The organism is Bacillus sp. JJ634 (assembly GCF_036962285.1).
Taxonomy (GTDB): Bacteria; Bacillota; Bacilli; order Bacillales; family DSM-1321; genus Peribacillus; species Peribacillus asahii_A.
This window is the reverse complement of sequence record NZ_JBALMU010000024.1, coordinates 114,979-172,649: the sequence shown is the minus strand read 5'-3', so window position 1 is coordinate 172,649 and position 57,671 is coordinate 114,979. Positions and strand designations below refer to the sequence as shown.

The window sequence follows — 57,671 nt, the reverse complement described above, 5'->3', positions numbered from 1 at the left end:
GAGCTGATGATAAGAAAATAATCTTCTTAATCGGCAAGTTTCTTTTTTCTAATGTTGAAATCATTTGCTGACCTACAGCTCCAGTTGCTCCTACAACCGCAATATGCAATCCTTGTGTCTCAGTCATTTATTAATACCCCTTTTCAAATCCATTAAAAATGATTGTTAGTTTTTTAATTACTTCTATTTTAGAATATCATCTATTTTAACATATGAACATTCCAAAGAAACAAACTTTTACAAAATATTCTGTCAAGAGGGGTGATTTTTTTACGTTAAGTCTTTAAATTTTTCGACAATCACAGGCTGCAGTTGCTCCCCCTTTAGGGCAGCAATAATTGTATCTCGAATCATACTCATTCGAGCGACCATCGAATTAGGCTTCTTGTATGGATCATCTTGACCATATGGAACAAAATACAAATCTTTAGCCGCCATCAACCTCATTAAATTAACCCCATTTAAACCTAACGCATCGTTCGTTGAAATTCCAACGACAACTGGACGATGATTGCGCATTGTTGCTTTCGCTGCCATTAATACCGGTGAATCGGTTAAAGCATTAGCAAGCTTACTCATCGAATTCCCGGTAAGCGGAGCAATCACCATACAATCGAGTGGCAATTTTGGCCCTAGCGGCTCCGCTTTGACGATTGTATCAACAACATGATGTCCCGTCAATTTTTCTATTCTTTCCACCCAATCTTCTCCACGGCCGAAGCGAGTTTCCGTCTGTTTCACAGTCGATGTAACAATCGGAATCACTTCCACTCCCTCATTGACTAATTTTTCTATTTCCGGAAAAACACTATCATAGGTACAATGCGAACCAGTTAAACCGAAACCGATTCTCTTTCCTTGGAGACTCATCTATTTCTTCCCCTTTCGTTCTTTCAAATCTTCTTGAATTAATTGACCAAGTGCATTTGCCAATATTTGTCCTGCCGTTTTCGGTGCAACAATACCTGGTAAGCTAGGGGCGAGCAATGCTTTTATACCTCGTTTTTCCGCAAAACGAAAATCAGTTCCTCCTGGCTTAGAGGCAAGATCAATAATTAACGTATGCACAGGCATATTCGCAAGAACGTTAGCTGTAAGAATAGGGAATGGGATCGTATTAATGACGATATCCGCTGTTTTTATTTCCTCAGCAAGATTGCTTAATTGAAACGGCTTTAATGCCATTTCTGTAATTCTCGCAAGATCCTCACTTTTTCTCGCACCAACCATCACTTTAGCCCCAAGTGCCTGAAAGGCTCTCGCTACGCTCATACCAACACGCCCAAGACCAAGTACTGCAACGGAAGACCCATGAATCGTAAAATCCGTATGCTGAATCGCCATCATAATTGTACCTTCAACTGTGGGAATGGAATTATAGATTGCTACATCATCTCTTTCAAATAAAGATACTTGTTTACGATTGGCTGCCTGCAAAATTCTATCTAAATAAGCGTTACTAATCCCTGTATAAATTGTGCAATGCGGGGGGGTCCTTTTTATGATTGCTTCCGTTAAAACCACGTCTTCGTTAGAAAAAATCGTCTCTACTTTTCCGTCTCCATCTGTTCCACGTACTGGTAGAATGACTGAATCTATTTCTCCAAAATTTACATCTTCCATTTTTTCTTTTACTGCACCTGTGAATGCGTGATCTAGCTGTTCAAATCCTACCAATAATAACTTTGCATCAAGCTCTGTCAGTTTTCGTACAACTTCAAGCTGACGCGCATCCCCACCAATCACAGCAATCTGCATACCTGTGAGCATTCAACCGTCACCTTCTTTTGTTCAAAACTTGCCAACTAGCGAGCTACCCGGCTGAGTTATTTATCAATAATACGTTTAATACTCTCCCATCTTATGTACCTCTGCCTAAAACGGTGAATGATTTTCGAAAAGTAAAATAGGCTCCTTCCTAAACAGCAAAAAAACCGCGATTTTACGCGGTTTTTCATCATAACTAATGCTCAGGCATATTTTCTTGAAAATCAATAATAACCATATCCGCTCCAACCTTTTTAATATCAGACCATGGAACGCGAATCTCCTGTCCGCTTTTCATCAGCCCAAACCATTTAACGGAAGGGATAATCAAAGCCGTTATTTGTCCACTTTCATCAAATTCTAAATCCGTTTGTCCAAGAACGCCTAATCGTTCAGCCCGATTCACATCAACAATTTCTTTTCCGCCTAACTCACTTAACCTCATGCTACTCCCCCTTTTTGACGCGTATATTCATATATATCCTGCTTATCCAATCATTAGAAGCGCTTTTCTTCCCTACAGGTCCTGTTAAATAACATAGTCTTCCTAAAAAAACTGCCTTTCTATGGAAGAAAGGCAGAGTAGGATTAATTTTTCCAATTTTCTAATGGACTTACTAAAGATAGCGAATGCTCTGTAAAAATACTGTTAGCTAGTTCAAAGACACGTTCTTTTGTTACTTCATCAATTTTAACAATAATATCATCTAACGAACGATGTTTTCCTAACATCAATTCATTTTTACCATTGCGGCTCATTCGACTGTTCGTGCTCTCTAAACTTAACATTAAGCTTCCCTTTAACTGTTCTTTACTATTGTTTAATTCTTTATCTGTAATTCCATCGCGTTTTAATGTAGCGAGCGTTTGTTGAATCGTTTCATACAAACTATCTAACTGATTCGCTCCTGTACCGCCATAAATCGTCACAATTCCGCTATCTTGATAGCTAGAGTGGTAAGAGTAAACAGAATAAGCTAAACCGCGCTCTTCACGTACGTCTTGGAATAAACGGCTGCTCATGCTGCCGCCCAGAATATTATTTAAAATAGTCAGGTTATACATATCTTCATCACCAATTTTCAACCCGTTAAACCCGAGACATAAATGCGCTTGTTCTGTTTCTTTTTTACGAATCAATTGATTTTGATGAAAATGCGGCTTCACGATTGCTGAATGCTCTTGTCCTCGTTCAAAAGAACCAAAATAGCTCTCTACTTCCTTAATAAACGTTTCATCTACATTCCCCGCAATAGAAATTACAACTTTATTGGGTGTATACATATCATGCACATATTGTTTAAGCGTTTCACTTGTAAAAGTAGAAAGCGTTTCTTCCGTACCTAGAATTGGAAAGCCTAATGAATGCTTTTCATATACCGCTTGACTTAATAGATCATGTACAATATCATCTGGTGCATCTTCATACATTTTAATTTCTTCGTACACAACATTTTTCTCTTTCTCTAACTCTTCAGAATCAAATGTAGAGTTAAAGAACATGTCAGAAAGTACTTCAAGAGCATGGCTTGCATGATTATCAAGTACCTTAGCATAGTAGCATGTATATTCTTTAGACGTAAATGCATTCACTTGCCCGCCGATGCTGTCAAATGATTCGGCAATTTCACGTGCACTTCTCGTCGTTGTTCCTTTAAAAAACATATGCTCAAGAAAATGCGAAATTCCATTCAGTTCCTTTGTTTCATTACGGGAGCCTGTTTTCACCCAAACACCAATGGCCGCTGAACGAACTGTTGGTATTTGCTCTACAATAATTCTTACACCATTTTGACAAGTATATTTCTTTATCAACAAACATTCCTCCTAATCTATGCTGCCCATACGAATCACTTATTTATAAGGAAGGATTCGTTTTTCATCGACCGCTTCTGAAACAGTCACAACATGTAAATCTTTCTTTTGAATATTCACAATTAATGTTTCCAATGATTTCGCTGTTGACTCTGTTGGATGCATTAAAATAAAGGCACCAGGATGAACCTTAGATAACACCCTTTGCTGCAGGACTTCCGGGCTAGGCTTCTGCCAATCAATCGTATCGACGCTCCACATAACTGTTCCCATGCCTAAATCTGCCGCGAGGCTAACCGTTTCATCGCGAAAGCTTCCACTTGGTGGCGCAAACCATGTACTTCGCACTCCTGTCACAGCTTCAATCACTTCACTCGTTTTTCGAAGCTCTTCACGCGTTGCTTGGGTAGATAGAGTTTGCATATTGGGATGTGTATACGAATGATTTCCTATTTCATGTCCACCCTCTTTGATCATCTTCGCGAGTTCAGGATTGTTTTTTGTCCATCTTCCTTCTAAAAAGAAAGTAGCCTTGACATGATGCTCTTTTAAAACAGAAAGCATATCCTGTAAATATTCATTTCCCCAAGCTACATTAATTAAAAATGAAACAACCGGTTTATCTGGATGAGCTCTATAAAGCGGTGATGGCTTAAGTTCATGTAAATGCTTCTTTGGGGCTACTTGTCTATAAACAAGTTTACGTTCATCAAAGCTTCCCTTTTTCTTCATGGCTTCATAGGATGCTCGTACATCAATTTTCACCCCATTATATCCTGGTACAGCTTTCCACACCGAATCGATTCGTGCATCTTGTGGCTCAATCTCATACTTTTTAACCGACGATTTAATCGCAAACAAAAGCTCATCTTCCTGCATACTCGTTGCAATCGACTTATCTGTTAATCGAGTAAAATAATCATTTGTATATGGATTTTGCACTAATAACCATGATATACCTGCAATGGCACTTATCGCAACTATCTGCTTCCACTTATTATTCATTTTTTTGCCCCCTTCATACAAAAATGTATGAAAAAAGAAGACAAGGTATACCGAAAAGCGTTAGATGCCTTGGTCAGCTCGTGAAGAAAATAGGGAGTGACACGGAAGGCGCTCTTTGCCTATGCGAGGGCAATCATCTTTTTCACAGCGAGCTAGGCATCAAAGCTAGACAATACCGAAAAGCGTAGATGCCTTAATCCGTCTGCTAAGAAAGCAGGGAAATTACTCTTGAAGTAAACATCCTTTATACACAGAGTGTTGTTAAATGTCATTGTTGATTAATATAGCCATAGACGGAAAAAAGGCATGTGCGTTCCAATCGAAACCACATGCCTTCGTTCTCGCTTAAGATTGAGCTGGATTCGCCGCTTCTTTTTGCTCTTTTAAAACCGCTTTTCGAGAAAGATTTACGCGGCCTTGCTTATCAATTTCAGTAACTTTCACTAAAATTTCATCGCCAATTTTCACGACATCTTCTACTTTGCCTACTCGTTCTTCAGCAAGCTCTGAAATGTGAACTAAACCATCTTTTCCATTAAAGATTTCAACAAACGCACCAAATTTCTCAATACGCTTTACTTTTCCTAGGTATTGTTCACCGACAGCAACTTCACGAACAATATCTTCAATAATTTTCTTCGCTTTTGAATTCATTTCTTGCTCTGTAGAGGAAATGAATACTGTACCATCTTGCTCAATATCAATCTTCACGCCTGTTTCTTCGATAATTTTATTGATTTGTTTTCCGCTTGGTCCAATGACATCGCGAATTTTATCTGGATTAATAGACATTGTTAAGATTTTTGGTGCATAGCGTGAAAGCTCAACGCGCGGTTCACTCAGTGTTGCTAGCATTGAATCAAGAATATGCATGCGGCCTCGTTTTGCTTGCTGCAAGGCTTCTTCTAAAATCTCACGAGATAAACCATCAATTTTAATATCCATTTGAAGTGCGGTAACACCCTTCGCTGTTCCTGCTACTTTAAAGTCCATGTCTCCTAGATGATCTTCCATCCCTTGAATGTCTGTTAAAATCGTATAGTACTCACCAGATTTAACAAGACCCATAGCGATACCAGCTACCGGTGCTTTAATTGGCACACCTGCATCCATCATCGCTAACGTACTTGCACAAATACTTGCTTGTGACGTTGAACCATTGGATTCAAGTACTTCTGATACAAGACGAACTGTGTATGGGAAATCTTTTTCACTTGGGATAATTGGCTCAAGTGCTCGTTCACCAAGTGCACCGTGACCGATTTCACGACGACCAGGAGCACGAATTGGTCCTGTTTCCCCTACGCTGAAATGAGGGAAGTTATAATGATGCATAAAACGTTTTGATTCTTCTGTCCCAAGACCATCTAAAATTTGCACATCTCCAAGCGCACCTAATGTACAAATAGAAAGCGCTTGAGTTTGTCCGCGCGTAAAGAGACCGGATCCATGTGTTCGCGCTAATAAGCCAACTTCTGAAGAAAGTGGTCGAATCTCATCTGGGTTACGGCCGTCAGGACGCACTTTTTCTTCTGTAATTAAACGACGTACTTCTGCTTTTACTAATTTATTTAAAATTTCTTTTACTTTCTTCACTTTCTCTTCATCTGCTTCTTGCTCTTCATACTGCGCAAGAACATGATTTTTCACTTCAGTAATTGCATCTTCACGAGCATGCTTTTCTTGTACTTGAACAGCTTTATTTAAATCCGCTAAGCACATTGTTTTTATTTCTGCTTCAAGCTCCTCATTCACTTGATACAGCGTTACTTCCATTTTTTCTTTACCAATTTCAGCAGCAATTTTTTCTTGGAAGGCAATTAATTTCTTAATTTCCTCATGACCAAACATAATCGCTTCTAACATTGTTTCTTCTGGTACTTCTTTAGCACCAGCTTCCACCATGTTAATCGCATCTTTATTACCTGCTACCGTTAAATCGATATCGCTTTGTTCCATTTGAGCAACGGTTGGATTCACAACGAATTGTCCATCAATGCGGCCAACAACAACACCAGCAATAGGACCGTTAAACGGAATGTCTGATACTGAAAGTGCAAGTGATGAACCGAACATCGCAGCCATTTCTGAAGAACAATCTTGCTCCACACTCATAACCATACTGATACATTGAACATCATTACGGAATCCATCTGGAAACATCGGACGGATTGGACGGTCAATAAGGCGGCTAGCTAAAATCGCTCTCTCACTTGGACGTCCTTCACGTTTAATAAAGCCACCGGGAATTTTCCCAACAGCATACAATTTCTCTTCATAGTTTACAGTCAACGGAAAAAAGTCGACATTTTTTGGCTCTTTAGAAGCAGTTACTGTACTTAATACTGCTGTATCGCCATAACGGACTAAAACAGCTCCGTTTGCTTGTTTAGCTAACTGACCGATTTCAACCGTTAAATTGCGACCGGCCCAGTCAAATGAATACGTATGTTTTTCCTGTCCCATCTTAAATTAAACCCCTCTCTAACTCTTCACTTAGAGGTCTAGTACACCTACCAAACCTGTATAAAATACATCATATATGTTAAAATTTCATAAATCATATTAGAACCAAACTATTCCTATTATGCACGAAAAAAACAAGCATTAACAGCAAAATCAACGAAATATTAAAAACATTGCAAGTAATATATGTATAAATTGAAAAAAATCAAAATAGACGTCTGAAATCATACCGATTATTCCGATTGATTTACACCAAAAAAGCGGGAAATTTCCCGCTTTCTTACAAACAATTATCGACGTAAACCTAATTTGTTAATTAGAGTACGGTAACGAGTAACGTCTTTATTACGAAGGTAAGTTAAAAGGTTACGACGTCTACCTACCATTTTTAAAAGACCGCGACGTGAGTGGTGATCTTTCTTGTGAGTACGTAAGTGGTCATTCAAGTTGTTGATTTCCTCTGTAAGTACTGCGATTTGAACCTCTGGAGATCCAGTGTCAGTGTCGTGAGTTCTGAACTCAGCGATTAGTTCGTTTTTACGTTCTTGTGTAATAGCCATGTTTTTTTCCTCCTAAATTCTGTAGAATCACCAATTACCTAGTCTAGCGTCGGAGTTTCGCCTAGCCAAGCAATGGTTATTTTTCATACATTTAATAGAATACCGCTTTTTCAACTGAAATGCAAGTCAGGAAATTTAATTATTCACACTTTGAAAATATTTTTCAGCCTGTTGTTTATCAATTTCAATTTGGCTTACCAATTCTTCAAGCCCTGAAAACTTTTGCTCACTGCGCAATCTCTTATGCCATTCTACAACCACTGCAGACCCATAAATGTTTCGGTCAAAGCCCAGCACATGCACCTCAACAGATGGAAACTTTGGCTGTTGGTCATGAAAAGTTGGTTTATAGCCTACATTACAAACACCTTTATACCACTTGCCTTCAATTTGAATTCGCACTGCATATACGCCTGTAGCTGGGAATATATACACATCGCTTACTTCAATATTAGCTGTTGGAAACCCAAGCTTACGACCGCGCTTTTCACCATGAATAACATAACCTTTTGTTACATAATGACGACGAACAAGATGATAGAATTCTGTAAAATTTCCTTCAGCTAACGTTTTGCGAATTCTTGATGAACTTACTTTCTCATCTTCAAGCGTTTGTTTTTCAACAACTGTTTGAGTAAAACGGCCTTTCGCATAAAGAGGCAATGTTTCCATATTGCCTTTACCAAAATGACCATAAGAATAATCAAATCCTGCCACTACATGCTCAACATGTAAACCAACTAAATATTGATCAACAAACTGTTCAGGCGACACAGCGGCAAATTCTTTACTAAAATGAACAATAAATAAATAATCAATCCCTAACGATTCAATAATCGCTATTTTATCCTCTAAAGGCGTAATATAACGAATTGTATCGGTTGTGGTTCCTAACACCGCGGACGGATGAGGATCGAATGTCATCACCGCCGATTTACGGTGTGTGCTGTCCGCTATTTCTTTTGCATTCTTAATCACAATTTGATGACCTTTATGTACCCCATCAAAAAATCCGAGTGCCATCACAAGCTCAGGAAAATGATCCTGGGTAAACTGATGAGGGTGCGTTATCGCAATCACTTTCACCTTTCAATCTCCTCTTTCCAACGGCAGAACGGTCTATAATTCTAGTGCCAAAACTTTAATAGGTTTAATGAGGTTTTCTTTTGTTGGATGAACCTGATAAATAGCTAGTGCCCTTCCATTTTGATCCATCATGACAAAAGGTTCACCCTTTTCTATAGCTAATTCTTCTGGCTGAGCTAACACAGCTCCATTTAATACTTTCTTTGATACTTTATCATTAATCTGAAATTTCGGCAAATGAAACAAACCTTGTTCAAGTGGTCGTAAAAACGCAGCTGATTGCCCCAATTCCATCAATTCTTGAATTTGCTCTAACGTCTTGCACTCTTCAAGTGTAAAGCCTGCTGACTCAATTCTGATTAAATCCGACATATGGGCCGGATACCCTAATCTCTCGCCAATCATGACAGCAAGTGTACGAATATACGTCCCTTTAGAGCACCTTACTCGGAAACGAAAAGAAATTGTCTCACCGATAAATTCTTTTCGATCGTCTAAGAGCTCCAACTCATAAATCGTTACATTTCTTGTTGGACGTTCTACTTCAATACCAGCGCGCGCATATTCATAAAGTTTTTTGCCGTTTACTTTTACAGCAGAAAACATTGGCGGCGTTTGTTGAATCACTCCGGTTAAAGATTGTAACACCTCCAAAATTTGCTCGCGAGTAAAAGTTTCCGTCACTGTTTTTTCAGTAACTCGGTCTCCGCTCGCATCTTCAGTTGTTGTTGAAAAGCCTAACGTAACTTCTCCTTCATAGGCCTTGCCCGCTTCCGTTAAGTATTCAGCCACCTTCGTCGCACGACCAATACAAATTGGGAGTACTCCTGTTACATCTGGGTCGAGTGTTCCGGTATGCCCAACCTTCTTCGTTTTCAAAATTTTTCTTAGTTTAAATACACAATCATGAGAAGTCAGCCCTTTTGGCTTGAACAATGGCAAAATCCCATCCATCTTTTCTGTCACCTCTTTTTTCCGTAATCTATGTTGAACCATTTTGTTATTGTTTTTCAGTAACACTGTTATTAAAAAAAGGCCGACTCCATCATGCATGAGTCGGCCTCGATTTCAACACTTGATTATTCCTCATCCCTTACAGCGGGTTTATTCTCGGCATTGATTTGTGAAATCAATGTTTCAATTCGATTTCCATAATCAATGGATTCATCGAATTCAAAGAACAACTCCGGTGTTTTGCGTAAACGAATTCTTTGACCTACTTCGGAACGCATAAATCCTTTTGCTTTTTCCAAGCCTTTAAGCGTATCTTCCCTTTGCTTTGCATCACCTAACACGGAAATATACACCGTTGCTTGTTGAAGATCGCCTGTAACAGCTACATCAGTCACTGTGACAAAACCAACTCTTGGGTCTTTCAATTTGCGACCGATAATATCACTTAGCTCTTTCTTCATTTGTTCACCGATACGATTTGAACGAAGACTCATTCTATTCACCTCGCTAGCTTAAAGCCATTCTATATCTGTTATTGTGCGCTCGATTTCAGGAAATGAATCAAGAAAGTGAAGCGCATTTTGCAATTCTCGTTCCGTCGCCTTTCTAGAAGACGATACGGTAACAATTGCCAGCTTCGTTCGTTGCCATAAATCTTGATAATCCGTTTCTGAAACGGAAATATTATATTTTTGTTTCAGCCGTGACATTACACGTTGAAGCACGGCTCGCTTTTCTTTCAAAGAATGGGCGTCGTAAATTATGCATTCACAAAGGACTGCACCAACGATCATTTACGTTCAATCTCTTCCATTACATAGGCTTCAATAATGTCGCCTTCTTTAATGTCATTATAGTTTTTAATCGTAATCCCACATTCGTAGTTTGTTGCGACTTCTTTCACGTCATCTTTAAAACGTTTTAACGCATCAATTTCGCCTTCGAAGACTACAACACCTTCACGAATTAAGCGGACACCGCTATCACGAGTAATTTTCCCTTCAATAACGTATGAACCAGCAATTGTACCGATTTTCGATACTTTAAATGTCGTACGTACTTCAGCTTGACCGATAATTTTTTCTTCAAATTCAGGATCAAGCATCCCTTTCATCGCTGATTCGATTTCTTCGATTACTTTATAAATAATACGGTGCAGACGAACATCTACATTTTCTGATTCTGCTGCACGTTTTGCATTTACATCCGGACGTACGTTAAAACCAATTACGATAGCATTTGAAGCTGTCGCTAAAATAATATCAGATTCCGTAATTGCTCCAACACCAGAGTGAATGATTTTCACTTTTGCGCCCTCTACTTCAATTTTTTGAAGAGATGCTGCTAATGCTTCTGCAGAACCTTGTACGTCTGCTTTCAAAATAATATTTAATTCCTTAATGTCGCCTTGTTTCATTTGTTCAAATAATGTGTCTAGCGTTACGCGAGATCCTTCATTACGTTGTGAAACAAGCTGTCTTTGCGCACGAGTTTCCCCAACTTGACGAGCTGTTTTTTCGTCTTCAAAGACGATAAAACGATCACCAGCTTGCGGTACTTCGTTTAACCCTGTAATTTCAACAGGTGTTGATGGACCTGCTTCTTTTACACGTCGACCAAGATCGTTTACCATCGCACGAACACGACCAAATGTGTTCCCGACAACGATTGGATCTCCGATTTTTAATGTTCCATTTTGAACAAGAAGAGTCGCTACAGATCCACGCCCTTTATCAAGTTGCGCCTCGATAACTGTTCCGTTTGCTCTGCGAGTTGGATTTGCTTTATATTCTTCTACTTCACTTACTAACAGAATCATTTCAAGTAAACTGTCGATTCCATCGCCTTGTTTCGCAGAAATTGGTACGAAAATCGTATCGCCGCCCCAATCTTCAGGCACTAAACCGTGCTCGGTTAATTCTTGCATAACACGGTCAGGATTTGCAGCTGGTTTATCCATTTTGTTCACAGCCACGATAATTGGCACTTCCGCTGCTTTCGCATGGCTAATCGCTTCAACCGTTTGCGGCATAACGCCATCATCTGCTGCTACAACAATAATTGTAATATCCGTAACTTGAGCACCACGTGCACGCATCGTTGTAAAAGCTGCGTGACCAGGTGTATCAAGGAACGTAATTTTCTTATCGTTTACGTTAACTTGATAAGCACCGATATGCTGCGTGATTCCACCCGCTTCGCCTTCTGTTACTTTTGTTTTACGAATCGAATCAAGCAATGTTGTTTTACCGTGGTCAACATGTCCCATGATTGTAACAACCGCTGGACGCTCTTGTAAATCTGCTTCCTCATCCTCTGTTACTAGTGACTCAAGATCTGTTAAATCCACACGAATTTCTTCTTCTACTTCAACACCGTATTCCGCTGCAATTAATTCGATTGCATCTTTATCCAATGTTTGGTTAATTGTTGCCATAACGCCAAGCATAAACAATTTTTTGATAAGTTCAGATGGTTCGCGATGAAGTTTTTTCGCAAGCTCCTGTACCGTCAATGACTCATAAAACGTAATCTTAGCTGGAAGCTCTTTTTCCTTACGCTTTGGAGCTGGTGCTTGCTGCGTCTGTTGAGGTCTTTGTTTATTTTTGTTTCGGTTGTTTTTCCCTTTACTAAACTGCCCTTGACCTGGTTTTTTCGCTCCAGGACCAGCAACAGGTTTTTTCTTTACTTTTTCTTTATTCACTGTGCTTTTCGCATCAGCTTCTGCTTCATACTGTTCAACAGTTGAGCTTGTTTTTGGTACTTCTTGTTCTTGTTTTGGTTGTAATGATTCATTTAATTTTTGTACAGTAGAATCGTCTAATGCTGTCATATGATTTGTTACCTCTATATTCATTTCTTTAAGTTTTTCAATAATATCCTTGCTTGAAACATTTTTTTGCTTTGCATATTCATGTACACGCAATTTAGTCATACGTTCACCCCCGTAAAATTTAATCGAGCAGCGTTCGGAGTTTTTGTGCAAAACCTTCATCCAGTACCGCGACGACAACTCTCGCTTCTTTGCCAATCGCTTGACCAAGCAAAGACCTGTTCTCGACTCTTTTTAAAGGAACCTGATAATATGCGCACTTATCAGATATTTTTTTTTCTGTATTTTTAGAAGCATCACTTGCCAAAAGGACAAGCTTTGCTTTTCCGCTTCTAACCTCTTTGACGACTAATTCCTCACCAGAAATTAGTTTACGCGCTCGATTGGCCAAACCTAATAGAGACATCCATTGTTGTTGAGTCATGATGGTTAGTGTTTCTCCTTATCCACTAGTTCAAGCAATTGTTCATATAAAGAAGGATCAATTTGAACGCTGAATTGGTTAGCTAAGACGTTCTTCTTCTTAGCTAACTCAATAACATCACGATCAAGTGTTAAATAAGCACCACGACCTGATTGCTTACCAGTCAAATCAATACTTACTTCTCCTTCTTTTGAGCGAACGATTCGAATAAGCTCTTTTTTCGGCTTCATTTCGCCAGTTGCCACACATTTACGCATAGGAATTTTTTTTCGGGCTTTCAAATTCGCTCACCCCTTACTTACTCATTATCCTCAATAAAATCTTCTTCATCTTCCACATAGCTATCTCGGTTTAACAAAAATTCTTGCTCCTCAACCGGATAAATGCCAGCTTCGCGCGCTTCTGTTTCACTCTTAATATCGATTTTCCAGCCGGTTAGCTTTGCTGCTAAACGAGCATTTTGACCGCGTTTACCAATCGCAAGCGATAATTGATAGTCTGGTACAATAACCGTTGTCGCTTTCTCTTCTTCATTGACAATAACCTCAAGTACTTTAGAAGGACTTAACGCATTGGCAACGAAAACAACCGGATCTTCTGACCATTTAACAATATCAATTTTTTCACCTTTTAGTTCATTGACAATCGCTTGAACGCGTTGTCCCTTTTGACCAACACATGAACCAACTGGATCAACTTCTTCATTATCAGCATGCACAGAGATTTTCGAACGATCCCCCGCTTCACGAGCCACTGATTTAATTTCTACTGTTCCGTCAAAGATTTCAGGAACTTCGATTTCAAACAAGCGCTTTAACAGACCTGGATGTGAACGTGATACAAAGATTTGCGGTCCTTTTGATGTTTTTTCTACCTTTGTAATAAATACTTTAATGCGGTCGTGCGGCTTATACTGTTCGTTTGGCATTTGCTCATTGACCGGAAGCAATGCCTCAATCTTCCCAAGACTCACATAAATAAAACGAGAATCTTGACGCTGTACAATTCCCGTCATAATATCTTCTTCTCTATCAATAAACTCTGAATAGATGATGCCGCGTTCTGCTTCACGTACTCTCTGTGTTACAACTTGCTTCGCTGTTTGAGCCGCAATACGTCCGAAGTCTTTCGGTGTAACTTCCATCTCTACTACATCTTCAAGTTGGTAATTCGGATTGATTTTTTTTGCTTCTTCTAAGGAAATTTCAAGGCGTGAATCAAATACTTCATCCACTACGTCTTTACGCGCAAACACACGCATTGTTCCTTTTCCAAGATTTAAATCAATTCGCACATTTTGCGCCTGATTGAAATTGCGACGATATGCTGAAATCAGCGCTGCCTCAATAGCTTCAAGTAATACCTCTCTTGAGATTCCTTTTTCTTTTTCTAAAATATAGAGAGCATCCAATAACTCACTGCTCATGGTTGGTCCCCCTTACGGATTTTAATAATAAAATATACATATTAAGAGAAGCTAATGGCTAATCTTGCTTTAGCTACTTTGTCATATGGAATGACAACGGTTTTCTTTCTTGTCTTAATCTTGACTTCTAACGTAACTTCCTGACCGTCAAACGCCATAAGAGTGCCTTCAAATTCTTTTTCATTTAAAATAGGCTCGTATGTTTTTATGTACACATTTTTCCCGATTGCTTGTTGAAAGTCTTTATCTTTCTTTAAAGGTCTTTCTGCACCCGGTGATGAAACTTCGAGAAAATAATTTTGTGGAATAGGATCAACCTCATCAAGCTTTTCACTTAATTTTTCACTGACAGTTCCACAATCCTCAATATCTACGCCTGTTTCTTTATCAATGTAGACACGAAGGAACCAGCTTCCTTCCTTAACATACTCTACTTCGACTAATTCAAGTTGTAAATCCTCAAGAATTGGTGTGACAAGTTCTTCTACTACTTCGGTTACCTTTTTACTCAATTTGTTTCCTCCAAACATGTGGCTTACGCGCTTGGTAATGGATTATTCTAATAATGGGTCAATACAAACACGAAAGAGTGGGTTTCCCCACTCTTTCCATTGGTTCCTCTTAGTATTTCCACTAAAAATATACCACAATTCAGTAATTTATGCAAATTAACAAGTTTTTTAAAGCCTCTTGTCAAGCTGTATCAAAACAATGATAACTGATTTTGGTCAGGCAGCGATTCTAAGCAACCTTGTTTATCGAGATATTCAAGAATCGTTTTTGAAACTTTTCCTCGTTGTTGCAAATCTTCTTTTGAAAGGAATTCCCCTTCCTCACGAGCACGCACAATATTGATTGCCGCATTCGTTCCAAGACCTGGAATCGAGTTGAACGGCGGAATTAATGAATTGCCTTCAATAATAAATTCATCCGCACTCGATTTATATAAATCTACTTTAGCAAATGAAAAACCACGCTCACACATTTCGAGTGCTAATTCTAACACCGTCAACGTATTTTTTTCTTTTGTGGATGCATCTAGCCCTTTGTCATTAATTTCTTCAATTTTTGAACGAATGGCTTGCGAACCACGTGTCATCGCTTCAATTTCAAAATCCTCAGCTCGAACCGTGAAATACGCAGCATAATAAAGCAGCGGCAAATGGACTTTAAAATAAGCAATCCGAACCGCCATTAATACATATGCCGCAGCATGGGCCTTAGGGAACATATACTTAATTTTTTTACAAGAATCAATATACCATTCCGGGACTTCGTTCTTACGCATTTCGGCTTCAAATTCCTCTGATAGCCCTTTCCCTTTCCTTACTGATTCCATAATTTTAAACGCAAGCGATGGGTCTAAGCCTTGATAAATTAAATACACCATAATATCATCACGACAACCAATTACTTCGCTTAGCGTACACGTTTTATTATGAATCAAGTCTTGCGCGTTGCCGAGATATACATCTGTACCGTGCGACAATCCAGAGATTTGTACAAGTTCTGAGAAAGTCGTAGGCTTGGTATCTTCTAACATTTGACGCACGAACCTTGTTCCGAATTCTGGAATACCAAGCGTTCCTGTTTTACACATAATCTGTTCTTCTGTCACGCCTAATGACTCTGGACTACTGAAAATTTTCATTACAACCGGGTCATCCGTCGGAATGGTTTTTGGATCAATGCCGCTTAAATCTTGCAGCATCCGAATAACGGTTGGGTCATCGTGTCCCAGTATATCAAGCTTTAAAATATTGTCATGAATCGAGTGGAAATCAAAATGCGTCGTTTTCCACTCAGAATTGCGATCATCAGCCGGGAATTGAATCGGTGTAAAATCGTAAACATCCATATAATCCGGCACAACGATGATGCCTCCTGGATGCTGACCTGTTGTTCGTTTTACACCGGTACAGCCGGAAACGAGACGATCTACTTCCGCACCTCGATAATGAAGATTATGATCCGCTGCATATCCTTTCACATACCCATAGGCCGTTTTCTCTGCTACCGTACCAATCGTTCCAGCACGATAGACATATTCCTCACCGAACAGTACTTTTGTATAGTTATGAGCACGCGGCTGATATTCACCGCTGAAATTCAAATCAATATCCGGAACCTTATCCCCTTTAAAACCAAGGAATGTCTCAAACGGAATATCATGTCCATCTTTTTTATATCGCGTGCCGCATGCTGGGCAATCTTTATCTGGTAAGTCAAAGCCCGAACCGACTGAACCATCATCAAAGAACTCTGATTTTTTACAATTTGGACACACATAATGCGGCGGCAAGGGATTCACTTCTGTAATTTCTGTCATTGTCGCAACAAACGATGAACCAACGGAACCACGCGAACCAACTAAGTATCCATCATCGAGTGATTTTTTCACCAATTTATGCGAAATTAAATAAATAACCGCAAAGCCGTGTCCGATAATACTTTTCAATTCTTTTTCAAGTCGTGCCTCTACGATTTCAGGCAAATCTTCACCGTAAATTTTCTTCGCCATGTCATAACTCATCTCGCGCATTTCTTCATCAGCGCCTTCAATTTTTGGCGTATACAAATCATCTTTAATCGGCTTCACTTCTTCAATCATATCAGCAATTTGATTTGTATTTGTCACAACAATTTCTTTCGCCTTCTCTTTACCCAAAAACTGAAATGCTTTAAGCATTTCATCTGTCGTACGAAAATGAACATCCGGAAGTTTATGGCGATTTAACGGATTAGCCCCACCTTGTGAACCAATTAATATTTTGCGATAAATTTTATCATTTGGGTTTAAGTAATGAACATTTCCCGTTGCAACAACGGGCTTATTTAGTTTTTCTCCTAGCTTCACAATATTAGAAATAATCGCCTCAAGTGATTTTTCATCACGTACATACTCCATCTCTATTAAATGCTGATATACTTCCTTCGGATGTACTTCCAAATAATCGTAAAACTCAGCGAGCTCCTCAACTTCCTCAAAACCTTTTTGCATCATCCCTTCAAATACTTCACCTTTATCACAGCCGGATCCAACTAAAATACCTTCGCGATACTTTCGTAACTGCGAACGAGGAATACGCGGCACACGATAAAAATAATTTACATGCGAAAGGGAAATCAGCTTAAATAAGTTTTTCAAACCATCTTGTGTTTGAGCAAACAATGTACAATGATATGGGCGTGAACGTTGATAAGCATTTCCTTGTCCCATATTATCATTGAACTGCTGATGATGAGTAATTCCTTTTTCAGCTGCATCTTTGAGCATTTTCAACAATAAATATCCTGTTGCCTCAGCATCATAAATCGCACGATGATGCTGGGTTAATTCGATATCAAATTTTTTACATAACGTATTCAAACGATGATTTTTAAATTCGGGATATAAAAAGCGACCAAGTTCTAGCGTATCAATAACTGGGTTACTCGCCTTCGGATGTCCCATTTGTTTGTAACCAATATTTAAAAATCCCATATCAAAGGAGGCATTGTGCGCAACTAAAATACTATCGCCTGTCCACTCGCGAAACTTTTCTAACACCTCTGGAACATCAGGAGCATTTTCAACTAAATCATCGGTAATCCCCGTCAACTCAATTGTCGTTGCTGATAATGGGTGATGCGGGTTTGCAAAGGATTCAAATCGATCAATAATTTCTCCTTCTTTAATTTTCACTGCTGCAAGTTCGATAATCGTATCATAAACAGCGGAAAGTCCCGTCGTCTCTACGTCAAACACAACATACGTATCATCAGCTAACACTCGATTGGCTTCGTTATAGGCAATCGGCACACCATCATCAACCAGGTTTGCTTCAACACCGTATAAAATTTTTATCCCATTCTTTTTGCCGGCACTATACGCTTCTGGAAAGGACTGAGCAACTGCATGGTCCGTAATAGCCACCGCCTTATGGCCCCACTTCGCTGCTTGAGCAACAAGTGCGGAAGTCGGAGTAACGGCATCCATTTGACTCATCGGTGTGTGCAAATGAAGCTCTACTCGTTTTTCTCCTTCTGAGGCTGTATCTTGACGACCTATTTTCGAAATTTCATTAATATCATTGGCGATCATCACGAGGTCACGAACGAATGTATCGTTCTGAATGCTTCCTTGAGCACGTACCCACATTCCTTTTTTTACGCGAGAAAGCATAACCGCATCTTCTTTATCGCGCGAAAACACTTTAACAAGGATAGAACTTGTATAGTCCGTCACTTTAAACGTCAACAAACTACGCCCACTGCGAAGCTCCTTCACTTCAGCATCAAACACAAATCCTTCAATCGCAATTCGGCGTTCTTCATCAATAATTTCCTCAATGCGACGGAAATCTGCATCTTCCTTAATTGTATAACCGATTTTAACAGGTCCTTCATACACACTGTCATCCACTGCTTGTTCTGATGCTTTCTTCTGCATTTCAACGAGTGCAGCAAATGCTTTGGCTTCATCTTCTTTTTGCTTCTCTTCAAGAAACTGTTGATAATCTTCTCCGCTCTCTTCAGGCAGAACTTCTGCCTCCAGTGATAGCGTCGGAAAACCGTAAGATTGATAAATATCTGAAATAAAACGCGAATATTTTTGCTTCAATTGTCCCGCTTCTGCCGCATTGCGGGCATTCACCATAAGACGATGACCAACAACCTTTGGCTCCTGTCCCTGTAAAAGAGATAATAATGCAGGAGACATGCCCTCAAGCTCCCCTAAACACTGCCTCCAGTAGTCCTTAACTAATTCTTCACTCATCTGTGGATTTACAACGTTAAGTGAAAAGGACACATTGGCAATCTGAGCAAAAGTACTCGTTAACTGTGTTCGAAGGCGCATATGCACGCTAGACGGTATTAGTTGTTGAAGCTTAAACAGAAAATGCCACGTTTTCGATTGTCGCTCAATCGATAACTTTTCAATTTCAGCCCCATTAAAAAATTGAACGAACGCATCGTCCGTTAAACCTAGTTGCTGGAGCAAGAGTTGAAATCTTTCTCGACCGCTATTTTGATCCATTCTCTCTCTCCTTATCTTAAATTTTTCTTAGAAATCCTTTTTGAACAGAGGTTATTATACCATACTCGAACACATTGTATGGATTAGAAACAGACAAACAAAAAACACCATTCATATGAATGATGTCTTTCGTGTCTATATGATTACATTAACCTAATAGCTCTCTAATTTTCGCTGCTAATTCAGAGCGAGTAACTTCTACTACTTCGCCTGACTTACGAATTTTCACTTCCAAAATACCTTCTGCTGCTTTTTTACCAACCGTTACGCGAATTGGAAGTCCAATTAAATCAGAGTCAGCAAATTTTACACCAGCACGTTCTTGACGGTCGTCCATTAATACATCAAAACCTGCAGCTTTTAATTCCGTATACAATTCTTCCCCAACAGTCGCTTGTGTCTCATCTTTCATATTCACTGGAATTAAATGCACTTGATATGGAGCAATATCTCCCGGCCAAACTAAGCCTTTTTCATCATTGAATTGTTCCGCAATCGCTGCAACCGTTCGAGACACCCCAATACCGTAACATCCCATAATCATCGGCTGTGTACGTCCATTTTCATCAAGATATACAGCATTCATTGCCTCAGAGTATCGTGTACCAAGCTTAAAGACATGACCAACTTCAATTCCTTTGGCAAATTGAATGGTACCGTTTCCGTCTGGAGAAAGATCTCCTTCTTGAATAAAACGAAGGTCCACATAAGCCGTTACAGTAAAATCACGGCCTGGATTCACATTGATATAGTGATAATCTTCTTCGTTCGCACCTGTAACTCCATTAACAATTGTCTCCACAGCTGCATCCGCAATAACCTCTATACCATCGCTTACACCGATTGGACCCAATGAACCAATTGCACAGCCAAGAATTTCTTTCGTAGCCTCTGGCTCAGCAAGCTCCACAACAGAAGCATTATAGTAATTTTTCAATTTAATATCATTAACTTCATGATCGCCGCGAACTAACACAACAACCTGTTTATCATCGACTTGGAACAGTAATGTTTTAATGCATTTCGTTGCATCAGTATCTAAAAATGCGGATACTTCTTCAATCGATTTTTGTCCAGGTGTATGCACTTTCTCAAGCGCTGCTTCTGCTTCTTCAGATTTTTCATATCTCGTAATAACCGGCGCCATTTCTACATTCGCCGCATAATCAGAGCTATCTGAATAAGCAATCGTGTCTTCTCCAATGTCAGAAAGAACCATGAATTCGTGAGTATCTTTTCCTCCCATCGCACCTGAGTCCGCAATAACTGCACGGAAATTTAATCCGCAGCGAGCGAATACATTCGAATACGCTTGATATAATCGGCTATATACTTCATCCAAGCTTTCTTGACTTGCATGGAAAGAATACGCATCTTTCATAATAAATTCACGGCCACGCAATAATCCGAAACGAGGACGTTTTTCATCACGGAATTTCGTTTGAATTTGATATAAAGTCAATGGCAAACGTTTATATGATTTTACTTCATCACGAATTAAGCTCGTAATGACTTCTTCATGTGTCGCTCCTAGTGCAAACTCACGATTATTTCGATCCTTTAAACGCATTAGCTCTGGCCCGTATGTATACCAACGACCAGACTCTTGCCAAAACTCAGCTTGTTGAAGGGCTGGCATTAATAGTTCAACTGCACCCGCATTATCCATTTCTTCACGAACAATCGCTTCTACTTTTTGTAACACTTTTTTCCCAAGCGGCATAAAGCTGTACACACCACTTGAATTTTGTCTCATATATCCTGCACGCAGTAACAACTGATGGCTCTTAATTTCAGCATCAGCAGGAACTTCTCTCAATGTAGGAATTAATGTCATACTTTGCTTCATCTTTGCACCTCTTCAAATACACATTTATACAAAACGAATATGGCGTTTTAAAGCCACCATTTATTTATGAAGGAATATATAGCAGAAGCATTTCCACTCACCCAATAAGGTTGCAGCACTTATTAAGTTTAGCGCAGCTCCACCTTTTTCCTTCAACCAAACAAAGCGCTTCTTAAAATCGAGCGCTGAAAAGAAAACAGTTCTTATCATCAAATAAGATTATACCGTACGATTTAGGAGGAAAACAAACTATTTTTAGAAAAATACGACTTGTCACTCCTAATGGAAAAGCCGATATCCATTCCTTATGCTTTACTTCTTTTAAGAAATTAAACTTTTTCTCCTACTCCACGATACCCCTCCCCCCTGCTGATGAAGGCGAAATAGCTGTAGTAAACTATTTTTTGATAAAACAATTCAGGGCCCATTTTACTTGAAATCAAGGTTCCAGAAATCTTTCGGCCTAGTCATAACAATACAAAAAAATCAGCAGAAAATCTTCTGCTGATTTCATTCATTCTATGAAAAAGCGCTGAATATCATTCCATGTTACAACAATCATTAACAGCATCAATAAAGCAAAACCAATGACATGTACAAGCCCTTCTTTTTGACGATCAACTGGTTTCCCTCGTAAAAACTCTACTAAGAAAAATAAAAGTCGTCCACCATCTAAAGCCGGTAGTGGGAGAAGATTCATAATTCCAAGGTTAATACTAAGAAGTGCTGCCCATTTCATTAAAACAAAAATCCCTTGTTGCGCCACTTCTTCTGTTGATTTATAAATCCCAACTGGACCAGACAAACTATCAATCGTAAAGCCGCCTGTTACAAGGTCGCCGAGAATGATAAAAATTTGCTTTGTCCAAAAATATGTTTGTGTAAAACCATATTGAATCGATTTTAAAATATCTTTTTCAACCGGCGGGTACACACCAATAATACCAATCGTTTTACCTTCTCGTTCGATTTCCTTAGGCACAACTGGAATCGTTAATGTTTCACCATCACGAACGACAACAAATTCAATTTCTTTCCCAGGGTTACCTTGAATATTTTCTTGCACATCTGTCCATGATGAAACTTCCGCCCCGTTCACCGATTCAACGCGATCTCCTGTTTGCAAGCCTGATGTAAGGGCCGGTCCATCTTCCGTTAACTTACCAAGCTTAGCTTCATCCACTTCCACCCCTTGAAACAAGCCAATAATAAGGAAGATAAAGAACGCCAACACAAAGTTCATCATCGGCCCAGCAAAAATCGTCATAGCACGGTGTCCAAGTGATTTAGAAGGAAATTGACGATCATATGGTGCAATTTGATTTTCTACTCCATTTTCTACGATAACAGCCTGAGGATGAATCGAAAATGATTTAAGCGTCTCTTCATCTCCTTCCTCAAATCCTGTTAAAAACAGTTTATGATCAAGATCCACTCGTTCTACTTCCACTAAACGAATATCTGGGTATTTATCTTTATTATTTAAAATAATTTTTGTAACATTTTCTTCTTCATCCATTACTAATCCAACACGATAACCCGGCTTAAGGTCCACGTTATCCGCATCTTCACCAGCCATTCGAACATAGCCGCCAAGCGGCAATAAACGAATGGTATATTGCGTTTCATTCTTTTTATACGTAAACACCTTTGGACCCATTCCGATGGCAAATTCACGACATAAAATACCAGCACGTTTAGCAAACACTAAATGCCCTAACTCATGAAAGAAAACAAGCGCTCCAAAGATAACGATAAACGCCAAAAGAGTTTCTACTGTTTGCAAAGCCCATCACCTCTTTTTCAATAATAATGTATGAATCAACTGTCTTGTTTCTTGATCGACTTCTTGAATCGTTGTTAAATCCGGATGAGCAATAACTTGATGGCGATTCATCGCTTGTTCAATCAACATCTCAATATCTAAAAAGGATATTTGTCCAGCTAGAAAAACAGCTACAGCGGCTTCATTAGCTGCGTTTAACACCGTTGGCATTGTGCCGCCCATTTTACCGGCGTCATAGGCATATCGCAAACAAGGGTATCGATCAAAGTCCATTTCCGCAAAATGCAGCTTGCTAAAATCGGCTAAATTTAATCGTTTTCTTCCGACAAGCGGCAAGCGATCTGGATATGTGAGCGCATATTGAATTGGAACGCGCATATCTGGTGTACCGAGCTGTGCCATGACACTTGAATCATGAAATTCAACCATCGAATGAATCACACTTTCTCGGTGCAATAGTACATCAATTTGTTCATATGGTAGATCAAATAGCCAATGCGCTTCAATGACTTCTAGCCCTTTATTCATCATCGATGCCGAATCGATTGTAATCTTGGCTCCCATTGACCAATTCGGATGATTCAGCGCTTCTTCTACTGTTACCCCAACTAACTGTTCACGCGTCCGATCGCGAAAGCTGCCGCCAGAGGCTGTAATGACAAGACGTTCAATATTCTTCTCCTGCTCCCCCTGCAATGCTTGAAAAATAGCTGAATGCTCGCTATCTACCGGAAGCAGCTGTACGCCGGCTTGTTTGACAGCATTCATAACAAGATGCCCTGCTGTCACCAGTGTTTCTTTATTAGCAAGAGCAATGTCTTTACCAGCTTCAATCGCTTGAAGTGTTGGACCAAGGCCTACGCTGCCAATTACAGCATTCACCAAAATAGAAGCCTTCTCATAAATTGCTACGGCGACAAGTCCTTCTTCTCCATACATGAAAGTCATGTGTTCATGACCAAATTCACTCTTTAACGTATCACAGTCTTCTTTTGTGTGTACAGATACAAGCTCCGGCTTAAATTCGTTTATGTATGTTCTTACTAAATCTATGTTTCTTCCCGCTGATAACGCAACTAAACTAAATTGTTCGGGATGATTTCGTACAACATCGATTGTTTGTTGCCCAATCGATCCTGTTGCCCCTAACAAACTAATATACTTCAATTCCCATTCCACTCCTAACGACTACTCGACACACGCTTATTTATATCTTTATTACCAAATATGAAATAAATGTAGAATTGGCAAAATAAATATTAAACTATCCATTCGATCTAAAATTCCACCATGTCCTGGCAGCAGCTTCCCTGCATCCTTCACACCATAATGGCGCTTATAAGCGGATTGAACAAGATCGCCTAATTGACCAAATATCGATATTATAAGGCTCATCACCAATACTTTAACTAAAGAAAACGAATCCTCAAAAGATGTAAATAAATAAAATCCTATTCCCACAATGAGACCGAACACCAAGCCGCCGAAAAATCCTTCAATCGTCTTATTCGGACTGATTTCCGGCCACAACTTCCTCTTACCAATCGCTTTACCGACAAAGTAAGCACCTGAGTCCGTTGCCCAAATCGTGAACAACGCATAGAAGATATATACTAGCCTAGCTTCACGTGTCACATACATAAAATAAAAACCGATGCCCACGTATACAATCGCTAATAATAAAAATCCAGCATCATCAAATGTAAAGCGATTTTTCGATACAACAGAAAAAATTAAAAATAATAGCCCGCCAATTAGCATGATTTGAGTTTTATCATAATCATTGTTTGTTAAAAAATTTGTATACTCCTGCGGCAATAATATAATCCACAATAATACATACGAGATAACTGACACAAAGGAAAGTTTGTGCAAGTTCTTCATTCTTAATAATTCATATAATCCAATTGTAGCCATTGCATACACTAACAGCAAAAATGGCAACTTCCCAACAATCACAAGCGGAACAAAAATGGCCGCTGCAATGATTGCTGTAATTATTCGTTGCTTCATACCTCTATTAATCCTCACCTTCTAAATTAAACGCCACCGTATCTCCGCGCACGCTTTTGATACACTTCAATCGCTTCAAGCAAATGTGTTTCATTAAAGTCCGGCCATAATACTTCAGTAAACCATAATTCCGTATAAGCCAACTGCCATAACATAAAATTACTCAAACGAATTTCACCACTTGTCCGAATTAATAAATCCGGATCTGGCAAAGTGCCTGTCATTAAATAACGAGAAAAGACATCCTCTGAAATGTCACCCTTTAATATACCCTTTTGTGCATCTTTTAAGACATTATTCACGCCCTTTACAATTTCAGCGCGGCTGCCATAGTTTAAGGCAAAATTTAAAACTAAGCCATCGTTATCTTTCGTATCATCGATTGCCCTTTGAACCGCACGCTGAGTATGGGCCGGAAGAGTAGTGAAATCACCAATCATTTCCACTCTTACATTTTCTCGAATTAACTCCGGCAAAAACGAACCTAGAAATTCTTCAGGCAATTTCATCAAGTACTCTACTTCGGTCTTTGGTCGTTTCCAATTCTCTGTAGAAAAAGCATAAACGGTTAACGCACTAACCCCCAATTGATTAGCCATTCTCGTAATCTTACGAACAACTTTCATTCCTTCATGATGACCGGCCACACGAGGAAGTGCTCTTTTTTTGGCCCAACGTCCGTTCCCATCCATAATGATTGCAATATGCTGAGGAACTCCAAACTCTCTTATACGCTGAATTCGATCTGTTAAATCGGAAGAAGCATCCTTCTTAACGAAACGCTTCCATATTGAATACATATTCTAGTCCCCCAATAAATACACTTTATAACAGCAACATCTAGATTATTATACTAAACAAAACGTCAGTATGCGAAAAACATTCTTTTTAAAAAGCAAAAGAATTTACTTAATCATATCAAAAAAAGCAAAGAACTCCTATTATTATTACAAAAAAGACTCGTTTCCTGATTAAAAAATAGGCCCATTACCTCTATTCTTTTCACTCGAAATATGTAACTCCTTCAAATAAAAAAGAGCCTTCTCCACCCTCATGTATGCAGCAACATTTCGCAAGATCATAAAAAAGGTTCTCAACCGCTGTTATTGCATAACATGTTTTATGGATTAGGCTCTTTTTCTCAATACACTTATCTAAAAATAAGTATCTAGCTCGATTATACAGCTAAAATTTCTTGTTCTTTATCTTTCGTAATATCATCAATTTTGCTGATATGTTGATCCGTCATTTTTTGGATATCATCTGCATACCCACGTAAATCGTCTTCTGTAATTTCACCGTTTTTCTCAAGCTTCTTCAGGTCATCATTTCCATCGCGACGAATGTTACGAATAGCAATTTTCGCTTCTTCCGCTTCTTTCTTCACAACTTTTACAAGCTCTTTACGGCGCTCCTCTGTTAAGGCAGGAATAGCAATCCGAATTAATGAACCATCATTTGTAGGATTTAATCCTAAATCTGATTTTAAAATCGCTTTTTCAATTTCACCCAAAATAGTTTTATCATACGGTTGAATAACTAAAAGCCTTGCCTCTGGAACTGAAATACCCGCCAATTGGTTAATTGGTGTCGGTGCACCATAATAATCAACGAAAACTTTGTCAAGTAAAGAAGCATTAGCACGGCCCGCACGGATTGTAGCTAATTCTCTTGTATATGCACTAATCGCTTTTTCCATTTTCGTTTTTGCATTTGAAATGACTTGTTTTGGCATCTTATTTCCCCCTTACGATTGTTCCTAAAGTTTCACCTAATACAGCGCGTTTAATATTACCTTTTTCCATGATTGAGAAGACAATTAATGGAATGTCGTTATCCATACAAAGCGATGATGCCGTTGAATCCATAACTTCTAACCCTTCTTTTAGCACATCTAAATAAGAAAGTTCATCATATTTCACAGCATTTGCATTTTTCACTGGGTCAGCATTGTAAACACCATCTACGTTATTCTTCGCCATTAAAATAACATCTGCTTCAATTTCGGCTGCTCTAAGTGCTGCCGTTGTATCAGTAGAGAAGTACGGATTCCCTGTACCTGCTGCAAAAATAACAACTCTTTTCTTTTCCAGATGACGAATCGCTTTTCTGCGAATATAAGGCTCGGCTACTTGTCTCATTTCAATAGACGTTTGGACGCGCGTCTCAATTCCAAGCTGCTCTAAACTGTCTTGTAAAGCTAACGAATTCATAACCGTTGCCAGCATTCCCATATAGTCGGCATTCGCACGGTCCATGCCCATTTCACTTCCAATTTTCCCACGCCAAATATTACCGCCTCCAACAACAACGGCTACTTCTACGTCTAAATCCGCTACTTCTTTTACTTGCTCAGCAATAGACTTAATCACTTTAGGATTAATACCAAAGCCATCTTCACCGGCTAATGCTTCACCACTTAACTTTAAAACGACACGTTCATATTTCGCGTTACTCATAAGAACCTCCAACTATGTAATCTTCTTTTGAAAAGCACAACCGGCTCAATCAAAACCAGCCGCTTACGCCTAACATCACGAAAGCATAATCAGCTTAATCATGACGGTTCAAAAATAGGGAACACCATAGTGTCCCCTATTCAATCCTTTTTGTTACAATTAGTCTTTTTTCACTTGCGCCATTACTTCTTCAGCGAAGTTATCTTCGCGTTTTTCAATCCCTTCGCCTACTTCGAAACGAATGAATGATTGAATTTTTCCGCCTTTTGATTCAACAAATTGACCTACTTTAACATCTGGGTTTTTAACAAATGCTTGTTCATTTACACAGATTTCTTCGTAGAACTTGTTAATACGACCTTCTACCATTTTAGCAACGATTTTTTCTGGTTTACCTTCGTTAAGCGCTTGTTGTGTTAAAACTTCACGCTCACGTTCTAATTCGCTAGCATCTACTTGGTCGCGAGAAACATATTTAGGGTTGATTGCTGCGATGTGCATAGACACGTCTTTCGCTGCTTCTTCATCAGTTGTTCCTTCAAGAACAGAAAGTACAGAGATACGTCCACCCATGTGAAGGTATGCACCGAAAGCATCGCTATCTGTTTTTGTTACTACTTCGAAACGACGTAAAGATAATTTTTCTCCGATTGTAGCAATTGCAGCATTGATATGATCTGCAACTTTTGCACCATTTTCCATTGTTTGCTCAAGCGCTGCTTCAACAGATTCAGGATTATTAACAAGAATGTGATTTGCAAGCTCTTTTACAAGCGTTTGGAACCCTTCGTTTTTCGCAACGAAGTCTGTTTCAGAGTTTACTTCAAGGATTACTGCTTTGTTTCCTTCAACAAGGATAGAAGTTAATCCTTCCGCCGCAATACGATCACCTTTTTTCGCTGCTTTCGCAATTCCTTTTTCGCGTAGGAAATCAATCGCTTTTTCCATATCTCCATCTGTTTCTACAAGTGCCTTTTTGCAGTCCATCATACCAGCGCCTGTTTTTTCGCGCAATTCTTTAACTAACTGTGCAGTGATTGCCATATTATTACTCCTCCTCAATACGGATACATTTTATTCAATTTGTTATTATTTTGCCAAAAACTACATAATTTTATGTAGGTGATAATTTTGCAAAAAAAAGGGATAAAAGGCATTATCCTCTTATCACCTTTTTTGTGGCTCAATTAAGCAGTTGTAGTTTCTGTTTCAATTGCTGTTTCTTCGCCTTGCTTAGCTTCTAAAATAGCATCTGCCATTTTACCTGTTAATAACTTAACAGCGCGAATCGCATCGTCATTCGCAGGAATAACTACATCGATTTCGTCTGGATCACAGTTTGTATCAACAATACCAACAAGTGGAATGTTTAATTTATGTGCTTCAGCTACAGCAATACGCTCTTTACGTGGGTCGATAACAAAGATTGCGTCTGGAATAGACTTCATTTCTTTAATACCGCCTAAGAATTTTTCTAAGCGATCCCACTCTTTTTTAAGTTGAATAACTTCTTTTTTAGGAAGTACGTCGAAAACGCCATCTGCTTCCATTTTTTCGATGTCTTTAAGACGTTTAATACGCTTTTGAATTGTTTCAAAGTTTGTTAAAGTTCCACCTAACCAGCGTTGGTTTACATAGAATTGACCTGAACGAATCGCTTCTTCTTTAACTGATTCTTGAGCTTGTTTTTTCGTACCTACGAAAAGAACAGTTCCTCCGTTAGCTGCGATTTCTTTAACGAAGTTGTAAGCTTCTTCAACCTTTTTCACTGTTTTTTGTAAGTCGATGATGTAAATTCCGTTACGCTCCGTGAAGATATATTTCTTCATTTTTGGGTTCCAACGGCGTGTTTGGTGCCCGAAGTGTACACCAGCTTCAAGCAATTGTTTCATTGAAATAACTGACATTATAATTTCCTCCTAAATGGTTTTGTTTTTCCTCCGCTTCGGTCATTTTCCTACAGAAACTGTTATGCACAGCACCATCTGTTTGAATCGCAAAGCGTGTGTATTAACACCATTTCATAATATAGCATACATGTAAAACACAATCAAGTACTATCTATTCATTTAATTTGAAACTTTAGTAAAAGTTCAATTTCAGTTTTTCCTCGCTTTAAGGATTTTGCAATTTCTTCAACTGATAAACCTTGTTCTAAAAGCACAAGCGCCTGTTCATGAAGAGTTGGTTCTAAGGGGAGAGCCTCCCCATTTAGCGACGTTTGTAACGTATCAGAAAAGCTTGGATGCACACTTTCGTTCCGTTTATCCATCTCCTTCTCTTTCGATTCAGCTGATAGCTCTAAACGATCATTCTTAGGAATCGGCAAATCGAATTCTCTATCCTCTTGTTTAAGTGATGGATTTGTATAAGCAGCTACTGCTTTATGCTTTATCGTATGTACCGCTGCCTCCTCAGACTTTTCAATGACAACGGCAGTTGCCGCATGAGACGACTCTATTTGTTGTTCTTTGTTTTCTTTAGCTTCTGTCAATCCCTTTTGCATAAGCTTCTCTAGCAAAGCTTCGTTTTCTTCTTTCATTTCTATAATATAACCTGTCATTAACTCTTCCATTTCTGCAATAACAGCCTTTTGATTTTTTTCCGCTTGATGAAAACGATTTTGACGTGCAAATAAAACAATAATGGCAAATATCGTAAAAACATTCAAAAGAAAGAGTATAAACATGAATAATACTGACATAGAATCCCTCTTAACCGGAATCGTCCATCGCTTGCCCTTGGTAAGGATAAGGCCGACTTTTGTCCGGTAGTTTTTTCTCTTTTTCTTTTTATTTTGCTTTAAAAACGGTTCTATTAATCGTGCTTTACACCTTGCATCATATTGCGCAATTTATAAATGGACCTTGAATGAATTTGTGAAATTCTTGAGGTAGATAACCCCATTACTTGACCGATTTCGGTTAAAGTGAGTTCTTCTTTATAAAAAAGTTGTAGAACAAGCTGCTCCTTCGCATTTAATGTTTCAATCATCTTAGATAATTCTACATACGATTCTTCTTGTAACAAATAATCTTCAGGAAGCCTTGCATGCTCATCTTTTATATGAAAACTAGCACTTTCTTTTTCTTCTTGATCTTGTGGGTGCTCATCTATAGACAACACATTAGCAAAAAAGTTTTCATTTAATGCGGCATATACATCATCTTCTGAAATATTCATCTCTGCAGCAACTTCTGCTGGCGTAACATTCCTCATTAGCTTTTGCTCTAGTTTTTCGATAGTCGCTTCAATTTTTTTTGATTTTTCCCTTGCACTGCGCGGCAGCCAATCTTCTTTTCTTAAACCATCAAGAATAGCCCCTCGAACGCGAAAAGAAGCATATGTATCAAATTTAAAGTCTCGCTCTGGGTCAAAACGTTCTAACGCATCAAACAACCCCATCATCCCTAAACTTCTTATATCATCACGACTAACATTTTTTGGCAGATTAACAGAGATGCGCTGCACATGATAAGAAACAAGCGGAAGATATTTTTCCACTAATGTATTTCCCGCTTGTGGATCGCGACAGTCAATCCAATTTTTCCAACATAACTGCTCTTCTCCGATAGTCAGCTGAGACATGGGATTCCTCCTAACATCTTTTTAATATAAGGCCAGAGAAAGTTACTTTTTGAAGCTTTTTTTCAACTAGCCTTTACCTAATCCAATGAAAAGTGATTTAATCTATCATTATATATTTCTCATACCTTTATTAACGGTGCGAATAGTAAGCAAACAAGTTTTGGGATTAAATTCAATCGTTCGTCCGCTATTCCCCCCGACATCTTCCGCTATAATTGGAATATTTAAATTAGCTAATCCCTTTCGAACAGCCTCTACATTTCTGGGCCCGATTCGCATCATATCTCCACCGGAGAAGAATTGAAACATTTGTGCACCGCCAGCCATTTTTGCTTGTAATACCGAAGCTCTCGCACCCTGTATTACAAGTCGATCAACTAACTCTTTAATCGCTGTGTCAGCAAACTTAGCCGTATTGATGCTGCCAGATTTAGCAAGAGATGAATCCGGCAGCATCACATGAGCTAGTCCAGCTAGTTCTTTCTTTTCATCATAAACAATAACGCCTACACATGAACCTAAACCTGATGTTCGTATCAATGATGGAGATTTAACAATATTCATATCCGCTATTCCAACTTTCACAATATGGGGATCTCTCAGCTCAACCATCTGTCGCCACTCCTAATGAGTTAAAAATAACTTCAAAAGAATCTGGATCAGGTAATAAAAAGAAATGGCCATTCATCGCACCTGATCCATCCCCTTCCTTCTCAAGAACCGTATCAATCACAATCGCATAATCACTTACTTGCGAAAGCTCCAATAACCCAAAGCTAATCGTTGCACCAACCATGTCAATCGTAAGCGATGGTACAGATGGATAGAGATGTAAATTAGTAAAGTCAGACAGCGAAGATAAATAAGAACCGGATAAAATATTTCCTAACTCCTGTAAACAAGACAATGGCATTTCTGAGTGGGGGGACTCTGATTCAAAAGCGAATGAATCATTCCCAATCATCCGTTGAATAAAATAAGTAGCAGCTGGCAGGGATAGAATAAAGAACATGCTTCCAGTCACATCCCCCTCAAGCCTTAAAAATACGCTCGCAACTACATTTTCCGAACCGCCTGCCAATTCCATCATTTGATCGAAAGAAACAATCCGTACATTAGGAACGCTCATCTCAATTTTTTGATTCAAGATTCCGGAAAGGGCGGTTGCTGCATGAGCTGCTCCAATATTCCCAATCTCTTTCAATACATCGAGATGCAAACTATTAATTTTCTCAATAAAAGACATGTTTTAGCCTTCTTTTCTCATAGATTCTTGAAGGGCATCTAATGAAAGGGTCTTCTCTAGGTTCACCAGGATTAATAACCGTTTATCAATTTTAGCAACACCGCTAATATACTCATCTATACGATGGCCAACCACTTCAGGCTGAGGTTCAATACTAGCAACAGGAATATCCATTACATCATTGGCTGAATCCACGATTAATCCCACTTCCATCCCCTCAATCACTACAATGATAATTCTTGTAGATTCGTTATAAACAACTTCATCAAAACCAAAACGAATTCTTAAATCAATGATTGGCGTAATCACACCTCGTAAATTAATGACACCTTTAATAAATGGCAATGTTTTAGGTACTCTCGTAATATGTAGGAGCTTTTCAATCCCTCTTACACGCTCAACTGGCAAGGCATATTCTTTGTCTTTAATTTGGAATACAATAATCTTCATCTCTTGCTCCGTGGATACTGCTGTCATGCTCTTCTCCTCCTTTTCTTCTAAATTTATGTATTTTTGAACAAAACTCCATCGCAGGCAATAAAGTTCAACTAATCGGACCTTTACGGACAGTTATCCCCCATCTTCTTTGTTTCCTCATATATACAGCTTGAGTTGAGATCTTACTGCCCGTTAAGTATGAGAGAAACCTTTTAGGCGTTAATTAATAAGCGCATTACAATCAATAATTAACGCAACTTGTCCATCCCCTAAAATCGTTGCTCCAGAAATTGCAAAAGCCGTGTTTAAATAATCTCCTAACGATTTTAAGACAACCTCAAGTTGACCAATGAATGAATCCACGACTAAACCAGCCATCTTATCGCCTTTTCTAACAATAACAACAGATAAGAACTCGTCCTCTTTACCGAACTCAGGTACTTCAAAAATATCCTTCAAGAATAGAAGTGGAAGAACTTTCCCTCTAAAATCAACAACTTGCTGATTGTGCGCATTCATAATATCTTCTTTTTTAATAATGGCTGTCTCTATAATAGAAGAAAGTGGAATCGCATATTTTTCTTTTTGAATCTCAACAAGCATGACCGAAATAATGGAAAGTGTGAGCGGAAGCTGAATTAAAAAAACAGAACCTGCCCCTTCTTTAGAATCAATCGTCACATTTCCACCAAGAGACTCAATCGTATTTTTCACTACATCTAAACCAACACCGCGTCCAGATACATCAGAAATTTTTTCAGCAGTGGAGAAACCTGAAGCTAAAATTAATTCATACACTTGCTTATCTGTAAGAGTGGCTGCTGCTTCTTTTGAAAGAATTCCGTTTGCAATAGCTTTATTCAATACACGCTCTCTATTAATTCCTGCTCCATCATCTTCAATTTCGATAAAAACATGGTTTCCACTATGGTACGCTTTCAGAAGAACCTTCCCTTCCTCCGGCTTCCCATTTGCTAAACGCACTTCAGGTCTTTCAATTCCATGGTCCATCGCATTTCTCAATAAATGCACGAGCGGATCGCCAATTTCATCAATGACCGTACGATCCAACTCTGTTTCAGCACCAACAATCTGTAAATCTACTTTTTTATTTAAATCACGTGCTAACTGACGAACCATTTTTGGAAAACGGTTAAAGACCGTTTCAACTGGGACCATTCGCATATTTAACACAATGGTTTGCAAGTCACTTGTCACACGTGACATTCTTTCTACAGTTTCATGAAGCTCTTGATTATCCAAATCACGCGAGATTTGGTCTAATCGTCCTCGGTCAATGACTAATTCTTCAAATAAATTCATTAAAATATCTAAACGTTCAATATTTACCCGAATCGTTTTACTTGAATTGGATTTAACAGGCGCTTGCTTTTTCTCTTCTTTTTTCGTTTGTTCTGTTGCAACTGTTGTCACAACTGGCGCTTCTTGACTAGCTGTTACAACTTGCTCTTGTTCCTCTAAAGGAACTGGCGTTCGTAAACGCTCGAAATCAATCGTATGTACTTGAACCCTATCTACTTCAGAAACTTTCATTACTTTCTTCTGAACATCCTCAACAGATTCCTTCGTTACTATTGTGACAGAAAAACTTTGATCGAATTGTTCTTCCTCTAACTGTTCAACCGATGGATTTGATTTAATAACCTCACCGATTTTTTCTAATACTTCAAATACCATAAACACGCGCGCTGCTTTTAATAAACAATCTTCTCGTAAACTAACCTTTAATTCATAGCTATTAAAGCCTTGATCCTGAGACTGCTGCAAAACCGTTATTTCAAATTCATCGTATTCACTATTTACAATTTCCAGCTCAAGTACAGCACTTGCTGCCGCAACTTCACTAACTGCCGTCGGAATAAGAGATTCACCTTTTTCAATAAGAAGGAGTTTTTCCACAACATCCTTCACATCTCGCTTCCCTTCTCCACCTTCTGCAATGGAATAGACCATCGCTTCTAAATCATCAACGGCTAGAAATAACGTATCAAACGTTTCAGGCTGTAATGTAATCTGCTCATTGCGAATAGCATCTAACACATTTTCCATCTTATGTGTCAAATTAGCTAAGTCTTCATACCCCATTGTCGCAGACATCCCTTTTAATGTATGGGCTGCACGGAAAATATCATTTACAATGGATAAATCATCTGGATTTTTTTCAAGCTCTAATAACTGCTCACTGCACATTTGAAGATGTTCTTTACTTTCCTCAATAAATACTTCTAAATACTGATTCATATCCATAAACTCTGCACCTCCTAAGACTCGCAATACTTTACAATTGTTTTGGCGATATTCTCTACATTCTCTACAGTGTCTATTAAATGAGTGGCTATAGCTGCCTTTGGCATGCCGAATACAATAGATGTTTCTTGGGACTCTGCAATAGCTTTCACTTGCCCTTTTTTCTTCAATTCAATTAAACCATTTGCCCCATCACTTCCCATGCCGGTCATAATGACAGTTGTTTTCGTAAAATCTATTAACTCACTCGCCACTGACTCAAACATAACATCTACAGAAGGACGATGACCGTTACGAGGTTCAGATTGTTCCAATACAATCGCTAAACCAGTACCAATCTTTCGCACTTTCAAATGGAACCCGCCAGGAGCAATATACGCGGTTCCTTTTTGAATTAACTCACCATCTTCCGCTTCTTTCACATGAATCTGACAAAGTGAATCTAAACGTTCTGCTAAAGATTTCGTAAATCCCGGCGGCATATGCTGAACAACTAAAATCGGTGCATTAATGGACTGTGGCAGATTAGTCAATACGGTTTGTAACGCTCTCGGTCCCCCAGTGGAAGTACCAATTAAAACAATTTTCTTACTTCTATAGACCCTACCTCTTACAGCATAACTCGAAACGACGGATAACTTTGATTCTATTTTACTATATTTCTTGCATCCAGATAGATTTCTTTGTATTTCCCCTGCATTTTTTTGTAATTTGTGAACGTTTACCCAGCTCGCAGCAACTACTTTATCTATGATTTCCCGCTTCACCTTATATAAATCTAGTGAAATGGCCCCTGACGGCTTAGCGATAAAATCAAACGCTCCATTTTGCATGGCCATGAGTGTATTTTCCGCTCCCTCTTTCGTTGTACTCGACAACATGACAACAGGCGTCGGACAATCCTTCATAATTTTCTCTAAAGCTTCTAGGCCATCCATAATAGGCATTTCTACATCCAACGTTACAACATCAGGTCGTAACGATTGAATTTTACTAATAGCATCCTGTCCATTCCTTGCACTTCCGACTACTTCCAACCTGCTATCTTCCGTTAGAAACTCCGCAATTAACTTCCGCATGAAGGCTGAATCATCTACAACCAAAACCTTTATTTTTTTCATATCAGCCGCCTACCTTCCAAGAAAATATCGCTTCATATTTTGAAGAAAGTTACTCTTGGGCAATGTCCACTCTTCGTTAAAAGAATGATTGTTATATCTGAAGACAAGATTCATTAAAGCTTTTGAAACATCGGATCCTGAATCGTACTCGATAAAAGGCACTTGCTTTAATACAGCATTCGATACCGTCCGATTCTCTGGGAGACACCCTAACACAATTGCTTCTTTTCGCAAAAACTTTCGCAGTGCATTTTGAATACGCGTAATCGTCTCCTGTCCCTCTTTTATCGCCAATACGCGATTGCAAACGAGCAGAAATGGCAGATCTGGGTTGATAGAATGTAAATACTTCATAACGGAGTATGCATCCATAACTGCTGTCGGCTCTGGTGTACAGATGACGATTAACTCATCCACACATAAAAGAAACTTAACTGAGTCCTCCGTAATTCCAGCACCCATATCAAACAAAATGTAATCATACTGATTCAATAATTCATTAAATTCTTCCATAAATCTTGAAAAATTTAATTCACTAAGTGAAAATAAATTCGTTAAGCCTGTACCGCCTGTAATAATTGAGATTTGTTCCGGTCCCGCTGTCATAATATCGACTAGTGAAAGGCCTCGATCAAAAAAATCAACAATGCTGTATGTCGAATGTCTGCCAATTAAAATATCAATATTCCCCATACCAATGTCCATATCAAACAGAAGAACTCTTTTTCCTTTTTTCGCTAAAGCGATGGCGAAATTTAACGAAAAATTCGACTTCCCTACTCCGCCTTTTCCACTAATGACTGCTAGCGTCTTCGCCATAGATTTCTTTTGATAGTCCTCTAATTGCTGACGTAAATTTTCAGCTTGATCTTTCATCATCTTTAACTCCAAATAGTAAGTTCAATATATTAACAGGGATGGCCTTTATCAAATCATCCGGTACATTTTGCCCATTTGTAATATACGCAGGCGCTAATTGATATTGTTGCATCATATTAATCATTGCTCCATATGTCGCTGTTTCATCCGCTTTCGTAAAAATAATATGTTTCAAAGGGATTGTAGAAAATTGACGATAAATATCTTCCATATCTCTTTGCTTAGACGTTAAGCTGAGCACAAGATACGTTTCCATCTCCTCTGTAAAATCAATAATGTCCCCTAAGTCCTTTACGTATTGAGCATTTCGAAAATTCCTTCCTGCCGTATCAATAAATACTAAATCATAGTGTGCAAAACGTTCGGCTGCTCGTTTAAAATCGTCTAAATTATAAGCCACCTCTATCGGCACATTTAAAATTTTTGCATAAGTTTTCAATTGATCAATCGCTGCAATTCGGTATGTGTCCGTCGTAATAAAGGCCACCTTCTTACGCTCTTTTAATACCGTTTGAGCGGCAACTTTAGCAAGCGTTGTCGTCTTACCTACTCCGGTTGGACCGACAACATTAATATATTTCTTTTGAAAAGCTAACTCTTCTTTGGAAATCCATTCAATTTGCTCAGCCAAAGCGGATTTTAGCCAATCCTGCACTTCTTCTTGTGTGACCTCATGTTTCACCGTACGCCACTTCGCAACTAAAACATCCATTACTTGCGTACGAATCGATGCAGCAATTTCTTGCTTCACTAAAACAGCATGAGCCGGCGCTAACAACTCCGGATAGTGAATATCCTCTGTTCCTGTAGAACGTAATCCCGCAATCATTCCTTTTAAATCAGCAATTTCTTTTAACAAATCAGAGTTCGGTGTTTCCAAGTCTTTCTTTATAGATTCACTTGAAATTGGCTTCGGCAATTGTTCAAGTACAGATGACGGCTTTACTTTCTTTGTTTTTTGCTTGACAACCATCTGATTGGATTCTGCTGTTGAATCGATAGCCGCTACAACTTCAATACGCCGTTTTTTAAACAAACCTAAAAATCCGCCAATATATATCGGTTTGGAGCTTAAAATAACCGCATCTGTGCCTAATTCTTCACGAACAAATTTCATCGCTTCCGTCATCGATTCCGCTGTATACTTCTTTACCTTCACGCTACATCCACCACCCCTACACTTTGTACTTCAACGCTAGCTTCTAACTCATTATAGGAAATAATCGGCACATTCGGGAAATAACGCTCTGTTAATTGGCGCACATACATCCGAACAGCTGGTGAACAAAGTACAATAGGTTGCTGCTCCATCAAAGCCAGCTCTTCTAGTTTAGCTGCAAGCGTTTCTAAAATAAGTTGAGAGTTATTTGGGTCTAACGATAAATAGTTTCCATGCTCCGTTTGTTGAACAGCATCGGCAATGATTTTCTCTACCTTTCCAGATACAGTAATAACCTGAAGGCGCTGTTCTCCCCCAACTAACGTATTCGTAATCTGTCTTGCTAAGTTTTGACGTACATATTCGGTGAGCAGGTCCGTATCAGACGACATTTTCCCATAATCCGCAAGTGTTTCGAAGATAATAGGTAAATTTCGAATGGATACTTTTTCTTTTAATAATTTGGCTAACACTTTCTGAACCTCACCAATCGCCAGCGGACTTGGTGTCACTTCTTCGACAAGGATTGGTGCCGTTTCACGCAAATGCTCAATTAACTGTTTCGTCTCTTGACGGCCAAGTAACTCATGAGCATTAGCTTTAATAATTTCTGTTAAATGAGTTGATACAACGCTCGGTGGATCGACAACGGTATACCCCATCATTTCCGCATGTTCTTTCATGTCTTCGGCGATCCATTTAGCCGGCAGCCCAAAGGAAGGTTCCACTGTATCAATCCCTTCAATCGAATCATCTTCAATCCCCGGGCTCATCGCTAAGTAATGATTTAACAGCAGCTCGCCCCTTGCCATCTCATTCCCTTTAATTTTCAAGCGATATTCATTTGGGTTTAATTGAATATTATCGCGAATCCGCACAACAGGAATGACAAGTCCCATTTCAATGGCAAGCTGCCGGCGAATCATCACGACTCGATCTAATAAATCCCCACCTTGATTTGTATCGGCGAGCGGGATTAATCCATATCCAAATTCAAATTCGATTGGATCGACGCTTAATAAATTGACAACGCTCTCTGGACTTTTCATTTCATCGGTTTCTATTTCTTCTTCAAGCTCTTGTAAATCCTCTTTATCTTGTTTCGGCGCTTTTGCCATCATATAAGCTCCAATTGCTAGCGCAGCAGCAATTGGAATCGTAAACAGATTCGAAATAGGCGTAAATAAACCTAAGCAAAACATAGTACCAGCTGTGACATACAACATTTTCGGATATTGAAACAACTGTGATGTGATATCGGTACTTAAATTACCATTAGACGCAGCCCGTGTCACAACAATCCCGGTTGCTGTTGAAATTAATAAAGCCGGAACTTGGCTGACAATTCCGTCCCCGATCGTTAACATTGAAAAATGTGCCGCTGCATCGCCAAACGAATACCCTAACTGCAACATCCCAATCATAATCCCAAAGATTAAGTTGATAATGACGATAATAATTCCAGCAATAGCATCTCCTTTAACGAATTTACTCGCACCGTCCATAGAACCATAAAAGTCTGCTTCACTACTAATTTTTTCACGTCTTACACGTGCTTCTGCTTCTGAAATCATTCCAGCATTTAAATCTGCATCAATCGACATTTGCTTACCAGGCATTGCATCCAATGTAAAGCGAGCAGCTACTTCTGAAACACGCTCCGAACCTTTTGTAATAACGATAAAGTTAATGATGACTAAAATAATAAAGACGACTAAACCGACAAGCACATTTCCACCCACAACGAACGATCCAAATGTTTCTACAACCCCACCTGCATCACCATGCGTTAAAATTGCACGAGTTGTAGAAACATTCAGTCCTAATCGAAACAACGTCAACAATAAAAGTAGAGTCGGAAAAACGGAAAACTCTAGCGGTTCTTTAATATTCATCGTAATGAGAAGAACCGACAACGCAAGAGAAATATTTATTAATAATAAAATACTTAACAACCATGTTGGTAAAGGAATAATTAACATGACTACAATCATGATAACCGATATAAGAACAACTAAATCTCGCGCTTTCATTTTCTTCTCTCCTAACTAGCTACTTTGAGGCATTATATCTTCCCCTTCGTTTTATAAACGAAGGCAAGTATTTCTGCTATTGCTTTAAAAAACTCTTCCGGTATCGCTTGTCCGACTTCTGTTTGATCATATAAGGCTCGCGCTAACGGGCGATTTTCAACCATTATGACATCATTTTCTTTTGCAATATATTTAATCTTCTGAGCGACAAAATCGACACCCTTTGCTACAACAAGAGGAGCATCTGATTTTTGTTCATCATATTTTAAAGCGATTGCAAAATGTGTGGGGTTTGTAATAACCACATCAGCATTTGGTACTTCTTGCATCATACGCTGCATCGCCATTTGCCGTTGCTTTTGCTTAATTTTAGACTTGATGAGCGGGTCCCCTTCAGAATTTTTATGTTCATCTTTAATATCCTGCTTGGACATTCTAATGTTTTTTTCAAAGTCATATTTCTGATATAAATAATCAAGGATTGCAATACAAAACAGGGCAACCGCGGCGTATAGTCCCATTTTAATCGTAATATCCGCTAACAAAACAAGCGCATCACTAACGGGAATATGCGCAAGCACCATCACTTCATCCATACGGTTCCATAACACAAAAAAAGCGATAAAGCCGACAATCGAAATTTTCAAGATAGATTTTAATAACTCCACCATGGCCCGCATAGAGACAATTCGTTTAAATCCTTTAATCGGATCTAATTTTTCTAGTTTAAATTGAATCGTTTCTGTTGAGAACATAAACCCAACTTGCATGATATTCGCGAGCATCCCGGCAATCATAGCGGTAACAAAAACAGGCGCAAGGGTCAAGACCATCATCTTCAATATTTCGTACACCATCACCTGAATGTTTTCTTCTGTCACACTTTCTAACATCATATTTTGCAGAAACTCTCGCATAAGGCCGACAATCTGTTCATACATGAATGGCCCCGTAATAACAAGCACTCCAAACACCGCGAGTAAATTTATGGCGGTATTTATATCTTGACTTTTAGCTACTTGCCCTTTTTTTCTAGCATCCTGCCTTTTTTTCGGTGTTGCTTTTTCTGTTTTTTCCCCTGCGAAAAATTGCAAGTCTAACCGAAGTTCATTCATCTTACCTGCCTCCGATCAGTTCCATCAAATTTCGCATAGCAATAAGTATCAGTTCAAATAAATTAGTGACAACATGCATCATCGCTCCAATGACAACAAAAAGTACGATAAAACCCGCCACAATTTTAACTGGAATTCCAACAACAAATACATTAAGTTGTGGAACTGTACGCGCCAAAATTCCAAGTGCCACATCCACTAAAAAAACACTTCCTACAACAGGAATCGACATTTGCAAAGCAATAACAAAGGATTGGCTAAACGCCTTTGCTAAATATTCAATAATGGATTCATTTCCAAATGGTACATATACTTGATCAATCGGAATAAATTGATAGCTGTAAAAAATACCGTCAAGCAACAAATGATGACCATTCGTACTTAATAAAAACAATAAAGCAATGGTATATAAATATTGTCCCATTAGCGGACTTTGCGCTCCTGTTTGCGGGTCAATAACATTTGCCATCGCAAACCCCGTTTGAAAGTCAATAAATCCCCCAGCAATTTGAATCGCTGACATCATCATATACGCGACAAAGCCAATAAACAGCCCGACGAGCACTTCCTTCAAAATCAAAAAGTAATAAGTCAAATCTATCTCCAATACAGGAGCTTCAATCGTGTAATACATAATCCAAGCAAGGAAAAAACCAAATCCGATTCGATGCATCATCGGAAGCGATCGATGCGAGAAGATTGGCAGGACAACAAAAAAGGTAGTTACACGAACAAAGATTAATAAAAAGGCGGGAAAATAGGGTAGAATTTCTGCCATGCCCTAACCTACAAAACGATTCAAGTTTCCAAGTATTTCCGCAGTATATGAAATTAAATGGCTAATCATCCATGGTGCTAAAAAAACAATGCCGATAAGAACGGCAACAATCTTTGGAACAAAGGCAAGTGTTTGTTCTTGAATTTGCGTCGTTGCCTGAAAGATACTAATCGCTAAACCAACGCCTAGCGCAATTAATAACAATGGCCCCGATACAATCAAGATCGTATAAATTCCTCGTTCCGCTACATCAATAACAAAATCTGCACTCAACGTTTTTCACCTGCTTAAAAACTTTGTAATAAAGATTTCACTACTAAGTACCATCCATCTACTAGTACAAAGAGAAGAATCTTAAATGGTAATGAAATCATGACCGGCGGTAACATCATCATCCCCATCGACATTAAAACACTGGCAATAATCATATCGATTACAAGAAATGGAATAAAAATCATAAATCCAATTTGAAAAGCCGTCTTCATTTCACTAATCGCAAAAGCGGGTACTAGTGCTGTCAATGGAATATCTTGAATAGATTTTGGCGGGTCCATTTGGGCGTAATCAAGAAAAAGCGCAAGGTCCTTTTGTCTCGTATGCTCGCTCATAAATTCTTTAAATGGGATTGACGCTTTCTCATACGCTTCCTCTAACGTAATCTTTTCTTCAAATAGAGGGGTAAGTGCTTGTTTATTCACCTCTTGAAATGTCGGAGCCATAATGAAGAAAGACATAAACATGGCAAGACCAATCAACACTTGAGTCGGCGGCATTTGCTGTGTTGCAAGAGACGTTCGCACAAATCCCAGCACAATAATAATTCTTGTAAAACAAGTCATTAAAATTAAAATACTCGGAGCAAGAGATAAAACCGTCAGCATCAAAAGGAGCTTGACAGAAGTAGAGACATTAGCGGGATTACTAGTATTGAAAAACTCCATAAACTCACTCATTCATCGTCTCTTCCTTTCTGATCAAGCTTATCCATTAGCTGCTTTCGGCTTTGTCTCATTTCATCTAACTGATTTTTTAATTCACTTGAAAATGACTCTCGGCTCACCGCTGATTTTGTCCATTTCTTTTTTAACTTCATTACAAAATCAGTGGGCTGCATCATTTGTTCATATTTTTGATTATAGGCTTCTAGTAATTGTCGACGTTCTTCTTCATCTTCAATTTCTGTTAACAGTTGAATATTTTCGCCGACTCCGACAAGGAGCACGCGCTCTCCCACTTTCACAATTTGAATAGAGCGATTATTGCCTAAGTTTGTTCCACCTAGATTTTCGATAAAATTGGCTTGTTGATACGTCTTTGACTTTTTACTAATGAACCGAAGAACAATATAAAGCAAAGCTACAACAAAAAGCATCGCAAATATCATCCGGAAAAAGTCCGAGAAAGAAAGCCCGACATCGCTAGAGGATGCAGCTTTCTCTTCGGTTGTTGAATCATCTTTCACAGCATTTTCCGCTTTGGATGATTCAGGCTGCTCATACATATCCTTCACTGATTGATCAAGGTTTTCTGCATGAACGGGCATTGTTTGAAAAAAACAAACAATGCCAAGGGCGAACAAAACTTGACGTAATTTTTTTACAGAAAACAAGTGAATGACACCCTCTTACTTTATTAGCTTAATGCTTTATTAATGGCTTCTAACACGCGATCTGCCTGAAATGGCTTAACGATAAAATCTTTTGCACCCGCTTGAATCGCATCAATAACCATCGCTTGCTGTCCCATTGCCGAACACATGATTACTTTGGCTTGCGGATTAACTTTTTTAATTTCTTTAAGCGCTGTAATACCATCCATTTCTGGCATTGTAATATCCATTGTTACTAAATCTGGCTGTGTGTCTTGAAACAGCTGTACCGCTTGTGCTCCATCAGCTGCTTCCCCAACAATTTCAAATCCATTTTTCACAAGAATATCCTTAATCATCATTCTCATAAATGCTGCATCATCAACAATTAAAATTTTATGTGCCATACCCTGTATACCCCCTGAAATTATCTTAGTTTTTGTAGTCGGTCGTTTTGACTGACAATGTCTGTCACACGAACACCAAAGTTTTCATCAATAACAACCACTTCACCTTTCGCAATTAGACGGCTGTTCACCAAAATATCAACCGGTTCCCCGGCTAATTTATCCAGCTCAATAATTGAACCAGATGCTAATTCCAAAATGTCTTTAACCGATTGTTTAGTTCGACCTAATTCAACGGTTACTTGAAGCGGAATATCCATTAACATATTTAAATTTTTTGCTTCTGCCTCTTGAAGCTGATATGGCTGAAAGCTTGTAAAGTTCGCTGGTTGAACATTCACTGGTTGACTTGGCACCGCTGTACCTGCACCAAAATACTGCGGGGAACTCGCCATTTGTACTGGTTGCTGCATTTGATAAGCTGGTTGAGCTTGCTGAACCTGTTGAATCGGTTGTTCATATACCGGCTGTTGCAACGCTGCTGCTTGTTCAGCCGCCTGAGCGACTTGAACTTGCCGCGGCTCGACTTGAGCCGTTGCGGGCAGCTCAGGGTCTAGACCTGCCCCCCCCATCAGTTCATCGACTAGGCCTTTTGCAAAAGGCAGCGGTAAAAGCTGCATAATATTAGAATCAATTAGCTCACCGACACGTAATCGGAACGAAATTTTGACGAGTGGATCTGTGTTCGGAATTGACTTTTCTCCTTCCCCATTGACCATATCAAGTAAGTCAATGCTTGGCGGTGAAATATCGACTCTCTTACTAAAAATCGTCGACATCGAAGTAGCTGCTGAACCCATCATTTGGTTCATCGCCTCTTGTACAGCACTTAATTGAATTTCTCCAAGATCACCACTTGGGTTTAATCCATTACCACCCAACATTAAATCTGCAATAATTGCAGCATCACTTTGTTTAATGACTAGAACATTAACCCCAGAAAATCCTTCCGTATACTCCACTTGTATCGTCACATATGGATGTGGAAACTCAGCAGATAATTTACTTTTTTCAATTAATGTAACAGTCGGCGTTGTAATATCGACCTTTTGATTTAATAAAGTGGATAGAGCAGTTGCTGAACTTCCGAAAGAAATATTTCCAACTTCACCAAGTGCATCCTGTTCCATCGACGATAAATAATCTTCTACGTTAAGGGGAGATCTCACCTCACTTACGTCATCCTCTGTATCACCTCTTAACAGAGCGTCAATCTCATCTTGAGAAAGCATCTCATCACTTACCATCTTCGTCTCCCCCCTTCAAAATATCAAGAATCTGAATGGCTAGCTTTTTGCCTACCTTACCTGGTTGTCCGTAGAATTTCGGAACATCCCCGATCTTCACAGTTAAAGGTGCATCAATGGGTTGATTTAACTCAATCACATCGCCAACATCTAACTGTAGAAAATCATGAATGGTAATGCTCGTTTCTCCTAATTCCGCAGCAATAATCATATCTGAATGCGTAATTCTTTTTTCAAGCATCGCCATTTCTTCTGGACTTCGTTCTTTTTGTAAAGTCTGCATCCAATAATGCGCCGATAAATTCGGTATAATCGGCTCTAATACAACATGCGGAATACACATATTAATCATGCCCGTTGTATCCCCTACTTGAATATTTAACGAAATAACAATCACCGTATCATTAGGTGAGACAAGTTGTAAAAACTGAGGATTCACTTCAAAATCTGCCATGATCGGATCAATATCAACGATTGTAGACCATGCTTCCTGTAAATTCTCAAATGCCTTTTCAAATAAACTCGTCATAATTTTCGTTTCAATTTCCGTTAAATTGTCGACCTTATTCACGCTTTCGCCTCGCCCGCCAAGCACGCGATCCATCATCGCATAAGCAATATTCGGGTTGACTTCCAGAATAATACGCCCGTCTAACGGCGGCACTTCATAGACATTTAAAATCGTCATTTTCGGAATCGAACGAACAAATTCTTCATACGGAAGTTGATCAACAGACGCCACCGCTATATGAATATACGTTCGAAGCTGTGCTGAAAAGTACGTCGTCAGTAATCGCGCGAAATTTTCGTGAATTCGCGTTAAACTTCGAATTTGGTCTTTTGAGAAGCGAAGCGCTCGTTTAAAGTCGTAAACTTTCACTCTTTTCTCAATTTCTTCTTTTTTCAGCTCCTCAGCATCCATTTCTCCTGTAGAAAGCGCCGAAAGCAAAGCATCAATTTCACTTTGTGACAATATTTCACTAGACAATCGCCATCACCTCCAAAACTGCTCACTTGAGCGTTTGCCCAAAAGATTTATTATTGAAGGATTGAGGAGGTGATATACACCTGTTCAACTTGTCCTTCTTGCATTAATTTATTTAACTCTTTCTTAATGACTTCCTGCAGCTTTTCTTTCCCTGCTTTCCCGGCTAGTTCATTCGTCTTTACTTCTGACAATTCCGTAATAATAATATTCTTCGCTTGGAAATTTCGCTTTTCTAACTCTTCTTTTGCTTTTTTTCCATCGGTTTGAATTGTAAACGAAATTTTAATATAATCATTGTCAGCAAGATTTGTAGTAATCTCTGGAATTTCAACGGATGCCTCCACAATTTCATCAATGGATGGTTCTCCATTTGCGACACCCGCATCATTCATCTTATTAATCACCACAACCGCCAATACACCTAACAGAGAAATAGCAACAAGCATAATTAACATAATCGTTAATACTTTATTCTTCATAACCTATACCCTCCACGTCGTGACGAAGTCCAAGAACATTCACAGCACGGTAAAATTGAATAATAGCTTGTGTGATTTCTTCTTCCTTCTCGCGTACAACAATCTTCTTCCCCGTCGTAAACGTAATCGTCGTATCTGGCAACGATTCAATTGCTTCTATATATAAGGCGTTTACCGTAAAACTTCTACCATTCAATCGGGTTACTTTAATAATGATGATTGGAGCCAAAAAGCCGTAACTCTTAAGCTCCATCCCTCCCTTAACCTATCGTTTTAAATTAACAAGCTCTTGCAGGATTTCATCGGATGTTGTGATAATACGAGTGTTGGATTGGAAACCTCGTTGAGCAACAATCATTTCGGTAAATTCTTCCGATAAGTCGACATTCGACATTTCAAGAGAACCAGCTGCGATTGATCCACGACCATTACCCGCGACATTAATATTCGGTGTACCTGAGTTAATCGACTCTTGGAACGTAGTGCCTCCTGTCTTCATAAGACCAGAAGCATTACTGAATTTTGCAACCGCAAGTTGACCTAGAGTAACGATTTGACCATTAGAATAGACCCCGTTAATTTCACCGGCTGAACTAATGTTGAAACTGTCTAGTTTTCCTTCGGTACTACCGTTAGGGTTAACTAGCGCTGTGCTTGTACCAGGATTTTGGGTTAGATTAGAAAAATTCAGTACTATTGAACCATTTGTATTAGCCACAAAATCACCGTTAGCGCCCATGTTTACTTTTATATCAGCTGGCGTAGAACTAAAGTCTAATGTTCCAATATTTTGATCATTTAAACTCAATTCCCATGTATTTGCACCAGTCTTTTTAAACTCTACAGTCACAGCTTGAGCTGTACCATCTGCACCAGTCACTTTAATTTGTTGAGTATATACAGAATCTACTGTTGAATCTGAAGAGAGATTTTCTGAAAAAGTGATAGTATCAGTTTTTTTGGCAGGTAACACCGCATTCACGTTTACTGCAACATCTCCATAAGTATTAGTAACTTTATCATTAACTATTTTATAAGCTTGAACCTTTAATCCCTCTCCATTGACAAGTGTTCCTTCGTCATCCAAATAGAAGTTCCCTGCTCGTGTATAGAACTCGGCATCGCCATTTTTGACAACGAAATAACCATCGCCTGAAATCGCTAAGTCGAGGTCACGTCCTGTCGTTTGTAAGCTTGATTGCGTATGAATCGTATCAATTGTTGCAACCGTCGAGCCAAGACCGACTTGCTTGGCATTTGTTCCTCCTTTATTAGCTGTCGCTGCACTTGCCCCAGAAATCGTTTGGTTCATCGTATCGCTGAATGTAACGCGACCTTTTTTAAAGCCATATGTATTGACGTTTGCGACGTTATTCCCGATAACATCTAGTTTTGTTTGCATATTTTTCAATCCACTAATGCCAGAGTACATTGAACGAAGCATCTTTTCATTTCCCCTTTCGATTATTGACCGCTTCTGTCAATCCGCAGTCGAAGCTTCCTTATAGTAAGATCCTAAATCGTGCCGTTAATTACTCGCAATTTTAATTAATTGATCACCTGTAAGTTTTGTCCCTTTTTCATCATCAACTTCATAGAGAAGCTTGCCATTACTCATTAACACGGATTGAACAAATGCCGAAACTTCCTTGCCGTCTTCATCTTTCCAATTCACTTGCTTACCAATTAATTCACTGCCTGTAACAAGACTATTCGATGAAGAAGCGCTATGTACTTCTGATATATTCCCCGGCTCTAGTTTCTTGCCATCTTCAAGCAAGAAGTATACGTTATCTCCTTTATACTGAACAGATTGGATGACTCCTGTTCCTTCTGTAACCGTTGCTTCTTCGCTATTTTCACTTTCTTCAAGCGAGTGCCATTTAATTTCCTTACCGACAAATGTACTATAATTAAGCAAGTCATTTTGCTTATTATTTTCAATCAGTGTATCAATCTTTGAACCGATATTAATCATTTGTTCCATTGTCGAGAACGTGGCCATTTGCGCAATAAATTCACTGTTATCCATTGGACTACTTGGGTCTTGATTTTGCAGTTGGGTAATAAATAGCTTTAAGAAATCATCTTTTCCGAGATTATCTCCCGCTTTTCTTTCTTTCACATTATTGGATAGTAAAAGTGATGTATCAATTGTTGTCATCATTCTTCACCTATACTTCTATATTTAATAGGGCTTCTGCAAAGCTATCGGTAAAATCGGTTTCTGAATCAGCGTCGCTTTCATTTTGCTGGGATTGTTGCTCTTGTTGTTTATTCGCATCAGGATCTCGCTGTGTAAAGCGCTCAGAGTTAAAAGTGCTTATTTGCTGGGAAATCTCAATTTTCTCCACTTGAATACTTTGATTTGTAAAAGCTTGCTTTAAGCCTTGCAATTGACGATCGAGCAGCTCTTTTGCTTGAGCCGTTGTTGCTAATATTTTCGCTACCATCGTCCCCTCTTTTTGAATCAACTCAATTCGAAGTGAACCTAAATGCTCTGGGTTTAAGCGAATGAGCAATTTTTGGACGCCATTTGCTTTTGAGAAATTCGCTTTACTTAAAATATTTTCAAAAGATTTAACGAATTGCTCAGCATCAACAGCCTGACCGTTCTGACTCGTATTTAAGACAAACTGTTCAAGCTTCGTCATTTGAAAGGGTAAAGAAGAACTTTGCGTATTCGTTTCTGCTGTTTTTAATGTTAAACCATTGCTAACCGTTTCTTCAGAGCTTTCACCATCCGAAGTAACGAATCGGACATATGCCTGCTTTACGACATCCAAAGACTTATTTGTACCGTTTTCTAATACAGCCGCAAAAGATGTATCTGCCGCCGCTTTAGGCGACTCCGTACTCAACCATTTTTGCAGCCTGCCAGAAATCGATTCTAGTAGACGTTTGATTTCTTTTGACATCTCAGCTTGATTTTGAGTTAAGTCTTGATGTGAGGCTACTAACTCTTGAAGTTTAGCAAGCTTCAGCAAGTTCGCTGTACCATTTAAATCAAGACTAGCTAAACCTTTCACATCTAAAGAGTCCAATTGCTTTAATGCAGTGTATATGTCTGGTGAGATTTCGTTTAGTATCTCTTTCATGTCTTGAGCTTCTGCTGGCATTTCAAAACGTTCATTTATCTGTACAATACTCGTTAGAAACTCCTTTACCGCAGTTCCATCCTCACTGTTTAACTTCAATAACAATTGCAATAATGAATCATTATTATCTAAATTTTCATTAAGCAATAATTCAGCTCCTATTTCACTACCGCCCTCTAATTCTGCTAAACTATCGATTCCTAAAAAATGAAGTACATCCTCAATAATAGCGATTTGATCAGCCGAAAGAATTTCCTGTCCAAACTCAGATTCCTCTGCTATCCGTCCCGTCGACAGCGCACTTTCTAACACCGCTCCAAACTTGCCTGTTGAACTAGATGTAGACGTTTGAGTTGTTGATAGCGTTTGATGGTTAACAGCCGGCAGCATCGCTAACATAGCTGCATTCATCTTCTCTTTCACCTCCTTTGATCAAGACTGTGATTGTAATTTTTTCGTTAGACGCGCAGCATCTTCAGGAGCCATTTGTTCTAATACTTTGGCTAGAGTCGCTGGTTTCAAATTAGCGAGAATCTGGATAGCATCATCATCACTCATTTGTGTAATAATCGGTGCTGCCTTTTTAGCTGACATCATTTCATACGTTTTTACAATTTCTTTAATCTCTACATCACTCGTCATTTGAGCTTGTTTTAATTCATTAATTTCTTTTTGAAGTTGTTCTTGTTCAGCTTCCGCCTTTTGAAGATTTTTATCTCGACTATCAATAATGCTCTCTAGAGACTGAATTTCTGCCTCTTTGTCTTTAATCTCTGCTTCAAGTTCAACAATTTTTTGATTATAGTCTGTAGTTGTTTCTTCTTTTTGTTTTTGATCCGTTTGAAAAACTTGCATGGAAATCTTATCTGAAATCTCCTTCGTTTTTTCAAACACATTTACACCATAGTAAGTCATGACGATGATTGTAACCAAAATGGCAAAGATGACAGGAATGACGATAGCAAATAGAAACCATTGAATTTTCCCCGATTTCTGTTCTTCTAGTGCAACGTCTTCAATGTTTTGTTTAGCTTTTCGAGCCATTTTAGTCCCCCCTATCCTTTGCTTAAAAACTGCTGGATAGAAATCTCATCCATCTGTTTATTTTCAGCTTCCTTTACAACTTCTAGGAATTTTTGAAAATCTTTTTCTTTTATTTTTTCATATTTTTTCACTTCGATGTTTTTTTCCTTCAATCTTTCTTGTTGAAGGTTCATCCTGTAGCGTGCTTCAATAACATCTTTTTGACATTGCTCAATCAACTTCTCTAAATTCCCCATAAAAAGCTGGTTGTGACGAATTTCTTGGACAGAAAGACCTGAAGTCAACTTTACTTGCTGATAATCAAGCAGTTCTTCTTTTTTCTTCAACAATTTATAAAGCTTCTCAGCCACCTGTTCAAAGTTTTTCAGTGCTTCATTATATGCCGCACGCGCATCGCTTTTTTCCTTTTCTTTGATGGTTAATATCTTTTCAAATTTATATTGGTAGATCATTTTCATTCACCTTTTCCCATCAACTGTATAAGGTTGTCAATACTTTCTTCCTTTGTCGCTTTTTCATGCGTCCCTTGTTTTAAAAAAGATAAAATAGCAGGATAGCGTTTAATCGACTCATCAATTGTCTTTGAAGAACCTCGTTTATAGGCTCCAATATTAATTAAATCTTCTGATTCTAAATACGTTGCTAAAGTCGCTCGTAATTGCTCAGCTGCCTTCTTATGTTTGGTACCAACGATATTATTCATAACGCGACTCACACTCTTCAATACATTAAGCGCTGGAAACTGACCTTTGTTTGCTAGCTGCCTATCTAATACAAAGTGTCCATCAAGTATCCCGCGCACGGCATCCGCAATCGGCTCATTCATGTCATCCCCATCAACAAGCACCGTGTAAAAAGCAGTAATCGTTCCAAGTTGATTCGTACCCGTTCTCTCTAAAAGACGCGGCAATATCGCAAAGACAGATGGCGTATATCCCTTTGTTGTCGGCGGTTCGCCCACGGCTAAGCCAATCTCACGCTGAGCCATTGCCACCCGAGTAACAGAGTCCATCATTAACATGACATTCAAGCCTTTATCGCGGAAATACTCAGCAATCGCTGTTGCAGCAAGTGCCCCCTTAATACGCATTAATGCTGGTTGATCACTTGTTGCTACAACAACGATAGACCGTGCTAAGCCTTCTGGACCTAAGTCTTTTTCGATAAACTCACGCACCTCTCGACCACGCTCTCCAATTAACGCAATGACATTTAAATCAGCGGTGGTGTTTCTCGCTACCATCCCAAGCAACGTACTTTTCCCAACACCGCTCCCTGCAAAGATTCCTACACGCTGTCCTTTCCCAACGGTTAGCAAACTATCAATCATACGAACCCCTACATCGATTGGCTCAGAGATAGGTGGACGCTTCATCGGGTTCGGTGGATCTTGATCAATCGCTACAGAAGCCAATCCTTTCGGAAGAATGGAGCTATCAATCGGCTGTCCAAGCGAATCCACAACTTTCCCGATTAGACTGCTGCCCACTTTAATTTCTAATGTACGGCCGCATCCTTCTACAATTGCTCCTGGAGAAATATCATTAACGGCTGTAAACGGCATAAGAATGACCATTTCATCACGAAAACCGACAACTTCTGCTAAAATTCTTTTTTTATGTTGACGAACACCGGTATGAATGTAGCAAATATCCCCAATTGAACTTTCAGGACCTTGAGATTCAATCATTAACCCTACAACCCGTTTTACACGGCCATAGTGCTTAAAAGTATCAAGTTCATCAATTAACGGTATCAGGTCAATCGCTTTCATCATGATTCCCCTTCTAATAATTCCATCAGTTTATCTTTCATTTCTCGAAGTTGACTGTCGACACTTGCATCGATTCTCCCGCTTTCAGATTCAATGATACAGCTGCTTTCCGCCAATTCATTATTGGGATAGACGTATAAATCCGTATTCTTCGGAAAAATTGCTTCAAACTCCTCTTTATGAGAAAGAATAAACGGATACTGACTCGGATGTATATGAAGTTGTACTTCGCGATTCTCCCTCGCCTCTTTAATTGCCCGTTTCACCATCGAGAAAAAAGCCTCTTCACTTTCCTTTAATTCATATCCAATAATTTTACCGGCCACTTTCATCGCAAGTTCTAAAATAACAGGCTCCGCTGCTTCAATTTGTTTGCTGTATTCTTGTTTAGACAGCTCCACAATTTCCTTGGCATAAGCGATTGCTTCAGCTGTCTCCCTATATCCTTTTTGCATCCCGTCCTCTATTCCTTGCTGATAGCCCTCTTTTTGGGCTTGCTCCATGTACATCGGTCTTTCTTCTTGTTCCCAATAAACCCTTGCCTGCTCTATCTCGTTTTTAATCGCGACTGCCTGTTCGTTTGCTTGTTGAACTAGCCATTCAGCTTGTCGCTCAGCTTGTTCTAACAATTCATGTAGCGTTGTCTCATCCATTACCGCCGCCTGTTCTTCATGTTCTGAATGAATGACGGGAAACGGGCGGATTTTAATCGTTTTTCCAACTTGTTCTTTCGCTTGAGATGATTTAATAATCCTAGACAATAATATCATCTCCTCCGCCACGAGCGATGACGACCTCACCTGCTTCTTCCAGGCGGCGGATAACAGCAACAATACGGGATTGCGCTTCTTCGACATCACGTAATCTTACAGGTCCCATATACTCCATTTCTTCCTGGAACGCTTCCACCATTCGTTTAGACATATTACGGAATACAATTTCTTTTACTTCTTCACTCGCCACCTTAAGAGCAAGCTTTAAATCTTCATTATCTGATTCATGAATAACACGTTGAATCGCTCTTCCATCCAACGTAACAATATCTTCGAAAACAAACATGCGTTTCTTAATTTCCTCAGCCAATTCAGGATCTTGAATTTCAAGTGCATCGAGAATCGTTCGTTCCGTAGCGCGGTCCACACCGTTTAAGACATCCACAACCGCTTCAACACCACCTGTTTGCGTATAATCTTGCGTTACAGTAGCTGATAGTTTTCTCTCCAAAATTTGTTCTACTTCATTAATAATCTCTGGTGATGTACTATCCATTAAAGCGATTCGTTTAGCAACATCCGCTTGCATTTCTTGTGGCAGCTCCGATAAGATTTGACCCGCTTGTGTCGCTTCCAAATACGATAAAATTAAAGCAATTGTTTGTGGGTGCTCGTTTTGAATAAAGTTTAAAATTTGTCCTGGTTCAGCTTTTCGAGCAAAATCAAACGGACGTACCTGCAGTGAAGAAGTAAGACGATTAATAATTGCTGCTGCTTGATCTTCCCCTAACGCTTTCTCAAGCACTTGTTTCGCATAACCAATCCCACCTTGAGAAATATAATCTTGCGCCAGCGCAATATTATGAAACTCTTCTAATACTTCTTCTTTTTCCTTTGAATCTACTTTTCTTACACCAGAGATTTCAAGAGTCAGCCTTTCAATTTCCTCTTCAGAAAGATGTTTATAGACCGATGCAGAAACATCCGGACCTAAGGAAATCAGGAGGATGGCTGCTTTTTGTTTTCCTGTCAATTCACCTTTTTTCTTTTTCCCTGTCACCTGCATCGCCTCCTAGTCTTCCTCTATCCAGCTTCTTAATAATTTTGCAAAATCCTCTGGTTTTTCTCTTGCCATTTTCTCCAGCTGCTTACGTTTGATAGAAGCTTCGGAATCTTGTTCTTCAGGTAAATCTGGTATTTCATAAACTGCTTCTTCCAACAATTCCTCTTCTTCATCTTCCTCTGCTGCCTGTTGTTTTCTTGAACGAATATATAAAATAAGCAGAACAATAATGGCCAGTAATAATATTGCTCCAACAATATAAGCCCATAATGGTAACGTTGAACTTTCTTCAGCATTCGTTACGCCCACTTTTCCATTAAACGGTTGAACAGAAATGGCAATTTTCTCTTCAATTTCGGCATCTGTTAACGCTTCCCCATTCTCACCTTTAGCTACCGTTGTCCGAATAATCGTTCCAAGAATTTTTGTAATATCATCGATGCTATCTTGTGAAAGAGAGGTTGGATCATCAGGTGTAGGCGGCTCTACCATCACTTGAATGCCTAGGTCCTGTACTTTATACGGGCTTTCTACTATTTCCTTTTTAATGCGATTTACTTCATTATTAATAGTTTCTTCTACCTTCTCATAGTCTCCAGTCCCATTCGTTCCACCTTGAACATATGTACCTAATGAATCTGCTGTATCTTCACCTTGTGGGATTCCACCTGCTGCAGCTGCGTCACCCGTATAGGTCTCATTAATTCTTTGGGCAGAGATTGCAATCCCTTCCATATTTTCCTCATCAACAGGAGCAACTAAGTTTTCTTCACGATTTTCTTGAGTAAAGTCAATATCCGTCGAAACTGATACGACTACTTTATCTCTTCCCATTAATGTTCCAAGCATATTTTGCACTTGTCTTTGAACATCTCGTTCAATTTCTTTTTTGATTTCTTGTTGTGAAGCAAATTTAGTTCCTACAGAATTACTTTCATCTTCTAAGTCAAAATACTCAAAGTTTTGGTTCATAATGACGATATTATTAGTAGGCAGATTAGGAACACTTTTTGACACTAAATGATAGAGAGCATTAATTTGATTTTCTTCAAATTTATAACCTGGCTTTGTTGTTAACACAACGGATGCAGATGCCTCTTCATTCGTATCACTAACAAAAACGCCTTGTTCGGGTAATGTAATCATTACGCTAGCATCTTGAACACCATCGATTTTCTTAATAAGACCAGCAATTTCTGATTGCATCGCATCTAGCTTTACAACATTAAACTCATTTTCTGTCATTCCAATCCCAGCATTTTCACCAAAAAAAGAATAATCAATATTCCCTGAACTTGGAATGCCTTCAGCAGCTAATTCTACTTTTAACGTATCTACACTTTCTTCCGGAACACTAATCGTTGTTCCATCGTTCGAAATTGCATTTTCAATACCTTTGCTATCTAAGTTCTCTTTAATTGAACCCGTCTCTGAAGGAGTCAAATTAGAATATAAAGGAACAAGAGTAGTGCGTGTAGCTAAAATCGAAGCAACGACGATGAGGATAACTAGTAAAACTGCTGCACTAATACCAATAATTTTTTGTTTTTTTGTGCGAGTACTCCAGTATCCCGTTATTTTCTCTTTTATTCTCACTAATGAATCATTCATTTTAATCCCCCGGTTAGTCTACTAAATTTATGAAAGGAGGTTTACATTTTCATTCCTCCTAGCACTATATTTTAAAATGAGGTTTTAAAATGAACGTTAAATATTCATTCTCATAATTTCCTGATATGCTTCAACAACTTTATTACGAATCTCTAATGTTGCTGATAATGAAATGCTTGCTTTTTGTGATGCAATCATTACGCTATGTAAGTCTACGTTTTCTCCATTCGCCATTTTATTCGTTAACGAATCAGAATAAAGTTGTGCTTCATTCACTTGATTGATCGATTCCTTCAACGCTGCTCCAAAAGATTGCTGCGCTTCAAATGGTGTTGTTTTCTTTGTATTAGTCACTTCTTGCAAATTGGCCACGCTATTGGCAGCAGAAAGAGTAAGTCCTGCCATTGTCTCATCCCCCTATTCTATTTATTTCCCTATTTCTAGTGCTTTCATCATCATCCCTTTTGAGGCGTTCAACACTGTTACGTTCGCCTCATACGAGCGTGTAGCACTCATTAAATCTACCATTTCCCTAAGAGGGTCTACGTTTGGCATTTCAACATATCCTTCTGCATTTGCATCCGGGTGCTCTGGATTATATACAAGTTTAAAAGGCGTTGTCTCATCCTCAACAATTTTAGTTACCTGTACACCAGCTCCAACACCTTCCGATTGTCCCATAGCTGTATGTAAAAAGTTTGAGAAGCTTTCATTCTCTTTACTTTGAAAAACTACCGCTTTTCTACTATATGGTTGCCATTCACCATCAACATACTGCGATCTAGTCGTTTCAGCATTCGCCATATTAGAAGAAATGACATCCATTCTCAAGCGTTGACTAGTAAGAGCAGAGGCTGTTGTGTTTATGCTGTGAAACATACTCATTATTTACCACCTCTGATTACATTTTGTAATGAACTAAACTTCCCGCTTAGTCGGTCTGTTACGGCATTATAATAAATTTGATTTGTCGCTAAAGCAGTCATTTCTTTATCAATATCAACGCTGTTACCATTATTGTTATACGTTACATTTCGCTGTGTCACAATCGCTGAGCCATTGCTTTTTGTACTAAACTCAAAATGCCTTTGATCCGTACGGTAGCTGTCCATAGAGGCCTGCAGCGCTTCTTTAAAAGAACTGGTCGTCACATTTTCCGCCTTATAGTTAGGTGTATCTACATTAGCAATGTTTTGCGAAATAACTTTCTGCTTCATACTTGAATAATCTAAGGAATTCTCAAGATTCCTAAAGGTATTTGAAAATAATTCCATGTTATTCTTCACCTCTTTCTTATTGCAATTGTATTTTATTTTTATACTATATCGACCATCTTCTCAGTAATCNNAAAGTCCTATTTTGTCGAGAATTTTTACCTACATTACTAAAAAAATGATTTTTTATTACATTTTTCGACAAATAATCCAGTTATTCTGAAACTACATCTCTAATAATAGAAGAAAATCACTCTACACTCCTGTTACTTTGGGACTATTTTTGTCCGAAAATGATTACTTGTCCCCTTTCGACTCAGTTTAAAATAACCCCTTTTGAAAATAATAGTTAAAAAT

59 protein-coding genes (1 of these 59 running past the window's edge) are annotated in these 57,671 nt (G+C 38.9%); all 59 read right to left on the bottom strand.

Annotated features, from left to right (window positions below):
* Positions 1-127, bottom strand: the start of a protein-coding gene (asd, locus tag V7068_RS04935) for an aspartate-semialdehyde dehydrogenase (RefSeq protein ID WP_252283288.1). The gene continues 929 nt to the left of window position 1, outside the view; 127 of the gene's 1,056 nt are visible here — the first part of the coding sequence; it begins with the start codon at positions 125-127; its stop codon lies beyond the left edge, outside the window.
* Positions 128-270: 143 nt separating this feature from the next.
* Positions 271-870, bottom strand: a complete 600-nt coding sequence (locus V7068_RS04930; protein WP_252290114.1) for a dipicolinate synthase subunit B — start codon at positions 868-870, stop codon at positions 271-273.
* Entirely contained in the window at positions 871-1,770 is a 900-nt protein-coding gene (dpaA, locus tag V7068_RS04925) for a dipicolinic acid synthetase subunit A (protein ID WP_499711338.1), read from the bottom strand.
* A gap of 193 nt (positions 1,771-1,963) precedes the next feature.
* Positions 1,964-2,212, bottom strand: a complete 249-nt coding sequence (locus V7068_RS04920) for a YlmC/YmxH family sporulation protein (RefSeq protein ID WP_119116515.1) — start codon at positions 2,210-2,212, stop codon at positions 1,964-1,966.
* Between the two features lie 143 nt (positions 2,213-2,355).
* Positions 2,356-3,582, bottom strand: a complete 1,227-nt coding sequence (locus V7068_RS04915; RefSeq protein ID WP_127759825.1) for a M16 family metallopeptidase — start codon at positions 3,580-3,582, stop codon at positions 2,356-2,358.
* A gap of 39 nt (positions 3,583-3,621) precedes the next feature.
* Complete coding sequence (locus tag V7068_RS04910) at positions 3,622-4,587, bottom strand: polysaccharide deacetylase family protein (RefSeq protein WP_499711337.1); 966 nt, start codon at positions 4,585-4,587, stop codon at positions 3,622-3,624.
* Positions 4,588-4,932: 345 nt separating this feature from the next.
* Positions 4,933-7,053 (bottom strand): polyribonucleotide nucleotidyltransferase, encoded by a 2,121-nt coding sequence (pnp, locus tag V7068_RS04905; protein ID WP_403150337.1) that lies wholly within the window; start codon positions 7,051-7,053, stop codon positions 4,933-4,935.
* A gap of 290 nt (positions 7,054-7,343) precedes the next feature.
* Entirely contained in the window at positions 7,344-7,613 is a 270-nt protein-coding gene (gene rpsO, locus V7068_RS04900; RefSeq protein WP_119116519.1) for a 30S ribosomal protein S15, read from the bottom strand.
* Positions 7,614-7,748: 135 nt separating this feature from the next.
* Positions 7,749-8,699, bottom strand: a complete 951-nt coding sequence (gene ribF, locus V7068_RS04895) for a bifunctional riboflavin kinase/FAD synthetase (RefSeq protein WP_499711336.1) — start codon at positions 8,697-8,699, stop codon at positions 7,749-7,751.
* 33 nt (positions 8,700-8,732) lie between these two features.
* Positions 8,733-9,653, bottom strand: coding sequence for a tRNA pseudouridine(55) synthase TruB (gene truB / locus V7068_RS04890; protein ID WP_127762491.1), 921 nt, complete (start codon positions 9,651-9,653; stop codon positions 8,733-8,735).
* A 125-nt stretch (positions 9,654-9,778) separates the two neighbouring features.
* Complete coding sequence (rbfA, locus tag V7068_RS04885) at positions 9,779-10,147, bottom strand: 30S ribosome-binding factor RbfA (RefSeq protein ID WP_127759821.1); 369 nt, start codon at positions 10,145-10,147, stop codon at positions 9,779-9,781.
* A gap of 18 nt (positions 10,148-10,165) precedes the next feature.
* The gene (locus V7068_RS04880; RefSeq protein ID WP_119116523.1) at positions 10,166-10,447 is read right to left on the bottom strand and encodes a DUF503 domain-containing protein; all 282 of its coding nucleotides are present in this window, start codon (positions 10,445-10,447) and stop codon (positions 10,166-10,168) included.
* Positions 10,444-12,588 carry a translation initiation factor IF-2 gene (gene infB / locus V7068_RS04875; protein WP_499711334.1) on the bottom strand — a complete coding sequence of 715 codons (2,145 nt, stop codon included), beginning with the start codon at positions 12,586-12,588 and terminating at the stop codon, positions 10,444-10,446. The genes V7068_RS04880 and infB overlap by 4 nt, the downstream gene beginning before the upstream one ends.
* Before the next feature lie 19 nt (positions 12,589-12,607).
* Positions 12,608-12,910 (bottom strand): YlxQ family RNA-binding protein, encoded by a 303-nt coding sequence (locus tag V7068_RS04870; RefSeq protein ID WP_127759819.1) that lies wholly within the window; start codon positions 12,908-12,910, stop codon positions 12,608-12,610.
* 5 nt (positions 12,911-12,915) lie between these two features.
* On the bottom strand, positions 12,916-13,191 hold the full coding sequence (gene rnpM, locus V7068_RS04865; protein ID WP_164853160.1) for an RNase P modulator RnpM: 276 nt from the start codon (positions 13,189-13,191) through the stop codon (positions 12,916-12,918).
* A 17-nt stretch (positions 13,192-13,208) separates the two neighbouring features.
* A complete protein-coding gene (gene nusA, locus V7068_RS04860; RefSeq protein ID WP_127759818.1) occupies positions 13,209-14,336 on the bottom strand; it encodes a transcription termination factor NusA in 1,128 nt (375 codons plus the stop codon).
* 41 nt (positions 14,337-14,377) lie between these two features.
* Complete coding sequence (gene rimP / locus V7068_RS04855; protein WP_499711332.1) at positions 14,378-14,848, bottom strand: ribosome maturation factor RimP; 471 nt, start codon at positions 14,846-14,848, stop codon at positions 14,378-14,380.
* Positions 14,849-15,039: 191 nt separating this feature from the next.
* On the bottom strand, positions 15,040-19,356 hold the full coding sequence (locus V7068_RS04850) for a PolC-type DNA polymerase III (RefSeq protein WP_499711331.1): 4,317 nt from the start codon (positions 19,354-19,356) through the stop codon (positions 15,040-15,042).
* A 148-nt stretch (positions 19,357-19,504) separates the two neighbouring features.
* Positions 19,505-21,205, bottom strand: coding sequence for a proline--tRNA ligase (locus V7068_RS04845; RefSeq protein WP_499711330.1), 1,701 nt, complete (start codon positions 21,203-21,205; stop codon positions 19,505-19,507).
* A gap of 514 nt (positions 21,206-21,719) precedes the next feature.
* The gene (gene rseP, locus V7068_RS04840; RefSeq protein WP_499711329.1) at positions 21,720-22,991 is read right to left on the bottom strand and encodes an RIP metalloprotease RseP; all 1,272 of its coding nucleotides are present in this window, start codon (positions 22,989-22,991) and stop codon (positions 21,720-21,722) included.
* A gap of 6 nt (positions 22,992-22,997) precedes the next feature.
* Positions 22,998-24,158 (bottom strand): 1-deoxy-D-xylulose-5-phosphate reductoisomerase, encoded by a 1,161-nt coding sequence (gene dxr / locus V7068_RS04835; RefSeq protein ID WP_252290089.1) that lies wholly within the window; start codon positions 24,156-24,158, stop codon positions 22,998-23,000.
* A 51-nt stretch (positions 24,159-24,209) separates the two neighbouring features.
* On the bottom strand, positions 24,210-25,004 hold the full coding sequence (locus V7068_RS04830; protein ID WP_499711328.1) for a phosphatidate cytidylyltransferase: 795 nt from the start codon (positions 25,002-25,004) through the stop codon (positions 24,210-24,212).
* Positions 25,005-25,030: 26 nt separating this feature from the next.
* Positions 25,031-25,804, bottom strand: coding sequence for an undecaprenyl pyrophosphate synthase (gene uppS, locus V7068_RS04825; RefSeq protein WP_127759810.1), 774 nt, complete (start codon positions 25,802-25,804; stop codon positions 25,031-25,033).
* Between the two features lie 377 nt (positions 25,805-26,181).
* On the bottom strand, positions 26,182-26,739 hold the full coding sequence (gene frr, locus V7068_RS04820; RefSeq protein ID WP_127759809.1) for a ribosome recycling factor: 558 nt from the start codon (positions 26,737-26,739) through the stop codon (positions 26,182-26,184).
* Position 26,740: 1 nt separating this feature from the next.
* Positions 26,741-27,463 carry a UMP kinase gene (gene pyrH / locus V7068_RS04815; protein ID WP_119116535.1) on the bottom strand — a complete coding sequence of 241 codons (723 nt, stop codon included), beginning with the start codon at positions 27,461-27,463 and terminating at the stop codon, positions 26,741-26,743.
* Between the two features lie 159 nt (positions 27,464-27,622).
* Positions 27,623-28,507 carry a translation elongation factor Ts gene (gene tsf, locus V7068_RS04810; RefSeq protein ID WP_499711327.1) on the bottom strand — a complete coding sequence of 295 codons (885 nt, stop codon included), beginning with the start codon at positions 28,505-28,507 and terminating at the stop codon, positions 27,623-27,625.
* Positions 28,508-28,650: 143 nt separating this feature from the next.
* Complete coding sequence (gene rpsB / locus V7068_RS04805; protein WP_252290081.1) at positions 28,651-29,370, bottom strand: 30S ribosomal protein S2; 720 nt, start codon at positions 29,368-29,370, stop codon at positions 28,651-28,653.
* Between the two features lie 158 nt (positions 29,371-29,528).
* Positions 29,529-30,167, bottom strand: a complete 639-nt coding sequence (locus V7068_RS04800) for a hypothetical protein (RefSeq protein ID WP_499711325.1) — start codon at positions 30,165-30,167, stop codon at positions 29,529-29,531.
* Positions 30,168-30,280: 113 nt separating this feature from the next.
* Complete coding sequence (locus V7068_RS04795; RefSeq protein ID WP_499711324.1) at positions 30,281-31,051, bottom strand: FliA/WhiG family RNA polymerase sigma factor; 771 nt, start codon at positions 31,049-31,051, stop codon at positions 30,281-30,283.
* A gap of 108 nt (positions 31,052-31,159) precedes the next feature.
* A complete protein-coding gene (locus tag V7068_RS04790; RefSeq protein WP_499711322.1) occupies positions 31,160-31,663 on the bottom strand; it encodes a chemotaxis protein CheD in 504 nt (167 codons plus the stop codon).
* Positions 31,656-32,297, bottom strand: a complete 642-nt coding sequence (locus tag V7068_RS04785; protein WP_499711321.1) for a chemotaxis protein CheC — start codon at positions 32,295-32,297, stop codon at positions 31,656-31,658. Before V7068_RS04785 ends, V7068_RS04790 begins: the two co-directional genes overlap by 8 nt.
* A 3-nt stretch (positions 32,298-32,300) precedes the next feature.
* Positions 32,301-32,774: a chemotaxis protein CheW gene (locus tag V7068_RS04780; protein ID WP_119116542.1), complete on the bottom strand. Its 474-nt coding sequence runs from the start codon at positions 32,772-32,774 to the stop codon at positions 32,301-32,303.
* A 180-nt stretch (positions 32,775-32,954) separates the two neighbouring features.
* Positions 32,955-35,003 (bottom strand): chemotaxis protein CheW, encoded by a 2,049-nt coding sequence (locus V7068_RS04775; protein WP_499711320.1) that lies wholly within the window; start codon positions 35,001-35,003, stop codon positions 32,955-32,957.
* A gap of 14 nt (positions 35,004-35,017) precedes the next feature.
* Positions 35,018-36,124: a protein-glutamate methylesterase/protein-glutamine glutaminase gene (locus tag V7068_RS04770; RefSeq protein ID WP_499711319.1), complete on the bottom strand. Its 1,107-nt coding sequence runs from the start codon at positions 36,122-36,124 to the stop codon at positions 35,018-35,020.
* Positions 36,125-36,133: 9 nt separating this feature from the next.
* Positions 36,134-37,003, bottom strand: a complete 870-nt coding sequence (locus V7068_RS04765; protein WP_499711318.1) for a MinD/ParA family protein — start codon at positions 37,001-37,003, stop codon at positions 36,134-36,136.
* Positions 36,984-38,162: a flagellar biosynthesis GTPase FlhF gene (gene flhF, locus V7068_RS04760; RefSeq protein WP_499711317.1), complete on the bottom strand. Its 1,179-nt coding sequence runs from the start codon at positions 38,160-38,162 to the stop codon at positions 36,984-36,986. The genes V7068_RS04765 and flhF overlap by 20 nt, the downstream gene beginning before the upstream one ends.
* The gene (flhA, locus tag V7068_RS04755; RefSeq protein WP_127759799.1) at positions 38,159-40,195 is read right to left on the bottom strand and encodes a flagellar biosynthesis protein FlhA; all 2,037 of its coding nucleotides are present in this window, start codon (positions 40,193-40,195) and stop codon (positions 38,159-38,161) included. The genes flhF and flhA overlap by 4 nt, the downstream gene beginning before the upstream one ends.
* A gap of 32 nt (positions 40,196-40,227) precedes the next feature.
* Complete coding sequence (flhB, locus tag V7068_RS04750) at positions 40,228-41,310, bottom strand: flagellar biosynthesis protein FlhB (protein ID WP_499711316.1); 1,083 nt, start codon at positions 41,308-41,310, stop codon at positions 40,228-40,230.
* A 1-nt stretch (position 41,311) separates the two neighbouring features.
* Positions 41,312-42,088 carry a flagellar biosynthetic protein FliR gene (gene fliR, locus V7068_RS04745; protein ID WP_499711315.1) on the bottom strand — a complete coding sequence of 259 codons (777 nt, stop codon included), beginning with the start codon at positions 42,086-42,088 and terminating at the stop codon, positions 41,312-41,314.
* Positions 42,089-42,091: 3 nt separating this feature from the next.
* Positions 42,092-42,361, bottom strand: coding sequence for a flagellar biosynthesis protein FliQ (gene fliQ, locus V7068_RS04740; protein WP_119116550.1), 270 nt, complete (start codon positions 42,359-42,361; stop codon positions 42,092-42,094).
* Between the two features lie 14 nt (positions 42,362-42,375).
* On the bottom strand, positions 42,376-43,041 hold the full coding sequence (gene fliP / locus V7068_RS04735; protein ID WP_127759796.1) for a flagellar type III secretion system pore protein FliP: 666 nt from the start codon (positions 43,039-43,041) through the stop codon (positions 42,376-42,378).
* The gene (fliO, locus tag V7068_RS04730; RefSeq protein WP_499711313.1) at positions 43,038-43,697 is read right to left on the bottom strand and encodes a flagellar biosynthetic protein FliO; all 660 of its coding nucleotides are present in this window, start codon (positions 43,695-43,697) and stop codon (positions 43,038-43,040) included. Before fliO ends, fliP begins: the two co-directional genes overlap by 4 nt.
* A gap of 23 nt (positions 43,698-43,720) precedes the next feature.
* Positions 43,721-44,083, bottom strand: a complete 363-nt coding sequence (locus V7068_RS04725) for a response regulator (protein ID WP_119116553.1) — start codon at positions 44,081-44,083, stop codon at positions 43,721-43,723.
* Positions 44,084-44,103: 20 nt separating this feature from the next.
* Positions 44,104-45,330, bottom strand: coding sequence for a flagellar motor switch phosphatase FliY (fliY, locus tag V7068_RS04720; RefSeq protein WP_499711312.1), 1,227 nt, complete (start codon positions 45,328-45,330; stop codon positions 44,104-44,106).
* Positions 45,320-46,318 (bottom strand): flagellar motor switch protein FliM, encoded by a 999-nt coding sequence (fliM, locus tag V7068_RS04715; protein ID WP_499711310.1) that lies wholly within the window; start codon positions 46,316-46,318, stop codon positions 45,320-45,322. Before fliM ends, fliY begins: the two co-directional genes overlap by 11 nt.
* Positions 46,319-46,368: 50 nt before the next feature.
* Positions 46,369-46,797 (bottom strand): flagellar basal body-associated protein FliL, encoded by a 429-nt coding sequence (gene fliL / locus V7068_RS04710; protein WP_499711309.1) that lies wholly within the window; start codon positions 46,795-46,797, stop codon positions 46,369-46,371.
* Entirely contained in the window at positions 46,787-47,050 is a 264-nt protein-coding gene (locus V7068_RS04705; protein WP_499711307.1) for a flagellar FlbD family protein, read from the bottom strand. Before V7068_RS04705 ends, fliL begins: the two co-directional genes overlap by 11 nt.
* Positions 47,051-47,062: 12 nt before the next feature.
* Complete coding sequence (locus V7068_RS04700; RefSeq protein WP_499711306.1) at positions 47,063-48,241, bottom strand: flagellar hook protein FlgE; 1,179 nt, start codon at positions 48,239-48,241, stop codon at positions 47,063-47,065.
* Positions 48,242-48,325: 84 nt separating this feature from the next.
* On the bottom strand, positions 48,326-48,961 hold the full coding sequence (flgD, locus tag V7068_RS04695; protein ID WP_499711305.1) for a flagellar hook assembly protein FlgD: 636 nt from the start codon (positions 48,959-48,961) through the stop codon (positions 48,326-48,328).
* Between the two features lie 10 nt (positions 48,962-48,971).
* Positions 48,972-50,306 carry a flagellar hook-length control protein FliK gene (locus V7068_RS04690; RefSeq protein WP_499711304.1) on the bottom strand — a complete coding sequence of 445 codons (1,335 nt, stop codon included), beginning with the start codon at positions 50,304-50,306 and terminating at the stop codon, positions 48,972-48,974.
* 21 nt (positions 50,307-50,327) lie between these two features.
* Positions 50,328-50,939 (bottom strand): MotE family protein, encoded by a 612-nt coding sequence (locus V7068_RS04685; RefSeq protein WP_499711303.1) that lies wholly within the window; start codon positions 50,937-50,939, stop codon positions 50,328-50,330.
* An 11-nt stretch (positions 50,940-50,950) separates the two neighbouring features.
* Positions 50,951-51,391, bottom strand: a complete 441-nt coding sequence (gene fliJ, locus V7068_RS04680; RefSeq protein ID WP_127762487.1) for a flagellar export protein FliJ — start codon at positions 51,389-51,391, stop codon at positions 50,951-50,953.
* A 2-nt stretch (positions 51,392-51,393) separates the two neighbouring features.
* On the bottom strand, positions 51,394-52,713 hold the full coding sequence (gene fliI / locus V7068_RS04675) for a flagellar protein export ATPase FliI (RefSeq protein ID WP_499711362.1): 1,320 nt from the start codon (positions 52,711-52,713) through the stop codon (positions 51,394-51,396).
* A complete protein-coding gene (gene fliH, locus V7068_RS04670; protein WP_499711302.1) occupies positions 52,713-53,474 on the bottom strand; it encodes a flagellar assembly protein FliH in 762 nt (253 codons plus the stop codon). The genes fliI and fliH overlap by 1 nt, the downstream gene beginning before the upstream one ends.
* Positions 53,467-54,486, bottom strand: a complete 1,020-nt coding sequence (fliG, locus tag V7068_RS04665) for a flagellar motor switch protein FliG (RefSeq protein WP_252294272.1) — start codon at positions 54,484-54,486, stop codon at positions 53,467-53,469. Before fliG ends, fliH begins: the two co-directional genes overlap by 8 nt.
* A gap of 12 nt (positions 54,487-54,498) precedes the next feature.
* Positions 54,499-56,100, bottom strand: a complete 1,602-nt coding sequence (gene fliF, locus V7068_RS04660) for a flagellar basal-body MS-ring/collar protein FliF (protein ID WP_499711301.1) — start codon at positions 56,098-56,100, stop codon at positions 54,499-54,501.
* 96 nt (positions 56,101-56,196) lie between these two features.
* The gene (gene fliE, locus V7068_RS04655; RefSeq protein ID WP_499711299.1) at positions 56,197-56,505 is read right to left on the bottom strand and encodes a flagellar hook-basal body complex protein FliE; all 309 of its coding nucleotides are present in this window, start codon (positions 56,503-56,505) and stop codon (positions 56,197-56,199) included.
* Positions 56,506-56,526: 21 nt separating this feature from the next.
* On the bottom strand, positions 56,527-56,985 hold the full coding sequence (flgC, locus tag V7068_RS04650) for a flagellar basal body rod protein FlgC (protein ID WP_499711298.1): 459 nt from the start codon (positions 56,983-56,985) through the stop codon (positions 56,527-56,529).
* Positions 56,985-57,374, bottom strand: coding sequence for a flagellar basal body rod protein FlgB (flgB, locus tag V7068_RS04645; protein WP_499711296.1), 390 nt, complete (start codon positions 57,372-57,374; stop codon positions 56,985-56,987). Before flgB ends, flgC begins: the two co-directional genes overlap by 1 nt.
* Positions 57,375-57,671 lie beyond the last annotated feature (297 nt).

Bases quoted from the DNA above. Each gene is read 5' to 3' on its own strand.
- V7068_RS04930 (WP_252290114.1), bottom strand. From the start codon at position 870: ATGAGTCTCCAAGGAAAGAGAATCGGTTTCGGTTTAACTGGTTCGCAT.
- dpaA (WP_499711338.1), bottom strand. From the start codon at position 1,770: ATGCTCACAGGTATGCAGATTGCTGTGATTGGTGGGGATGCGCGTCAG.
- V7068_RS04920 (WP_119116515.1), bottom strand. From the start codon at position 2,212: ATGAGGTTAAGTGAGTTAGGCGGAAAAGAAATTGTTGATGTGAATCGG.
- V7068_RS04910 (WP_499711337.1), bottom strand. From the start codon at position 4,587: ATGAATAATAAGTGGAAGCAGATAGTTGCGATAAGTGCCATTGCAGGT.
- pnp (WP_403150337.1), bottom strand. From the start codon at position 7,053: ATGGGACAGGAAAAACATACGTATTCATTTGACTGGGCCGGTCGCAAT.
- rpsO (WP_119116519.1), bottom strand. From the start codon at position 7,613: ATGGCTATTACACAAGAACGTAAAAACGAACTAATCGCTGAGTTCAGA.
- truB (WP_127762491.1), bottom strand. From the start codon at position 9,653: ATGGATGGGATTTTGCCATTGTTCAAGCCAAAAGGGCTGACTTCTCAT.
- rbfA (WP_127759821.1), bottom strand. From the start codon at position 10,147: ATGAGTCTTCGTTCAAATCGTATCGGTGAACAAATGAAGAAAGAGCTA.
- V7068_RS04880 (WP_119116523.1), bottom strand. From the start codon at position 10,447: ATGATCGTTGGTGCAGTCCTTTGTGAATGCATAATTTACGACGCCCAT.
- infB (WP_499711334.1), bottom strand. From the start codon at position 12,588: ATGACTAAATTGCGTGTACATGAATATGCAAAGCAAAAAAATGTTTCA.
- V7068_RS04870 (WP_127759819.1), bottom strand. From the start codon at position 12,910: ATGACTCAACAACAATGGATGTCTCTATTAGGTTTGGCCAATCGAGCG.
- nusA (WP_127759818.1), bottom strand. From the start codon at position 14,336: ATGAGCAGTGAGTTATTGGATGCTCTCTATATTTTAGAAAAAGAAAAA.
- V7068_RS04850 (WP_499711331.1), bottom strand. From the start codon at position 19,356: ATGGATCAAAATAGCGGTCGAGAAAGATTTCAACTCTTGCTCCAGCAA.
- V7068_RS04845 (WP_499711330.1), bottom strand. From the start codon at position 21,205: ATGAAGCAAAGTATGACATTAATTCCTACATTGAGAGAAGTTCCTGCT.
- V7068_RS04830 (WP_499711328.1), bottom strand. From the start codon at position 25,004: ATGAAGCAACGAATAATTACAGCAATCATTGCAGCGGCCATTTTTGTT.
- uppS (WP_127759810.1), bottom strand. From the start codon at position 25,804: ATGTATTCAATATGGAAGCGTTTCGTTAAGAAGGATGCTTCTTCCGAT.
- frr (WP_127759809.1), bottom strand. From the start codon at position 26,739: ATGCCAAAACAAGTCATTTCAAATGCAAAAACGAAAATGGAAAAAGCG.
- pyrH (WP_119116535.1), bottom strand. From the start codon at position 27,463: ATGAGTAACGCGAAATATGAACGTGTCGTTTTAAAGTTAAGTGGTGAA.
- tsf (WP_499711327.1), bottom strand. From the start codon at position 28,507: ATGGCAATCACTGCACAGTTAGTTAAAGAATTGCGCGAAAAAACAGGC.
- rpsB (WP_252290081.1), bottom strand. From the start codon at position 29,370: ATGTCAGTTATTTCAATGAAACAATTGCTTGAAGCTGGTGTACACTTC.
- V7068_RS04800 (WP_499711325.1), bottom strand. From the start codon at position 30,167: ATGTCAGTATTATTCATGTTTATACTCTTTCTTTTGAATGTTTTTACG.
- V7068_RS04795 (WP_499711324.1), bottom strand. From the start codon at position 31,051: ATGTCTCAGCTGACTATCGGAGAAGAGCAGTTATGTTGGAAAAATTGG.
- V7068_RS04790 (WP_499711322.1), bottom strand. From the start codon at position 31,663: ATGGTTGAGCTGAGAGATCCCCATATTGTGAAAGTTGGAATAGCGGAT.
- V7068_RS04785 (WP_499711321.1), bottom strand. From the start codon at position 32,297: ATGTCTTTTATTGAGAAAATTAATAGTTTGCATCTCGATGTATTGAAA.
- V7068_RS04780 (WP_119116542.1), bottom strand. From the start codon at position 32,774: ATGACAGCAGTATCCACGGAGCAAGAGATGAAGATTATTGTATTCCAA.
- V7068_RS04775 (WP_499711320.1), bottom strand. From the start codon at position 35,003: ATGGATATGAATCAGTATTTAGAAGTATTTATTGAGGAAAGTAAAGAA.
- V7068_RS04770 (WP_499711319.1), bottom strand. From the start codon at position 36,124: ATGAAAAAAATAAAGGTTTTGGTTGTAGATGATTCAGCCTTCATGCGG.
- V7068_RS04765 (WP_499711318.1), bottom strand. From the start codon at position 37,003: ATGATGAAAGATCAAGCTGAAAATTTACGTCAGCAATTAGAGGACTAT.
- flhA (WP_127759799.1), bottom strand. From the start codon at position 40,195: ATGAAAGCGCGAGATTTAGTTGTTCTTATATCGGTTATCATGATTGTA.
- flhB (WP_499711316.1), bottom strand. From the start codon at position 41,310: ATGAATGAACTTCGGTTAGACTTGCAATTTTTCGCAGGGGAAAAAACA.
- fliR (WP_499711315.1), bottom strand. From the start codon at position 42,088: ATGGCAGAAATTCTACCCTATTTTCCCGCCTTTTTATTAATCTTTGTT.
- fliP (WP_127759796.1), bottom strand. From the start codon at position 43,041: ATGAGTGAGTTTATGGAGTTTTTCAATACTAGTAATCCCGCTAATGTC.
- V7068_RS04725 (WP_119116553.1), bottom strand. From the start codon at position 44,083: ATGGCACATAAAATTTTAATTGTTGATGATGCAGCATTTATGAGAATG.
- fliY (WP_499711312.1), bottom strand. From the start codon at position 45,330: ATGGTAAGTGATGAGATGCTTTCTCAAGATGAGATTGACGCTCTGTTA.
- fliL (WP_499711309.1), bottom strand. From the start codon at position 46,797: ATGAAGAATAAAGTATTAACGATTATGTTAATTATGCTTGTTGCTATT.
- V7068_RS04705 (WP_499711307.1), bottom strand. From the start codon at position 47,050: ATGGAGCTTAAGAGTTACGGCTTTTTGGCTCCAATCATCATTATTAAA.
- V7068_RS04700 (WP_499711306.1), bottom strand. From the start codon at position 48,241: ATGCTTCGTTCAATGTACTCTGGCATTAGTGGATTGAAAAATATGCAA.
- flgD (WP_499711305.1), bottom strand. From the start codon at position 48,961: ATGACAACAATTGATACATCACTTTTACTATCCAATAATGTGAAAGAA.
- V7068_RS04690 (WP_499711304.1), bottom strand. From the start codon at position 50,306: ATGAATGCAGCTATGTTAGCGATGCTGCCGGCTGTTAACCATCAAACG.
- V7068_RS04685 (WP_499711303.1), bottom strand. From the start codon at position 50,939: ATGGCTCGAAAAGCTAAACAAAACATTGAAGACGTTGCACTAGAAGAA.
- fliJ (WP_127762487.1), bottom strand. From the start codon at position 51,391: ATGATCTACCAATATAAATTTGAAAAGATATTAACCATCAAAGAAAAG.
- fliI (WP_499711362.1), bottom strand. From the start codon at position 52,713: ATGAAAGCGATTGACCTGATACCGTTAATTGATGAACTTGATACTTTT.
- fliF (WP_499711301.1), bottom strand. From the start codon at position 56,100: ATGAATGATTCATTAGTGAGAATAAAAGAGAAAATAACGGGATACTGG.
- fliE (WP_499711299.1), bottom strand. From the start codon at position 56,505: ATGGCAGGACTTACTCTTTCTGCTGCCAATAGCGTGGCCAATTTGCAA.
- flgC (WP_499711298.1), bottom strand. From the start codon at position 56,985: ATGAGTATGTTTCACAGCATAAACACAACAGCCTCTGCTCTTACTAGT.
- flgB (WP_499711296.1), bottom strand. From the start codon at position 57,374: ATGGAATTATTTTCAAATACCTTTAGGAATCTTGAGAATTCCTTAGAT.